This is a genomic window from Pseudomonas sp. NFX15, assembly GCF_049132105.1.
GTDB lineage: Bacteria > Pseudomonadota > Gammaproteobacteria > Pseudomonadales > Pseudomonadaceae > Aquipseudomonas.
In genome coordinates this window covers 1-55,281 of record NZ_JAFMPV010000025.1, presented here as the reverse complement: position 1 = coordinate 55,281, position 55,281 = coordinate 1, and the positions used below count along the sequence as shown (strand labels likewise).

The following is a 55,281-nucleotide window of genomic DNA, read 5'->3' as shown; positions in this document are numbered from 1 at the left end:
GCGGCCGACCGCCCCTACAAAAAAGCCAAGACCTTGAGCGAGGCGCTGGGCATCATGGCGTTCATGTGCCGTGATGCCCACATCGACCCCGAGCTGTTCGGCCTGTTCATCAAGGCGCAGATCTATCTGCAGTACGCCAGGCGCTTCCTCGACCCGCAGCAGATCGACGCGGTGGACGCCTCGAGCCTGCTGGCCAAGGCGGGACTGGCGTCTTGATCAACAGTCGGTCAGGCGCAGGAAAATTGCCGCCAGCTGCTCGATGCCGGCCTGGTCCTGTGCGCTGAAACGCGAAAGTTTCGGGCTGTCGAGGTCGAGCACACCGATCAACCGGCCGTCCTTGACCAGCGGCACGACCAGCTCGCTGTTCGACGCACTGTCGCAGGCGATGTGACCGGGAAACGCGTGCACATCTTCCACCAACTGCGTCTGCAAGGTAGCGGCTGCGGTGCCGCAAACGCCGCGACCAAACGGAATCCTCACGCACGCGATTTGTCCCTGGAACGGACCGAGTACCAGTTCTTCGTTGCGGGTGAGGTAGAAACCGGCCCAGTTCAGGTCATCAAGCTGATTGAACAGGAACGCCGAGAACTGCGCGGCATTGGCGATGAAATCCCTTTCGTCCGCCAACAAGGATTCCAGCTGCGCGTGCAGCATGCCGTAGCCTTCCAGGCCCTGGCCGCTCTTTTGTAAATCGATCATGCCTTGTGCTCCAACAGTTTCAGACCGACCCAATAACGGGCAAATTGGTAGGCGCAACGTCCATTGCGATTGCCCCGGCCGGTGGCCCAACGGACTGCCAGGATGTCCAGTTCTTCGGTGCGCTGCCACGCCAGCCCGGCCTTGGCGGCCAACTGGCCGATCCAGTGCTCGACCACATCGAGGAAGTGATCCTGGGTAAACGGATAGAACGAAAGCCACAAACCAAAGCGGTCCGACAGCGCGATCTTGTCTTCCACGGCTTCACTCGGATGCAATTCGCCGTCGACGCGTTTCCAGTTCTCGTTGTCGCTTTCCTTTTCCGGCACCAGGTGGCGACGGTTGGAGGTGGCGTACAGCAGCACGTTGTCCGGCGCCTGTTCCAGCGAGCCGTCGAGTACGCTTTTGAGTACCCGGTAATCGCCCTCGCCCGACTCGAACGACAGGTCATCGCAAAACAGCACGAAACGCTGGGGGAGCTTGGCGATCTGCTCGACCACGCGCGGCAGGTCTGCCAGGTGATCGCGTTCGATCTCGATCAAGCGCAAACCGGCCAGGGCGTGTTCGGCCAACAGGGCGCGTACCAGCGAAGACTTGCCGGTCCCCCGCGAGCCCCACAGCAAGGCGTGGTTGGCAGGCATGCCGTCGAGGAACTGTTGGGTGTTTTTGCCCAGCTGCTCGACTTGCCGGTCGACACCGATCAGGTCAGACAGACGCATGTCGAGGCTGACTTCCAGCGGCATCAGGTAACCGCCACGCGACTCGCGCTGCCAGCGCGCAGCCAGGCATTGCGTCCAGTCGATGGCCGGGCGCGGTGCCGGCAGCAGCGGTTCGATACGGGCTAGAACGGCATCGGCGCGTTCAAGAAAAGCATTCAATCGGGAATCCACGACTTCTCCTCGGGCACGTTCACAGTAATGATGGCGATACAGCGTCGAAATACAGCGTCCGGCGAACGGCTTGCCCCGCACTACAGGGCTCGCGAGAGCATCGGAAGACAGGCATGATCGACTATGCTTGAGCAGCGAAAGGAACAGGAAGTGGTTCACCCCCCCATGGATATCAAATTCACCAACCGGCTGTCATTCAAGCAAGCCAGGCTGACTGTGCTGGTCGGTTTTATTCTGGGCACGCTGCTCAGCCTGCTGCAAATAGGCATCGATTATGCCAGTGAAGACGCCTCCATCAATCGTGAAATCCTTTCATTACTGGAAATCAGCCACAACCCGGCCTCGCGGATCGCCTACAACATCGACGCTGAACTCGCCAAGGAGCTGACCCAGGGCCTGTTGCGCTCGCCGGCGATCATCGGGGTGAAGCTGACCGACAACAACGGCATCGTCCTGGCCAACGTCAAGCGTGCTGGCGTGCAAAACAGTTACCGGGTGCTCAGCGACTTCCTGTTTGGCGCCAGCCGACAGTTCGAAGACCGTCTTTACCTGGACCATCTCCCCAACGAATCCCTGGGAACGCTGCGCCTGAACGTCGACACTTATGCCTTCGGCGACCGCTTCCTGCGCCGGGCCGAAGTGACCCTGCTCAACGGCTTCGCCCGCAGCCTGCTGTTATCCGGGATTTTGCTGGCCTTGTTCTATGCCATGCTGACCAAGCCCCTGGTGCGGGTCATCCGCGAACTCAGCGGCCGCGACCCGAGCAGCATCGAGCCGACATCGCTGGAGTGCCCCGCCGGCCACGCCAACGATGAGATCGGCGTGCTGGTCAAGGTTGCCAACCAGCAATTTCAGAATATCGCCACTGAAATCCAGCAACGGCGAAACGCCGAAAACCGCCTGACCGAATACCTTGGTCAACTGGAAAACATCGTTTCGGCGCGCACCATCGAGCTCAAGGCGATCAACACCCGGCTCAGCCAATCGAACGAGGAACTGCAAGTCGCCCGCAGCACGGCCCTCGACATGGCCGAGGCACGCTCGGTGTTCCTGGCCAACATGAGCCATGAAATCCGCACGCCGCTCAATGGCTTGCTCGGGATGATCGCGCTGTCGCTGGACGGGCCGCTCACTGCCGAACAGCAGCAGCAACTGTCCATCGCCCATGACTCAGGCAAAGTGCTGGTGGAATTGCTCAACGATATTCTCGACCTGTCGAAATTCGATGCTGGGCAACTCGAACTCGAACACATCCCCTTCGACCTTGGCTCACTGGTCGAGGACACCGCCAACCTGCTGTCGCAGAACGCCGCCGCCAGCGTCGAACTGACCTGCCTGATCGATCCACGCTTCCCGGCACTGGTGCTCGGCGACCCGACCCGGGTGCGGCAAATCGTCAGCAACCTGTTGTCCAACGCGCTCAAGTTCACCCGATTCGGACGTGTCGACGTGCGCCTGTCGACGCAGGGCGATGGCGTCAGAATCGAAGTCTGCGACACCGGCATTGGCATTCCCCGGGATGCCCAGGTGAAAATTTTCCAACCGTTCACCCAGGCCGGCGCCGGCATCACTCGCCAGTTTGGCGGAACCGGGCTGGGCCTGGCGCTGACCTACAATCTGTGCGAAGCCATGCAAGGGCGCCTGACCATCAGTTCCGAACCGGGCTTCGGCAGCCAGTTCTGCGCGGATTTGCCCTTGCCCAGCCATACCCGTGCCATGCCGGTAGCCCTGCTCCAGGGCAAAGTCATCGCCATCACAGCCGCCAGCAGTGGCTTGCATGAACTGTTGAGCAACCTGGTGCCCGGCTGGGGACTGGCCTATGAACGACGCTCCATGGACGACTCGCTGCTTGGCTTGACGGCCGACGTGCTGATCACCGACTGCCCCGAATGCCTGTTCAATTTGCGGCCCACCCTTGGTGCACCGATCCTGCTGGTCACCGCCTACGGCAATTTCATGCCCAGCGAAGAGGTCAACGCCCTCGCCCCCTTGCAACAACAGGCGCGGCCCTTGGCGCGTAATACGCTGGACCAGATCTTGCGGCGGATCCTGCAACCCCAAACCCAACCGATCACCGAGGACCCGCTCACCGCGCAGGGCCCGCAAAGCCGCGGTCGCGTGCTGTTGGTCGAAGACAATCCGGTCAACCAGTTGGTGGCCAAGGGGATGCTCGGCAAACTCGGTTGCGAGGTAACCACGGCGGCCCATGGCGGCGAAGCCCTTGATCAGCTCGAGCAACGCGATTTCGACCTGGTGCTGATGGACTGCAACATGCCGGTGATGGATGGTTATGAAGCCAGCCGGCAAATCCGCCGCAGCGGCCGCTGGCCTCAGTTGCCCATCGTCGCCCTGACGGCCAACGCCATGTCAGAGGAACGCGAGCGCTGCCGGGCCGCGGGCATGAGCGACTACCTGGCCAAACCTTTCCGGCGCGAAGAACTCGCCGCCCTGCTGGACTTGTGGATACCTGCTAGGACAGCGACTTGATCTGCCCCAGCAGGTGATCGAGGCCGTCGCGCAAGTCGTTGAGGCGGTTCAGATCGACCCCGCTGTCGCACAACAGCCGCGCCTTGAGCGGCCCGACCTGATCGCGCAACGCCAGGCCGGCTGGCGACAGGCTCAGATGCACTTCACGTTCATCGCGCGCTGAACGCTGGCGCTGGACCAACTGCAGTTGTTCGAGGCGCTTGAGCAAGGGTGTCAGCGTGCCGGAATCCAGGGCCAGACGCTCGCCCAAGGCCTTGACGGTCGGCTGCTCGGGCGCGGCGTCCTGCCACTCCCACAACACCAGCATCGCCAGGTACTGCGGGTAGGTCAGGCCCAACGGGTCGAGCATCGGCTTGTAGGCGCGAATCACCGCCCGCGAGGCGGCGTACAGCTTGAAACACAGCTGGCTGTCGAGCTTCAGGGAATCTAGCGGCAAGCTATTCATTTGAGCAGGGCTTCGATCTCGCCGGTCAGGTCCATCGGCTTGGTCGCCGGGGCGAAACGCTTGACCAGTTGTCCATCCTTGCCGATCAGGAACTTGGTGAAGTTCCACTTGATGCCCTGAGAGCCCAGCACGCCCGGCGCACGCTTTTTCAACTGCACGAACAGCGGATGGGCGTCGGCACCGTTGACGTCGATCTTCTTGAACAGCGGGAAGCTGACACCGAAGTTCAGCTCGCAGAACTCGGAAATCGCCCCTTCGTTGCCCGGCTCTTGCTTGCCGAACTGATTGCAGGGAAAACCGAGCACCACCAGGCCTTGGTCCTTGTAGGTATGCCAGAGTTCTTCCAGGCCTTTGTACTGCGGGGTAAAACCGCATTTGCTGGCCGTGTTGACCACCAACACGGCTTTGCCGGCGAAATCTGCCAGGGTCTTTTGCTCGCCCTTGATGGTGGTGCAAGGGATGGACAGCAGGTTGTCGCTCATGTTCGCGGTTCCGAGTGAATGCCAGAGAAAACAAAATAGCGAGCAATTGAATTGTGTGCAATTTAAATAATTGCACAGACAATCAACTGTAGGAGCTGGCTTGCCAGCGAAGGGGCCTTCAAGTATTGCATCGCATTCAAGGACGCCATCGCTGGCAAGCCAGTTCCTACAGGGCTGACATTACGAGCGGGGTACCAGGTCCAGGCACACCGAATTGATGCAATACCGCAGGCCCGTCGGCGGCGGGCCGTCCGGGAATACGTGGCCCAGGTGCGCGTCGCATTTGGAACAGACCACTTCGGTGCGGATCATGCCGTGGCTGACATCACGAATCTCAGTCATGGCGTTGTCGCCGATCGGCGCATAAAAGCTTGGCCAGCCGCAGCCGGAGTCGAACTTGGTCTTGGAGTCGAACAGCGGCTCGTTGCAACAGATGCAGTGGTAGACACCGTCGGTCTTGGTGGCGTTGTATTTGCCGGAGAACGGTCGTTCGGTGCCCTTCAGACGGCACACGTTGTACTGCTCCGGATCGAGCATCGTCTTCCATTCTTCCAGGGTTTTTTCCAACTTTTCCATCATCACACCTCAGCGGCTGAAAAAGCCCGATCTGTACCTTTTCCACGGATCGGGCGGCACGTATGATTGCGCCTCGTCAAACGCCAGTCTGGCAGCCAGACCACGCGCATTCAAACGGAAATATGGGTGCTGCATCTCAAGGCGTCAGGCCTGTGTGAATACGCAGGATTCCCAGCACGGTTGTCCAAACGCCGGCTGGATCGTTCATTTTCGGGAACACATCGCCATGCAGGTCAGCAAATCGAACAAGCTCGCCAACGTCTGCTACGACATTCGCGGCCCGGTGCTCAAGCACGCCAAACGCCTGGAAGAGGAAGGCCATCGCATCCTCAAGCTGAACATCGGCAACCCGGCGCCTTTTGGTTTCGAAGCGCCGGATGAAATCCTCCAGGACGTGATCCGCAACCTGCCAACTGCGCAAGGCTACAGCGACTCCAAGGGCTTGTTCAGCGCGCGCAAGGCCGTGATGCAGTATTACCAGCAAAAGCAGGTAGAAGGCGTCGGCATTGAAGACATCTACCTGGGCAACGGCGTTTCCGAACTGATCGTGATGTCGATGCAGGCTTTGCTCAACAACGGCGACGAAGTGCTGGTGCCCGCGCCGGACTATCCGCTGTGGACCGCGGCCGTCAGCCTGTCGGGCGGTAACCCGGTGCATTACCTGTGCGACGAGCAGGCCAACTGGTGGCCTGACCTGGCCGACATAAAGGCCAAGATCACCCCGAACACCAAGGCCCTGGTGATCATCAACCCGAACAACCCGACTGGCGCGGTGTATTCGAAGGAAGTGTTGCTGGGCATGCTGGAACTGGCCCGCCAGCACAACCTGGTAGTGTTCTCCGACGAAATCTACGACAAGATCCTATATGACGATGCGGTGCACATCTGCACCGCCTCGCTGGCCCCGGACCTGCTGTGCCTGACCTTCAACGGCCTGTCCAAGTCCTACCGCGTGGCGGGCTTCCGGTCCGGCTGGATCGCCATTTCCGGCCCGAAACACCACGCCCAGAGCTACATCGAAGGCATCGACATGCTGGCCAACATGCGCCTGTGTGCCAACGTGCCGAGCCAGCACGCGATCCAGACCGCCCTCGGTGGCTACCAGAGCATCAACGACCTGGTGCTGCCGCAGGGCCGATTGCTGGAACAACGCAACCGCACCTGGGAATTGCTCAATGACATTCCCGGCGTAAGCTGTGTCAAGCCCATGGGCGCGCTGTACGCCTTCCCGCGGATCGACCCGAAAGTCTGCCCGATCCACAATGACGAGAAATTCGTCCTCGACCTGCTGCTATCCGAGAAGCTGTTGATCGTCCAGGGCACGGCGTTCAACTGGCCGTGGCCTGACCACTTCCGCGTCGTGACCCTGCCGCGCGTCGATGACCTGGAAATGGCCATCGGTCGCATCGGCAGCTTCCTCAAGTCCTACCGCCAGTAAGTGGCTCATCCCGTGCGATGCATCAGTGCGCCGCACGGTGATTCATTCAGCAACACTTGCTTGCACTCCAGCGATGACCCGCGCGCCAGCCCTTGGCGGATGATGCCTGGCCTGCCCGCGCCTAACAAAGGCTAGGGTCCTCGAGGGTATTTGACTGACAAACACTTCCCGCATCCCCGTCGGAATTGCCCTGCAAGCAGCTAGACTGTTGCCGTAGGACACAGTTTGAAATAGTCACCCGGTTGAATACCCCGGTGCAGCACCTTATATACCCCGCAGTACGCTACATCTTTAGCTTGAGGAGACTTCTACAACCATGATGCGCATCCTGCTGTTCTTGGCCACTAACCTGGCGGTCGTGCTGATTGCCAGCATCACCCTGAGCCTTTTCGGCTTCAACGGGTTCATGGCGGCCAATGGGGTTGATCTCAACCTCAATCAGCTGCTGATTTTCTGTGCGGTCTTTGGTTTCGCCGGTTCGCTGTTCTCGCTGTTCATCTCCAAGTGGATGGCGAAGATGAGCACCAGCACCCAGATCATCACCCAGCCACGAACCCGTCACGAGCAATGGCTGCTGCAAACCGTCGAGCAACTGTCCCGCGAAGCCGGGATCAAGATGCCCGAAGTCGGTATTTTCCCGGCCTACGAGGCGAATGCCTTCGCCACCGGCTGGAACAAGAACGACGCACTGGTCGCGGTCAGCCAGGGTTTGCTTGAGCGTTTCTCGCCGGATGAAGTGAAAGCCGTCCTTGCCCACGAAATCGGCCACGTGGCCAATGGCGACATGGTCACACTGGCGCTGATTCAGGGCGTGGTGAACACCTTCGTGATGTTCTTCGCACGGATCATCGGCAACTTCGTCGATAAAGTGATTTTCAAGAACGAAGAAGGCCAGGGCATTGCCTACTACGTGGCGACCATCTTCGCCGAACTGGTCCTGGGTATCCTGGCCAGCGCCATCGTCATGTGGTTCTCGCGCAAACGCGAATTCCGCGCCGACGAAGCCGGTGCGAACCTGGCCGGTACCGCCGCGATGATTGGCGCCCTGCAACGCCTGCGCGCCGAACAGGGCCTGCCGGTCCACATGCCTGATACCCTGAATGCCTTTGGCATCAACGGTGGCATCAAGCAAGGGTTTGCCCGCATGTTCATGAGCCACCCGCCGCTGGAAGAGCGTATTGATGCACTGGCTCGTCGCCGGGGCTAAGAGACACCAGGCAAATGAAAAGGCCCGCAGTGATGCAGGCCTTTTTTTGTCATGCTGGAATGCTGCGGTGTTCTTCAGGGCCCCTTCGATGGCAAGTCAGCTCCAACAGTTGACGGGGTCAGACACCATCCCTGTGGGAGCTGGCTTGCCAGCGAAGGGGCCGGCACTGCCAGCTGAACATTACCGACTGGCAACCCGATACACCCGCTCCTCCAACCGCGTCACTCCCGCCTCAAGGAACTTCCCGCTCTCGCTCAAGACATCCTGGTCTTCGAGGATCTTCACCGCCCAGGCGTCCCCGAACAACCGTTGCACTTCCTCATCGAGCACGGCAAACGGCGGGCCGGGCATCTGCGACTGGTCATAGTCCAGGGTGATCACCAGGCCATGGGAGTCCTTTGGCAGTATCCGCTTCAAATGGGCGGCGTAGCGCTCTCGCATTTCCGCCGGCAGCGCGATCAACGCCGCGCGATCATAAAGTGCAGAACAATCGGCAACATCGCCTGCCGTCAGCTCGAAGAAGTCGCCACACCACAGCTCAATGGAACCGGCCCGATAAACCTTGAACGGGCCCTGCTCGCTCACGGCTGGATCAAAGCCATGCTCGCTGAAAAACTCCTCGACGGCTTTTTCCGACAGTTCGACTCCCAAGACCTCATGGCCTTGATGCGCGAGCCATAGCAAATCCAGGCTTTTTCCACATAACGGCACCAACACGCGCGCGCCTTCTTCAAGGCTTAACGCTGGCCAGAACCGCTTTAGATGAGGGTTCACCTGCGGCAAGTGAAAGCCGATCTGATTCGCCGCCCACTTCTTGTGCCAAAACTCCGGTTGCATAATTAACCCCGAAAATTCGATCAAAACACCCTAAAACTTATATTAGATTTAGATCAATGATCTGACTGAAGATGGTGCCATCTTAACTCAGGAGCTCAGTCATGTTCCCCAGCCTGTACATTTCACACGGGTCTCCAATGCTGGCGCTGGAACCGGGTGCCAGCGGACCGGCACTCGCCCGCCTGTCAGCCGAAATGCCGAAGCCCAAGGCAATCGTGATGGTTTCTGCACACTGGGAGAGCAACGAGCTGTTGGTTAGCGGCAATCCCCACCCGGAAACCTGGCACGACTTCGGTGGTTTTCCCAAGGCCCTGTTCGAGGTCCAGTACCCGGCACCCGGCGATCCACAGCTCGCGGCCCAGGTCGTCGACTTGTTGAAAATAGCTGGTCTTCCCGTGCGCATCGACAGCAACCGGCCGTTCGACCACGGCGTCTGGGTGCCCATGTCGTTGATGTACCCGCAAGCGGACATCCCGATCGTTCAGGTTTCCCTGCCCACACGTGCGGGCCCGGCCCTGCAGACCCGAGTTGGTCACGCGCTGGCCAGCCTGCGTGAGCGCGACGTGCTGCTGATCGGCTCCGGCAGCATTACCCACAATCTGCGGGAACTGGACTGGCATGCTGGCCCGGAGAGTGTTGAGCCATGGGCCTTGTCGTTTCGCGACTGGATGATTGAGAAACTTGCCGCGAACGATGAAGCTGCGCTGCATGACTACCGTGCGCAAGCACCGAACGCCGTGCGCAATCACCCGAGCGATGAGCATTTGTTGCCGTTGTACTTTGCCCGCGCGGCGGGTGGGCCGTTCGGGATTGTCCACCAGGGATTCACCATGGGTGCGCTGGGCATGGACATCTACCGCTTCGGATAACCCCTTCGCGAGCAGGCTCGCCCACATTGGTATGCGATCCCCTGCTCGCGATTGGCGGCAACAAAAATCAGCAGGCAAAAAAAATCCCCGATCCAGTCGGGGATTTTTCATGTTCGATCAATCAGCCCGAAAGCGGATCAATCTTCGCGGTAGCGACGCAGCTTCAACTGCTTGCCAGCAACGCGAGTGTCCTTCAGCTTGGTCAGCAACTTCTCCAGACCATCTTCCGGCAGCTCGACGAGGCTGAAGCTGTCACGCACCTGGATGCGACCAATCGCTTCACGGGCCAGGCCGCCTTCGTTGAGGATGGCACCCAGCAGGTTCTTCGCCGCGATACCATCACGCGCACCCAGCGCGGTACGGCAACGTGCACGGCCTTCGCCCAGTGGCATCGGAGCGCGACGCTCGCGGTCGCCACGCTCAGGACGATCACCGGAACGCTCTGGACGATCGCCACGCGGTGCATTGTTCGGCACCAGTGGACGCTCTTTCTCGATAGCGGCCAGGTTCAGCGCTTGACCGTTGGTTGCCTTGCGCAGCAGGGCTGCGGCCAGGGCTCGTGGGCTGCATCCGATGTCGGCGGTCAGGCGATCGAGCAGATCACCGTGAGTCGATTCGGCATCAGCCACCAGCGGCGAGAGGCTGTTGGTCAGTTTCTTGATGCGCGCATCCAGAACGGCTTGAGCGTCCGGCAGGCGAACTTCAGCGACTTTCTGACCGGTTACACGCTCGATCACTTGCAGCATGCGGCGCTCACGCGGAGTCACCAGCAACAGCGCACGACCTTCGCGACCGGCACGGCCGGTACGGCCGATACGGTGAACGTAGGATTCCGGATCGTACGGCATGTCAACGTTGAATACGTGAGTGATGCGCGGAACGTCCAGGCCACGGGCAGCAACGTCGGTCGCCACAACGATGTCCAGACGGCCATCCTTGAGGGAGTCGATCACGCGCTCACGCTGGTTCTGGGCGATGTCGCCGTTCAGCGCAGCGGCTTTGTAGCCTTTGGCTTCCAGGGCACTGGCCAGGTCCAGGGTCGCTTGCTTGGTGCGCACGAACATGATCAGGGCGTCGAAATCTTCCACTTCCAGCAAGCTGAGAACGGCCGAAGTCTTCTGGTCAGCGTGAACCAACAGGTGAGCCTGTTCGATCGCCGTGACCGTCTGGGTCTTGGTCTGGATCTTCACGTGTTGCGGATCGCGCAGGTGGCGTTCAGCAATGGCACGGATCGACTGAGGCAAGGTGGCCGAGAACAGTACGGTCTGACGAGTCGCAGGCAGGGCCTTGAAGATAACTTCCAGGTCATCCATGAAGCCCAGCTTGAGCATTTCGTCGGCTTCGTCGAGAACCAGGTGGTTCACAGTCGCCAGTACTTTTTCGTCACGACGCAGGTGGTCGCAGAGACGGCCCGGAGTGGCGACAACAATCTGTGCACCATTACGGATTGCTTTCAATTGTGGGCCCATCGGCGCGCCGCCGTAGACAGCCACAACAGTTACGCCCGGCATTTGCTTGGCATAGGTTTCGAAAGCGGTTGCAACTTGTAGCGCCAACTCACGAGTTGGGGCCAGGATCAGGGCTTGCGGTTCGCGCTTTGCAGGATCGATGCGATGCAGGATCGGCAGGGCGAACGCAGCGGTTTTACCCGTACCGGTTTGCGCCTGACCAATCATGTCGTGACCGGCCATGATGATCGGGATCGATTGCTGCTGAATAGCCGATGGCTCTTCGTAGCCAGTCGCGGTGACGGCTGCAAGAATATTCGGATTAAGATTAAAAGCGGCGAAGCCGCCGGTTTCCTGGGTCATGGGTCTGCCTCTAAGTGCATCCGCAAAGACCCATGCTCCAAAGCTGCGCGTGCCGTGTTGAGACTCAAGAGTCGCCCTGGCAGCTTTGTCGGCGGGGATTTGCGAAAACGAATGAATGAAAAGAATCGTCAAGGAAGAGTCCGCTGGGCGGACGAGCAGCCGAAGCTGGCTTCGGGGAATTGCGCTACCTAAACGCGGCCCGGTTAAAGGCCGGCGCGCACTATACCGGAATTCGCCAAAAAAGGGAGCTTTTTTTATCGGAAATCCACCGCATACGCCGTTGTGTCACAGGCTTTGCGAATAATCGATCAGCCGTCTATTTTTCAAAGGCCCGGCCTTGCGGGTGATGGCGCTAAAACGGTTCACCTTTTACCGTGCGGACCACCGGTCTGACATGCCCTGCCCACCCCCGAGGACCAGCTCCATGAATCAGCCCTGCACCAGTCGAGTCAGCCGCGAACGCCATGGTCACGTGTTCAGGATCGGTCTGGACAGAGTGGCCAAGCGCAATGCCTTCGACCTCGACCTGCTCAACCAATTGAGCCTGGCCTACGGCGAGTTCGAAGCCGACAGCGAGGCGCGGGTGGCAGTGGTGTTCGGCCATGGTGATCACTTCACTGCCGGGCTCGACCTGGTGAATGCCAGCCAGACACTGGCCCAAGGTTGGCAAGCACCACCGGGTGGCTGCGATCCCTGGGGCGTGTTCGCCGGCCCCAGGGTCAGCAAACCGGTGATTGTCGCCGCCCAGGGTTATTGCCTGACCATCGGGATCGAGCTGATGCTCGCTGCTGATATCAACCTGTGCGCCAGCAACACCCGGTTCGCACAAATGGAAGTGCAACGCGGGATCTTCCCGTTTGGCGGCGCCACGTTGCGCCTGCATCAGGTGTCCGGCTGGGGCAATGCCATGCGCTGGTTGTTGACCGGCGATGAGTTCGACGCCCGCGATGCTTTGCACCTGGGATTGGTCCAGGAAGTCATGGCCAGTGAGGATTTACTGCCGCGGGCGATTGAGTTGGCCGAGCGGATCGCTCGGCAGGCGCCGTTGGGGGTGCAGGCGACATTGATGTCGGCACGACAGGCCCGGTATGAAGGGGAAACGGCGGCGGCACGGGGGTTGCCGCCGCTGGTGAAAAAATTGATGGCCAGCGAGGATGCGGCCGAGGGTGTGCGGTCGATGGTGGAGCGGCGGCCCGGGGTGTTCAAAGGGCTTTAGTTTTTGTGGTGGTTTTAATGGCCCCTTCGCTGGCAAGCCAGCTCCCACAGGGACTTGCGCAAATCCTGTGGGAGCTGGTTTGCCAGCGAAGGGGCCCATCCGGGCAATCAATTCATCAGGTCGCCGGGCGAATGCACTTGATCAACGAATCCAGCGAATAGCCCAAACGCGGCGCCAGCGCTTCGGCGCGTGCGGTCAAGCCTTCCATATCCAGTTGCTGATCCAGCTCCGACGGCACGATCAGAATCACGTTGCCCTCCTTCACCGGCAGTTCCCAGTAATGGCGGTGATACAAACCACGCAACAATGCAGCGCCCAAGGGTTTGCCATCGTCGGTTGCCCACTGGTTGATCACCAGCCAGCCACCCGGATTCAATCGCTTCTGGCAGTTTTCCAGAAAACTCCAGGCCAGATGCCCGACACCCGGACCGACATCGGTGTACAGGTCGACGAAAATAAGGTCTGCCGACTCAGCGGTATCCAGCAACTCCAGCGCATCGCCCACGCGGATGTACAGGCGCGGATCGTCATCCAGCCCCAGGTACTCAATGGCCAGGCGCGGTACGTCCGGGCGCAATTCGATGGCTTCGACATCTTCCAGCGGCAGGAATTTGAGGCAAGCCTGGGTCAGCGTCCCAGCGCCGAGACCAAGGAACAGCGCGCTTTCCGGTTGCTCGTGACACAACGCGCCGATCAGCATCGCCCGGGTGTAGTCGTACTCGAGCCAGCTCGGGTCGGCCGTGAACACGCAGCTTTGCTCAATGGCATCGCCGAACTCGAGAAACCGGTAATCGGCCACTTCCAGCACCCGAATCACGCCGAACTCGTCCTGCACCTCGGCGAGCAGATGCTCGACGCGCTCCTCAGTCATTTCATCTCCTGATCGCTGCCGGGGCCGGCAACGCAATAACACCGCGGGTAGAAAGCGGCAAAGGCCAGATTGTCGGCCAAGCGACCGGAACAGGTCACGCACTAATTTGCTGATAACATGGACGCCCGAGCGAAAACACTAGAGACCGTGATGAGCCAACCCTGGAGCCCCGACAGCTGGCGCGCCCTGCCGATCCAGCAACAACCCCTATACCCCGACGCTGCGCATTTGCAGCAGGTCGAGCAGACCCTGGCCAGCTATCCGCCACTGGTGTTTGCCGGTGAAGCCCGGGAGTTGCGCCGTCAGTTTGCCGAGGTAACCCAGGGCCGCGCGTTCCTGTTGCAGGGTGGCGACTGCGCCGAAAGCTTCGCCGAGTTCTCCGCCGCGAAAATCCGCGACACTTTCAAGGTGTTGTTGCAGATGGCGATCGTCATGACCTTTGCCGCCGGCTGCCCGGTGGTCAAGGTCGGGCGCATGGCCGGGCAGTTTGCCAAGCCTCGTTCGGCGAACGACGAAACCATCGATGGCGTGACCCTGCCCGCCTACCGTGGGGACATTGTCAACGGCATCGGTTTCGACGAAAAAAGCCGCGTCCCGGACCCGGAACGCCTGTTGCAGTCCTATCACCAGTCCACCGCGACCCTGAACCTGTTGCGCGCTTTCGCCCAGGGCGGTTTTGCCGACCTGCATCAGGTGCACAAATGGAACCTGGACTTCATCGCCAACTCGGCGCTGGCTGAAAAGTACAGCCACCTGGCCGACCGCATCGATGAAACCCTGGCGTTCATGCGCGCTTGCGGCATGGACACTTCGCCACAACTGCGTGAAACCAGTTTCTTCACAGCCCACGAAGCGCTGCTGCTGAACTATGAAGAAGCCTTCGTACGTCGCGACAGCCTGACCAACGATTACTACGACTGCTCGGCGCACATGCTCTGGATCGGCGACCGCACCCGTCAGCTCGACGGCGCCCATGTCGAATTCCTGCGCGGAGTGAACAACCCGATCGGCGTCAAGGTCGGCCCGAGCATGAACCCTGACGACCTGATCCGGCTGATCGACATCCTCAACCCGGATAACGATCCGGGTCGCCTTAACCTGATCGCGCGGATGGGCGCGAACAAGGTCGGCGATCACTTGCCGCAACTGATCCGCACGGTCCAGCGCGAAGGCAAGCAAGTGCTGTGGAGTTCTGACCCGATGCACGGCAACACGATCAAGGCCAGCAGCGGCTACAAGACCCGCGACTTTGCGCAGATCCTTGGCGAGGTGAAGCAGTTCTTCCAGGTGCATGAAGCCGAAGGCAGCTACGCCGGCGGTATCCACATCGAGATGACCGGGCAGAACGTGACCGAGTGCATTGGCGGAGCGCGGCCGATTACCGAGGATGGTTTGTCGGATCGTTACCACACCCATTGCGACCCGCGGATGAATGCCGATCAGTCACTGGAGCTGGCGTTTTTGATTGCCGAGACGCTGAAGCAGGTTCGGCGCTAAATCGAGTCGCGCCCTTCGCGAGCAGGCTCGCTCCCACATTGGACGGTGTTTCCCTGTGGGAGCGAGCCTGCTCGCGATAACGTCGGCTCAATCACCCTCAACCTGCGCCAATGCCCCCCGCAACCGCGCCGCACTCGCCCGCGGGCAATTCAACTGCACCTGCGCCAGCCCCAGCCAATCCGCCATCTGTCGCAGATTGACCGCCAACGCCAGCATCCCCTGGTCATCCAGCCCCGTTTCTTCCTCGTGCACCGCATGCACTGCCAACCGCCCTGCCGCCCGTTCGGCGCGTAGATCAACCCGTGCGGCAATCCGTTCGTTGTGCAGAAACGGCAACACGTAATAGCCGTACACCCGTTTGTCCTGCGGCGTGTAGATCTCCAGCCGATAGCGGAACTCAAACAGCCGCTCGGTCCGGCTGCGCTCCCAGATCAGCGAATCGAAGGGCGAGAGCAATGCACTGGCCGCGACTTTGCGCGGCACCGCGGGCTCAGGCAGGCAATAGGCCGGTTGGCGCCAACCCTCGACTTCACAAGTCAGCAACTCACCGGCCTCGACCAATTCGGCCAATCGTGTCCGGCTGTCCGCCGGGTTCAAGCGGAAATAGTCCCGCAGGTCCTTTTCCGTGCCGACACCCAGCGCCGTTGCCGCATGCCGTAGCAGGCCGCGCTGGGCCTCCTCCTCACTCAAAACAGGCTGGGCAAGCACCGCCGAGGGAATCACCCGCTCCGGCAAATCGTAGAGCCGCTCGAATCCGCGCCGTCCGGCCACGGTCACTTCACCGGCGGCGAACAACCATTCCAGCGCGTGCTTTTCCGCGCTCCAGTCCCACCAGGGCCCGGCCCGTTCTTGACGGGTCGACAGGCTCCCGGCACCCAGCGCACCCAGCTCTTCGACCGACGCCAACACCCGGCGAATGGTGTCCTGTTGTTCACGACCAAATCGCGCGAGCTGCTGATAAATGTCTTCGCCACGGCGCGCACGCTGCATGCGCCAGCGCATCAACGGGTACATGGACAGGGGCAACAACGAGGCTTCATGCCCCCAATACTCAAACAACGTACGACGACGGCCCTGGCTCCAGGCGGCCTGGTCGAGCAAATCGGAGGAGTAATTGCCGAGACGGGAAAACAGCGGAAGGTAGTGCGAACGCACCAGGGCGTTGACCGAGTCGATCTGCAAAATGCCCAGCCGTTCGATCAGCCGGTTGAGCGCAGCAGCCTTGATCGCCGCCGGCGGCTGCCGCCCGTTGAACCCTTGGGCGGCCAGCGCCAGACGTCGAGCCTGCTGGAGGGTAAAGGACAACGTTGCGGGCATGGGCATCTCCTTGTCTGCTCGCAACCTACCTCACCGGTAAGGGGTTTGTGTAGCGTGGCATTCATCATTTAGTGATCGGATCATTTATGCATCGGGTCACTCCAGAACGGTTTGATCGACTCGTTCTCGACGTCCGCACGGCTCATGCCGATGTCCTTGAGCGCTTCGTCGCTCAGGCTCGCCAGCAGTTCGCGCTCACGATGCAGTTCGTACCAACGGCCGACCTTGTGCAGCAGATCGGAAATCAAATGAACCGAGTGTCTTTGCGCGCTGTGGAACTCATGTTGACCTTTCATCTTGTTGCCCTCCGTTTGGGATGGCTCCAGTCTCGCGCCGGGTCTAAGATCAATCCAACGAATGTTTCTGATGTCACATATCTCGGAGATTGATGGATGTCAGCCTACCCGAGCATCGATACCGACGTGCTGCGCACCTTCGTCGCCATTGCCGACCAGGGCGGCTTCACCCGTGCCGGTGAATTGGTCAACCGCACCCAGTCCGCCGTCAGCATGCAGATGAAACGCCTGGAAGAAGACGTGTTGCAACGCCAGTTGTTCCAGCGCGACGGCCGGCAAGTACGCCTGACCGCCGAAGGCCAGGTGCTGCTGGGCTATGCCCGGCGCATCCTCAAGCTGCACAGTGAAGTGTTCAATACCTTGCGCGAGCCGGACATGATCGGCAGCGTGCGCATCGGCACGCCGGACGATTACGTGATGCGATTCCTGCCTGGGATCCTGCGGCGGTTTGCCCAGTCCTACCCGTTGATCCAGATCGAAGTGCACTGCGAATCATCCAAACAATTGCTGATGCGCCAGGACCTCGACCTGTCCATCGTCACCCGCGAACCGGGCAGCGAAATCGGTCAGTTGTTGCGCAAGGAACGCTTTGTCTGGGCCGAGGCGCAATGCTATAGCGCCCACGAGCAGACGCCGCTGCCGCTGGCGATGTTCAACAGTGATTGCTTCTGCCGGCTCTGGGCCTGCAATGCCCTGGACGCGCAGGGGCGTGATTATCGAGTGGCGTACAACAGCGACAGCCTGTCGGCGATCATGGCGGTGGTCAGCGCTGGCCTGGCGGTCACGGCGCAGCTGGAAAGCCTGATCACCGCGGACATGCGCATCCTTGGTGAGGCCGAAGACCTGCCAGTCCTGCCCGAGGCCAGCATCATGCTCGTGCGCAACCTGCATAATCCGTCGCCGATCACCGAATGCCTGGCCGAACACATCATTGAAGGGTTCAAACTTTGAACGCGAGCATCACCGCGCATAACACCAGGAAGCCGCAAAACAGCCCGCGCAGCAAACGCTCAGGTAAAGCGTGAGCAATCTTTACGCCCCAACTGATGCTCATCAGGCCGCCGACTGCCAGAGGCACACCGATCATCCAGTTCACCTGTTGATGAACGGCATACGTCACCAGCGTGACACCCGTGCTCGGCAGCGCCAAGGCCAGCGACAACCCTTGGGCAACCACTTGGCTGGTACCGAACAGACTGGTCAGCACGGGGGTTGCCACAACCGCGCCGCCAACACCGAACAAACCACCCATCGCACCGGATGCAGCGCCCAGCACACCCAACCAGGGCCAGGAGTAATTCATCTGCGAGACTGCCGGCGTGCTGCTGGCAAACATTCGCAGCAGGTTGTAGACCGACAACGCGACGAGAAACGCGACGAAGCCGACACGCATGGTTTGCGCATCAATGCCCAACGCCCAGATCGAACCGAGCCAGGCAAAACAAAAGCCCATGACGGCCAGCGGCAGCGCATGACGCAACTCGATCCGGTTGCGCTGGTGATAGCGCCATAGCGCCAGCATCACGTTCGGCACCACCATGACTAGCGCCGTGCCTTGGGCGATCTGCTGGTCGAGCCCAAACAATACGCCCAGCAGCGGAATCGCGATCAGGCCGCCGCCAATCCCGAACAACCCACCCAGGGTGCCCAGGGCCGCGCCAAATATCAGGTACGTCACACACTCAATCACAGCCCAATACTCCTCACGTCATGCGCTGGATCCTACGCAGTCTGGCGTGGAAATGCACAGCGACGCACAATGGCTGTGCTTCTACGCCTTGCGTCTGGACCAACAGCCCAACCCCCGCAGCCGTTTATTGCTGGAATACCCGAAGACGCGCTTCAGCCCGGTTCCACCTTGGGATCTTTTGCTGCAAACCCATTTGCAGCAGCACTGATGAAAATTATCTGGCGCATTAAAGATTCGCCCGCTAGATTCCTGGCATCACTGACAAAGGCTTCGACATGACCACCGAACACGATATGGCGGACGACTGCGACCACCTGTTGCTGGACAATCAGGTGTGCTTCGCCCTGCATTCCACCTCGTTGATGATGACCAAGGTCTACAAGCCCTTGCTGCAAGCGCTGGGGCTGACCTACCCGCAATACCTGGCGATGATGGTGTTGTGGGAACGGGATGGTTTGACCGTAGGCGAAATCAGCACACGGTTGATGACCGACCCCGGCTCGTTGACGCCGCTGCTCAAGCGCCTGGAAGCCGAAGGCTTGCTCAGCCGCACCCGCAGTCGCGAGGATGAACGGGTAGTGATCGTCGAGTTGACCGAGCAAGGCCGGGCGTTGCGCGACAAGGCGCGAGATATTCCGCAGTGCATCCTCGGCGCCAGCGGGATGACCCTGGAGCGCCTGCAACACCTGCAAGCGGAACTGCAAGCGTTGCGGAGCAGCCTGCAAGACAGCCTCTGACGCCCCAAACCACCACCATCCCCCTGTAGGAGCGAGCCTGCTCGCGATTGCGATGTCACATTCAGCCAAAGTTGACTGACACACCGCCATCGCGAGCAGGCTCGCTCCTACAATTGTTTCCAGCCCACTTCACCAACCGTTCGTCTGTCCCGGCCAGAATATTTTGCTTTTATATTGCGCACTAAACATTAGCGCGTTACATTCACTTCGCACTTACTTAGCGCGCAAACATTTAGCGCAAACAAATCAGATCCGGAACGAGGCTATCACCATGCAAACTCTCTACACCGCCATCGCAACGTCCACCGGTGGCCGTGACGGTCGTGCGATCTCCAGCGACAACATCCTCGACGTCAAACTCGCCACGCCCAAAGAACTCGGCGGTGCCGGTGGCGCAGCCACCAACCCTGAGCAACTGTTTGCTGCCGGCTACTCCGCCTGCTTCATCGGCGCCTTGAAATTCGTCGCCAGCCAGACCAAGCGCAACATCCCGAACGACGCGTCGATCACCGCCCACGTCGGCATCGGCCAGATCCCTGGCGGCTTCGGTCTGGACATCGACCTGCACATCAGCCTGCCGGGGCTTGAACAGGCCGATGCACAAGCTCTGGTCGACGCAGCCCATCAGGTCTGCCCGTACTCCAACGCCACCCGTGGCAACGTCGAGGTACGTCTGCACGTCACCGTCTGAGCTCCTACAGGGAGTCATCGCGGTTCTGGCAGGCACAAAAAAGCCCGACTCAAGGGTCGGGCTTTTTCATTCCACAAGGGGTGCTTATTTAGCACGGCCTTTGTAGGAACCGCCTTCGCGGGTATCGATCTCGATCATGTCGCCGATTTCGATGAAGTCAGCAACCGACAGCTCGGTACCGTTCTTCAGTTTGGCAGGCTTCATGACCTTGCCGGAAGTGTCGCCGCGAGCGGAGCCTTCGGTGTAGTCAACCTGACGCACGATGGTGGTCGGCAGTTCTACGGAAACCAGGCGTTCTTCAAAGAACACGGCTTCGCAAACGTCGGTCATGCCTTCTTCGATGAATGGCAGAACGCTCTCGATGTCTTCGGCGTTCAGCTCGTACATGGTGTAGTCAGTGGTGTCCATGAACGTGTAGGAGTCGCCGTTGATGAAGGACAGGGTCGCTTCTTTGCGGTCGAGGATCACGTCGTCCAGTTTGTCGTCGGCGCTGTAAACGATCTCGGTCTTGTAACCGGTCAGCAGGTTTTTCAGCTTGGTCTTCATGATCGCGCTGTTACGACCCGACTTGGTGAATTCAGCTTTCTGAACCAGCCAAGGGTCGTTTTCGAGACGGATCACCATCCCGGGTTTCAGTTCTTTACCAGTTTTCATTGCGAATATCCGAAATTGGATGGGATTTACAAAAATCTAGGCCGCGTATCATATCCAATTTCCATAAAACTGTACCAGCGCCGTGGCAAGATCGGCCTGCAAGGCCTGTTCCAGACACCACGTCTCGGCGTGTTTTTCCAGCTCTGGCCAGTGTTTACGGGTGGATTGCCAGTGGTCGGGCATTTTTTCACCCGCGTTCCACGCCCGCCAAAGACCGCTGATCGCCTCGCGCGCAGGGTTCGAAAGCCCCTTCACGTACAGTTCGAGGAAGGCTTCGAGCTTGTCCAGATGGATGTCTTCTTCCTGCCGGTAGATGTGCCAGAGAAAAGGCCGGCCCGCCCATTGCGCACGCACGAAGGAGTCTTCGCCGCGCACGGCGTTGAAATCGCAGCACCACAGCAACATGTCGTATTGGTCCTGGCGGACGAATGGCAGCACTTGCACGGTCAAGGCATCACGCACATGCTCGGCGCCGGCGGCCAAACCCTGCACACCGAGCCAACGCTCGACATCGCCGAGAATCCGCCCTTCCGGCACCAACAGATGGGTGGCGGTCGAATCGCTGGCCATCGCATCGAGCCAACTGGCGAGCCCGGTGTTTTCGTAGGCAAACAACGAGATCAACTGCGCGCCAGGCGCAGGATCAATCCCTAATCCTTGCAGGAACTCTGCTTGAGCTTGCGGGTTTTGTTGAAACTGCCGACGACGCTCCAGCAAGCCGCGCTCACGCAACAAGCCGCCGGTGCCTTTCTGGAACCCCGGGAAGAAAAAGAACTTCTGCACGCTTTTGTATTTCACCGACGGCAAACCGTGGCAACCGATCACCCAGTCTTCGGCGCTCAGGTAATCCAGGTTCATCCACAGCGGGGGCTTTTCCCGTTCGGTCATGGCGTCCATGTAGGCGCTGGGCAACTGACAGGCGAACGCGGCGATCACCACATCGGCGGCTTCGGTCGGTTGCCATTCGGATGGCCAATGACGGACCTCGACCTCTTGTTGCCACTGTTGCGCGGCATGGATGTCGATGGGTGGACAAATGCGCTCAAAGGAACGCAGGTCGTCGACCCACAGGCGCACGGCCAACCCATGCTCGGCCACCAGTTGCCGGGCCAGCCGCCAGGTCACACCGATGTCACCGAAGTTATCGACCACGGTGCAAAAAATATCCCAGCGGGTTTTCATTTCAGGCATAACAGATTCCCGTTGGCAAAGCCGCCGATTGTCCGCATAAATTACCCCGTGCAGAAGAGCCGACGGCGATTATTCTTCATGCGACAATCGCCACTCGCCCGTGACCTTTCGCCAGGAGGCAACATGCCCCACCGCCCCACGCCACGCCGCTCCTTCCCCATCAGCCTCAACGCCCTGCAACTGACCGGCAGCATCGCCCTCGGCCTGTGGCTGGGCTTCCTGGCCATCGTGCTGACCTGCTGGCTCGCCTCGCGCCTGCTGTTCAGCGAGCAACTGGCCCCGGTCGCTGCGGCGGTGGAACAACTGGCCAAGCCACCCGAGGCGGCACAACCGATACCAAACATTCCACCACAGAGCCCGCTGTTCGAGCAGTACGAAGAGAACCTGCGCAAGAACGAACAAGCACAACGGCTCGACCAGGCGCGCAGCAGCAATCGCAACCTGTCCAATCCGAACTGTCAATTCTGGCTACAACAGGACCGGACAGCCCCCAGCGAAAAAAGCCGCGCCAATGTCCTGCAATTCTGTGATTGATCATGAATAAGCACACCGTTCACCAACTGATTCTCGACAAGCTGCGGATCGATCTCGATATCGCCGAGCGCGCCGCGCAAACCGCTTACGAAACGGCGACCCACGAAGAAAACATCGCCGAGAACAAGTACGACACCCTCGGGCTGGAGGCGTCCTACCTCGCGGCCGGACAAGCCAAGCGGGTCGAGGAAATTCGCCAGTCACTGGCCCTGTGCCAAAACCTCGCCTTGCGTGCGTATGACGATCAGCGGGGCATCGAAGTGGGCGCGCTGCTTGGGCTGGAGGACGAAAAGGGCCGCGAACAATGGCTGTTCCTCGCCCCCGATGCCGCCGGATTGAAGGTCGATCTCGTGGGGCAACTGATTACCGTCATCACCCCGCGTTCACCGCTGGGCAAAAGCCTGCTGGGCAAGTTCGAGGGCGATGAGGTGGAGATTCTGGTGGCGGGCACTCGGCAACAGTTCGCTGTCACCGAGGTGATCTGAGCGGCAGCAAGCGCTATCAGTGGACGGGCAGTTCGACGCCCTCGAACAACTCTTCGAGTTCCTGCTTGTTGTGGCACTGAATGGCCTTGGCCATGACTTCGCGGGTCAGGTGCGGCGCGAACTTCTCGATGAAGTCGCACATGAACCCCCGCAGGAAGGTACCGCGGCGGAAGCCGATCTTGGTCACGCTTGACTCGAACAACTCGCTCGCATCGAGCACCACCAGGTCGCTGTCAAGTTTGGTATCGACGGCCATTTTCGCCACGATGCCCACGCCCAGGCCCAGGCGCACATAAGTCTTGATCACGTCGGCGTCGGCGGCGGTGAACACCACTTTCGGCGTCAGGCCGCGATGGCTGAAGGCTTCGTCGAGTTTCGAACGACCGGTAAAACCGAACACATAGGTCACGATCGGGTATTCGGCCAGCGCTTCGAGGGTCAGCTTCGACAGTTTGGTCAGCGGATGGCCCTGGGGCACGACCACGCAGCGGTTCCAGCGGTAGCACGGCATCATCACCAGGTCGCCGAACAGTTCCAGCGCTTCGGTGGCGATGGCGAAATCGACGGTGCCGTCCGCGGCCATTTCGGCGATTTGCATCGGCGAACCCTGGTGCATGTGCAGGGCAACATCCGGGTATTGCTTGATGAAATTGCTGATCACCGGCGGCAACGCATAACGCGCCTGGGTGTGAGTGGTGGCAATCGACAGGGTGCCTTTCTTCTCGTTGGAGAATTCCTGGGCGATCTGCTTGATGCTTTCGACCTTGCGCAGAATCTCGCCAGCGGTGGTGATAATGCGTTCACCGGCCGGTGTGACACGCGTCAGGTGCTTGCCGCTGCGGGCAAAAACCTCGACGCCCAGTTCGTCTTCCAGCAGACGGATCTGTTTGCTGATGCCGGGTTGGGAGGTATAAAGACTTTGGGCTGTAGCCGAAACGTTGAGGTCGTGGTGCGCCACTTCCCAGATGTAGCGCAGTTGTTGAAGCTTCATATGAATCCCTCAAAGCAGGTAGACGCCACGGGCATCAGCGACGATATATAACTATATTAATGGCATGAAGAATAAATCTAGAACTTTTTTATCAGATTGCCACTATTCGTGTTCTAGCGATCCCCTTGACGACGACGTTGCATCAGCGGTACCAGATAGACCGGCACCGTGGCCAACTGCAGCACACGCGCTGCGGTGCGGCCCAAAGGCGTCTCCGCACCGGCTCCGTGGCTGTGACTACCTACGATCAACAAATCCACGGAGAGTTTCTGCGCCTGGTCCAGAATCACCTGCGACGGATCGCCTTGCAGCACCCGTACGGCCTGGATCCGCGCCAGGTCGTGCTCCCCTTCCTCCCCCAGTTCTTCTCGGAAACTGTCCAGTACCCGCTGCTCGATACTGGCGATGACGGTATTCAGGCCCTGGCTGTGAAACTCGTCCAGCGCCTGCTCGTCGAGATAACTTTGCAGCACCGATTCGGCAAACAGCCCCATGGGTTCAACCGCGTGCACGACGTACAAATCGGCATTGAAGGTGCGGGCCAGTTCCAGGGCATGCTGCATCACCACGGGCGCGTACAGGCCGAGATCAGTGGCATACAGCATTGAGCGAATCATGGGACCTCCTCGATGCCAACAGGGCGGAGATTTGATTCAGCTTAGCAGTGCCTTGGCGACTGCGACGCCTGGCGCAACGCATTGAACGGTAGGCTTAAACCTTTTGCTCGTTGCTTATGCCGTGGGGGACGTGACCGGTGGCGACGACTTCACGGGCCAATTCGCAATGACCGGCCTGATCGTCGAAAAACACGTCGGCCGCGAAAGCTTCGAGAAAGGCCGATTTGGTCAAGCCACCGAGGAACAGCGACTCGTCCAGACGGATGTCCCATTCGCGCAAGGTGCGAATCACCCGCTCATGGGCCGGTGCCGAGCGCGCCGTGACCAGCGCGGTCCGTATCGGGCAGGCGTCGTCCGGGAACTCACGCTGCAACAGGTTGAGGGCCGCCAGAAACCCTTTGAACGGCCCACCGCGCAATGGCTCGCGGGCCGCCTCGCGCTCACTGGCCTGGAACGCTTCCAGACCACCGGCCTGATACACGCGCTCCGACTCATCGGAAAACAGCACCGCGTCGCCGTCGAAGGCAATGCGCAGTTCGTCGCTGGCGGCGCGGCTGGCACCGCCCGACAGAATGGTGGCGGCCGCGAACCCGGCGTCCAGCGCATTGCGCACGTCTTCGGCATGGGTCGACAGAAAAAGGTCGCAGCCGAAGGCCTTGAGGTAGGGATATGGACTGCGCCCTCCGACAAACGCCGCACGGGAAATCGCCAGCCCATAATGGTCAATCGAATTGAACACACGCAACCCGGTGTCGGCGCTGTTGCGCGACACCAGGATCACCTCGACCCGAGCGCGGCCGAGGCTGGCGTTGAGGTTCAGGAGTTTCTGCACCAAGGGAAAGGCGTCGCCCGGCTCGAGGATTTCGTCTTCGTGTTCGATCTGGTACTGCCGGTACGCCTCGACGCCGCTCGCCAGGTACACCTTGTGGCTTTCGCTCAGGTCGAACAGCGCCCGCGAAGAAATCGCCAGCACCAGCTTGTCGTCAATTGCCTTTGGCATGCCCTTCCCCCTCAGGTCGATCGACTCAGGTGTGGCGTCGATCAATGAAACTCAAGCTTTGATACAAGGCCTCGATTCGCGGCATCTCACATCCCGCCGCTTTGGCTGCTGCCAGTGGCCGGGCGTAAATCGCTGCCAGTTCCAGCGGCCGTTTATGCAGGAAATCGTGGTACATGCTCGGCCAGTAGTCGGGCATTTTTTCGGTCACGTTGAACAAATGCTCGGCGTACCCCGCCGGCACGTCATGCCCGCAGGCGATTGCTCCCTGCACCACTTCGGCCATCAGCGCCTTGATCAGTTCACGGCTGTCGGCATCGCCCATCAACGGCGTGGTGCTCGCCTCGAGCAAAACCGAGAGACCGTTGTAAGGAATATTCCAGACCAGTTTCTGCCAACGTGCCTGATGCAGGTTCGCCATGGCCTGGGAATCGAGGCCGGCGCTGCGGAACAGGCTGACACCTTCCTCGACGATTGCCGTGCGTGCCGGCCCCTCGGCGAGACCGCTGTGGTAGCCCACATGCACCGCCCCCAGCGCCTGGTGGGTGATGACGCCCGGTGCTTCGCGATGGACGCAGATGTAGCACAGCCCGCCAAGTACATGCAGTGAATCGGGGAGCAACGCGCGCAGGCTGTCCTCGACGTCCAGGCCATTTTGCAACAGCAATACCTTGGCGTTCGGTGCGGCCGCCTGCAGGATGGCGGGTGCCAGGTCGGCGTTGCTGGTGGTTTTCGCGCCCACCAGCAGCCAGTCGCACTTGGGCATGTCTTCAGCGCTGGAATAAGCCTGCACCGGGTTCAATTTCAGCGCGCCGTGGGGCGCGCTGTCGACTTGCAAGCCGTGCTCGGCCACCGCGGCAAACTCGCTACGCAGCAGAAAATGCACATCAAAACCGGCACGCGCCAGCATGACCCCGTAGAAACCACCGATTGCGCCGGTCCCGATAATGCCGATCGTCGGCCTGGCAACTGTCCCCATCATGGCAACTCCTCTGCTGTTCGACTCAGCGCCTGGCGCACCGCCCGATTGAGTTCGGTATCGGTCAGGCGCGATTTCAATGCCCCAAAGAATTCGCCGTCGCGCACCACAAACAGCGCCGGCAAGTGAAAGACCTGATAACGCTCGACCACCCCGCCATTGTTGCCGGCATCGATCCAGCACAGTCGGTCGACGGCCAGCTTGAGGGTCGGTAGCAGCTCGCGGGCAAAACGGCAGCTGGAACAGCCGACACTGGTGAAAATAACCAGCGAAACCCCGTTCATCGCCAGCAGCCGCTGGTCGACGTCAAAATCGGTCAGTTCCAATTCGACCACTATACTGGGGGAAACAATGTCAGATGGCCGACACATGGAGTCTGTGTTCATGGGACGATTTATTCCTCACCCTGACGAAGTGCCTGTCGAACTAACGTTGCTGAAACCTGAGTGTATTTCGCGACGGCAATTGCACACTATCAGTCTCGGGGGCATGGCTTGCAATTATCACCGCGCGTGGCGCCATGGTACGGCGCTGGAGGTGCGCATGCCGACCGTGAACCCGGACATGCGCTACCTGGGCTATGTCGCCTGGTGCCTTCGGCGCAAGCGCGGTTATCTGGTGGGCATTGCCTTCGTCGACGAACAAACGCTGTTCAGTGCGCGAATGGGCGAACAGGTTTGCCAGATCGAACGCTACTGCCGCCTGCATGACCCCCATGACGATTTGCAGGACATCCAGGCCCGGGCCCTCGAATGGGTCCAGGAACATGCCGACGAGTTCTCCCACGAATCGGTGCGAAAGGCGTTTGCGCAACCGGTGCTGGAATAGGCGCATTGTTGATCGGTTTGCCCCTCAGGGCAGGGAAACTGACTGCGAAAGCCCACCAAACCGGCGTCTGCCCATTGTCGAGCCACGGTGTAACGCGCTAAGGTTCGGCTCCCCGACGCGCTTAATTTGCTGTGCTCCGCCGCGCGGGTTCGCTGGCGGCCGGCACCCGTGACCTGACGAGTAAACGATGGCTGATTTACCGATCAACGACCTAAACGTCGCCTCCAACGAGACCCTGATCACTCCCGATCAGCTCAAGCGCGATATTCCCCTGAGCGACGCCGCACTGCGCACCGTCACCAAGGGCCGCGAAGTCATTCGCAACATTCTGGATGGCACCGATCACCGGCTGTTCGTCGTCATCGGGCCTTGCTCGATCCACGACATCAAGGCTGCCCACGAGTACGCCGATCGCCTCAAGGCACTCGCCGCCGAAGTGTCCGATACCCTGTATCTGGTCATGCGCGTGTACTTCGAGAAGCCGCGCACCACCGTTGGCTGGAAAGGCCTGATCAACGATCCGTACCTGGACGACTCGTTCAAGATCCAGGACGGTTTGCACATCGGCCGCCAGTTGCTGCTGGACCTGGCCGAAAAAGGCCTGCCGACCGCCACCGAAGCGCTCGACCCGATCTCCCCGCAGTACCTGCAGGACCTGATCAGCTGGTCGGCCATCGGCGCGCGCACCACCGAATCCCAGACTCACCGTGAAATGGCCTCCGGCCTGTCCTCGGCCGTCGGCTTCAAGAACGGCACCGATGGCGGCCTGACCGTGGCGATCAACGCCCTGCAGTCGGTTTCCAGCCCGCACCGCTTCCTGGGCATCAACCAGGAAGGTGGCGTGTCGATCGTGACCACCAAGGGCAATGCCTACGGCCACGTGGTGCTGCGCGGTGGCAACGGCAAGCCGAACTACGATTCGGTCAGCGTTGCGCTCTGCGAGCAGGCCCTGAACAAGGCGAAAATCAAGCCGAACATCATGGTCGATTGCAGCCACGCCAACTCCAACAAGGACCCGGCCCTGCAACCGCTGGTGATGGAGAACGTCGCCAACCAGATCCTCGAAGGCAACCAGTCGATCATCGGCCTGATGGTCGAGAGTCATTTGAACTGGGGCGCCCAGGCCATCCCGAAAGACCTCGCCGACCTGCAATACGGCGTGTCGATCACCGATGCCTGCATCGACTGGACCGCGACAGAGAACACGCTGCGCAGCATGCACGCCAAGCTCAAGGACGTCCTGCCGAAACGCGATCGCAGCTGATCGCTTTTGCGGTACAAAAAAACGCCGGGCTAAACCCGGCGTTTTTTTATGCATTCGTTTTGTGGAACGTCACTGACTCAGCTTGGCTGCATGCCGCTGGTGGCGCTCCATGTAGCGCTCGACGTAGGAGCACGATGGAATGACCGTGTAGCCCATCTCTTCAGCGTACTCCAGCGCCTTCTCCGTCAAGGCTGCCGCAATACCGCGACCACGCAATGCGTTGGGCACGAAGGTACGATAAATATCCAGGGTCTGTTTCCCCAGATCCATATAGGTCAGATAGGCACGATGACCGTCCACATTGGTCTCGAACTGATGACCAGCCTGGTCATGGTGGATGGACAACGCCTCGCTCATCACTACTCCTCGCGGGTCTGGAATTCTGACCCCTACCTTACCGATGTTTTTCCGGCGAAGGAACATCTACGCCACCCCGTGCCTGAATGGACACCGAGAAGAGCTGCACCGATCTCGTGCTACCGAGCACGTACAAATAGTAGGCACCAATAGCAGAAATGCTCAAGGTGCGCTCGTCATCATGCGGGTAGGCGGGTGCTGCTCCGGGTCACGCAGGAATGGCTCGATCGCAGTCACTGCGGCTCGATAGCCTGAACATTGCCGGATGTTGAGACTTAAGACGAGCGCCCTTTGTTAAAGTCACCTGAACATCGAGAAAGATATTGAGAGGCACTGCGCAAAAGCCGAACAAAAGTGTAGACGAATCCATATAGGCGGACTTTAGGTAGACGGGGAAAAAGAGCGCTGGGGTGCAGGAACTTTTTTCGCTGGCTCGCTCAGCCACGGGCCTTGCAGCTGGATGATTTTTAAACAGCTCAGTTAAAAGTTGCTCGAAAAAGAATCAACGCCTACAATTTTTTATGCTTCTTGCTTCACGTCAGTTTTACTTACTACAAGTAATGGGTAGTATGTACGCCGGCTATTTCCTCAATCGGAGGAGATAGCTACTTAATAGAAAGTCCTTGAAGGGGAACACGATGAACAACGTTCTGAAATTCTCTGCTCTGGCTCTGGCCGCAGTTCTGGCTACCGGTTGCAGCAGCGCATCGAAAGAAACCGAAGCACGTCTGACCGCTACTGAAGACGCAGCTGCTCGCTCCCAGGCTCGTGCAGACGAAGCTTACCGTAAAGCTGATGAAGCTCTGGCTGCTGCTCAAAAAGCACAACAGACTGCTGACGAAGCTAACGAGCGTGCTCTGCGCATGCTGGACAAAGCTAGCCGCAAGTAATAGTCCTTCGGGATTGTTATCAAGCCGACCCATTTTTTGGGTCGGCTTTTTTATTGCCTGATGTTTCTCCAGGCAGTAAAAAACCCGTCGACGCAGTCGGCGCCGACGGGCTCTTTACAAGCCTTACTGCATTGGATCGATTGGCGTGCTCGTCACCATCGGTGCGGTGCCATTGCTCGGCACGGCAATTTCTACCGGCAGGCCGTCTTCGGCCGCAACAACATCGCGTACGACATCCCAGTTCATGCGCAGGTTGTTGGTGATGTCTTCACGCTTGAGCATCGCATTGATGACCGCGGTGTGCTTGTCGACCACCGACGGGTTGCCCTTGTCATCCAATGGCGTGTGCGCCTCCAGATAGACCTTGCCGCCGCTCATGCCGAACTTGTACGGATCGTTGATGATGCGCACCGACGTACCGACCGGCACCATGCCGGCCATTTCCAGCACGTTGTTGTTGAACATGCGGAAGCAACCGTGGCTGGTGCGCATGCCGATACCGAACTTCTTGTTCGAACCGTGAATCAGGTAGCCCGGCGTACCGAGAGAGAACTTGAACGGCCCCAGTGGGTTGTCCGGGCCAGCCGGCACGACGTTCGGCAGCGGATCACCGTCTGCTGCGTGCTCGGCCTTGATCGACGCCGGAGGCGTCCAGGTCGGGTTCGGCGTCTTGGCGGTGATGGTGGTGTGGGCAATCGGCGAACCCCAGCCCTCACGACCGATACCCAGCGGGAACGTGTACACCACGTTCTTGCCTTTCGGGTAGTAGTAGAGGCGGTATTCGGCCAGGTTGATCACGATGCCTTCACGTGGGCCCGGTGGCAGGATGAAGCGGGTCGGCAGGATGATTTCCGTGCCGGCGCCCGGCAACCAGGCATCGACGCCAGGGTTGGCCGCGACCATTTCCGTGTAGCCCAGATCGTAGGCGGTGCCAAGGTCGGCGAAGGTATCTTCGTACTTGGCCTTGATCACCTGCACCTGGCCGATGATGTCTTCACCGGGTGGTGGCAGGGGAAACTCCAATGCTGCAGCGGGGCCAGCCACAAAAAGGGCGGCAAGAGTCAGGCAGCGGGTGACGGCGGGAAAGCGCGGCAACATCCGGAAAATCCTTCGCAGGGTCAACTGAGGGTATAAGAACGCGATTGTACACCGCTGCCCGTTATTTCGGGGAGTTGGCCCGATTGCAGGCGATGCAAGGCAATCTTACGACTTTCCTTGAGCCCGTGGAGGAGCGGGTTTGCCAGCGAAGAGGTCGGCACTTCCAATATTGATATTGAGCAGCAGGCCAACTTTGCTGGCAAGCCAGCTCCCACAGTACTTACGCCACACTCAAATTATTCGAACGCCACAAAACCTGTAGGAGCTGGCTTGCCAGCGAAGAGGTCAGCACGCCCGGCATTGATGTGGGCTGACAGATCGCCTTCGCTGGCAAGCCAGCTCCTACAGGGATTGGAGGCATCCGCAAAAGCCAGGTCGGCCGACAGGCCGCCTTCGCGAGCAGGCTCGCTCCTACAGAAGAGCAAAGGCAAAACGGCGCACGCCTTCGCTTTTAACCACTCATCAGGCCGAGCGTTAGCTCGCCTGCCGCCCTTGATCTTGATCCACCCGCCCCCTCGGAAGGCTGAGCGCAGGTGTTCATCCGGGGATTGGCGCGCAGCGCCGTTCGACGCAGTCGAACACATTGCATGGAGGTCGAAGCGAAGCCGACCGGAGGGCAATGCCCTCGGATGAATACCGGAGCGAAGGAACGCCGAGCCCCAGCGAGGGGCCGGACGCTCGGGGCGAGACCTTTTGGTTACTTTTGGGGCGTTTGCCAAAAGTGACCCGCTGTAAGAGCGGAACCATAAGCCGTCGTTACCGCAAAAACGGATATGTACTCAATCAACCCAAAGCCAGGTCGGCTGTCAGGCCGCCTAGCACCAAAAAGCTCAAAGCTCAAACCGCAACTCGGGCCAGATCGGCGAAGTCCCCCGCTTCTGCGACTCCAGAATCGCCCGACACAACGAACACAGCCGCTGATCCTGGAACACCCGCCGATCAACACTCGACCAACGCGGCGAAGCCGGCAACAGGCTGCCGCACAAGGTCCGGTCCGCCGAGCAGCCCAACTCCAGCTGACGGGTCACCAGGTGCACCCGCACTTCCTGGCAGGCGAACAGATCCAGCTGTTCGTCAGGCTCGATCAGTTGATAGGCAAAGAGTGACCAGGCGGGACGCGGCATCGGGGGCTCCAAATCGGGGGCGCCACCTTAGCCGAAAGCCCGCGCCTAGAAAAGCGTCATAACAGCGGTTTTAGCGTAGGCCAGACATTTTCCAGCAACTTGTCCTGGGCCCCGGCCGCCGGGTGTATGCCGTCGGCCTGCATCAAGTCCGGATGGCCGCCCACGCCATCGAGGAAAAACGGCACCAGCGGGATCTTTTTCTCAACCGCCAGGTGGCTATACACATCTGCGAACGCCTTGGTGTAACGCGCCCCGTAATTAGGTGGCAATTGCATGCCGAGCAACAACACCTTGGCACCACTCGCGCGGGAGCTGTCGATCATCGCCGCAAGGTTTTGTTGCAATTGAGTGGGCAACAAACCCCGCAGGCCGTCATTGCCGCCCAACTCGAGAACCACCAGTTCAGGCTTATGCTCTGCAAGCAGCGCCGGCAGGCGTGCCTGGCCTCCCGCACTGGTGTCGCCGCTGATGGAGGCATTGATGACTTTATCGTCGAAACCTTCACGCTTGAGCCGCTGCTCAAGCAGCGATACCCATCCCACCCGGGTATCCAGCCCGAAACCGGCGCTGATACTATCGCCAACGATCAGGACTGTACCCGCCGCTGCGTTTTGGGCCATGCACATCAAGGCCAGGCCAGCACTCAAAAACCAGACACGCATCGGACTCTCCATGGGCGCAAGCATTCTCATCGCCAAAGACCTTAGCAAAGTGGTCCCCAGCGCGGAAGGTGAACTGACCATCCTGCACGAACTCAGCCTTGAACTGAACAAGGGCGACAGCCTGGCCATCGTCGGTGCGTCCGGTTCAGGCAAGTCCACGCTGCTGGGGCTGCTCGCCGGCCTCGATTTGCCGAGCAGCGGCGAAGTCACCCTCGCCGGACAAGCCCTGAGCAACCTCGATGAAGACCAGCGCGCACGCATCCGCGCCGAGCACGTGGGTTTTGTGTTCCAGTCGTTTCAGTTGCTCGACAGCCTCAACGCGCTGGAAAACGTCATGCTGCCGCTGGAACTCGATGGCCGCAAAGACGCCCGCGAACGCGCCACCGAACTCCTGCAACGCGTAGGTCTCGGCCAACGCCTGACCCACTCGCCGCGCCAGCTCTCCGGCGGCGAACAACAACGGGTGGCGATTGCCCGAGCGTTTGCCGCCGAACCCGATGTGTTGTTTGCCGACGAACCCACCGGCAACCTCGACAGTCACACCGGCGAGCGCATCAGCGATTTGCTGTTCGAACTCAACCAGGAACGCGGTACGACCCTGGTGTTGGTGACTCACGATGAACGCCTGGCCCATCGCTGCCGGCGCCTGATCCGACTTGAAGCCGGCCTGCTGGTCGCCCCTCTGGAGCCTTGATGGCACGCTTGCCGCTGTTGCGCCTGTTCAGCCTCGCCATCCGCCAATTGCTGCGCGACGCCCGCGCGGGCGAGCTGCGCGTGCTGTTTTTTGCCTTGCTGGTGGCCGTGGCCGCGAGCACCGCCATCGGCTATTTCGGCGCCCGCCTCAACGGCGCCATGATGCTGCGCGCCACCGAATTCCTCGGTGCCGACCTGCTGCTCGAAGGCAGTTCCCCGGCACGTCCCGAGCAGATTAAAAGCGGTACCGACCTGGGGTTGGAACACGCACAGGTGGTGGAGTTTTCCAGCGTCATCGCCACCGATAACGGCATCCAGCTGTCCAGCATCAAGGCCGCCGATCACGCCTATCCGCTGCGTGGGGAGCTGAAAAGCGCCCCCGCGCCCTTCGCCGTGGAGGCGCCCGGTGGAGGACCAAAACCCGGTGAAGCCTGGGTCGAGGCCCGGCTGTTGACGGCACTGGACCTGAAGATCGGCGACAGCATCGATGTCGGCCTGAAAACCCTGAAACTGGCGCGGGTGCTGACCTACGAGCCCGACCGCGCCGGCAACTTCTACAGCCTGACGCCGCGGGTGCTGATCAACCTCGGCGACCTCACGGCGACCGGCGTGGTGCAACCCGGCAGCCGGGTCAGCTATCGCGAACTCTGGCGCGGCAATGCCCAGGCACTGGAGACTTATCGGCAACAGGTCACACCGACACTCGCTGCCAACCAGCGCTTGCAGGACGCCCGTGACGGCAATCGACAGATCGGTGGCGCCCTCGGCAAGGCCGAACGCTACCTGAACATGGCCAGCCTGGTGGCAGTGTTGCTGTCTGGTGTGGCGGTGGCATTGTCGGCGACTCGCTTCGCCACCCGCCGCTTCGATGCCAGTGCCTTGCTACGCTGCCTCGGCCTGTCGCGCCGGGAAACCCTGGTGTTGTTCAGCCTGCAACTGGCCGTGCTCGGTTTGTTGGCCAGCCTCAGCGGCGCCCTCCTCGGCTGGATTGCCCAACTGGGATTGTTCGCCCTGCTGCATGACCTGCTGCCGACCGACGTACCTGCGGGCGGGCTGCTTCCGGCCGTCGCCGGGATGGGCACCGGGCTGGTGGCGCTGGCCGGTTTCGCCTTGCCGCCACTGGCGGCGCTGGGCCGGGTACCTCCGTTGCGAGTCCTGCGCCGGGACATGCTGCCGATTCCGTCCAGCACCTGGTTGGTCTACGGCGCAGCGCTGGGCGCCCTCGGCCTGATCATGTGGCGCCTGAGCCTGGATCTGGTGCTGACGTTTGCCCTGCTCGGCGGCGGCGTGATCGCAGCGTTGGTGCTGGGCGGCTTGTTGTTGCTGCTGTTGAAAAGCCTGCGGCGCATGCTCGCCCGGGCCTCCCTGCCCTGGCGCCTGGGACTGGGGCAATTGCTGCGTCATCCATTGGCGGCTGCGGGCCAGTCCCTGGCGTTCGGTTTGATCCTGTTGTCGATGGCACTGATTGCCTTGCTGCGTGGCGAGCTGCTGGATACGTGGCAAAACCAGCTACCGAAAAACGCCCCCAACTACTTCGCACTGAACATCCTGCCCGCGGACAAACAGGCCTTCACCGATCGCCTGATCGCCGTGTCAGCGCAATCGGCGCCACTTTACCCGGTGGTACCGGGACGCTTGATCAGCATCAACGGCGAACCGGTGCAACAGATCGTCACCAAGGAATCGGCCGGCGACCGGGCAATCCAGCGCGACCTGAGCCTGACCTGGGCCGCAGACCTGCCGGCGGGCAACAAGCTCACGGCCGGCAATTGGTGGAACGAACAGACGCCGGATGACATTCCCGGCGTGTCGGTCGAAGGCAAGGTCGCTGAAAGCCTGAAGCTCAAGCTCGGCGATCACCTGGTGTTCAGCGTGGGTGGGGACAACCGCGAGGCGAAGGTCACCAGCCTGCGGGAGATCAACTGGGACAACTTCCAGCCCAACTTCTTCATGATCTTCCAGCCCGGTACGCTGAAGGACCTGCCGGCGACCTACCTGACCAGCTTCTATCTGGCCCCGGGTCACGATCAGCAGATTGTCGACCTGTCCCGCGCCTTTCCGGCGGTGACCATCCTGCAGGTCGAAGCCTTGCTGGAGCAACTGCGCAGCATCCTCGCCCAAGTCACCCTGGCGGTGGAGTATGTGTTGTTGTTTGTGTTGGCGGCGGGGATGGCGGTGCTATTTTCCGGCCTGCAAGCGACACTGGATGAACGCATTCGCCAGGGTGCATTGCTCCGGGCACTCGGCGCGGAACGGCAGTTGCTGGTCAAGGCTCGACGCATCGAGTTCGGCTTGCTCGGTGCGGTCAGTGGTTTGTTGGCGGCCCTGGGCTCGGAGCTGGTGAGCCTGGTGCTCTATCGCTACGCGTTCGACCTGCCTTGGCATCCACACCCGTGGTTGTTGCTGTTGCCGTTGATTGGCGCCGTGCTGATCGGCGGTGCCGGCGTGTTCGGCACGCGCCGGGCCTTGAACGCCAGCCCACTGACAGTCCTGCGCGAGGGTTGATAGACTCAAGCCATCCCAACCACAAGAAGCTGTCATGAGCCGTTACCGCCCTCCCCGCACCGCCGGCACCGCGCTGATCACCCCTGAAGGGGAAGCACGGATGCGCGCCGAGTTTCATGAGCTGTGGCATGTGCGTCGCCCCCAGGTCACCCAGTCGGTGAGTGAAGCCGCGGCCCAGGGTGACCGTTCGGAGAACGCCGAATACACCTATGGCAAAAAGATGCTGCGCGAGATCGACAGCCGCGTGCGCTTTCTCACCAAGCGCCTGGAAGCGCTCAAGGTGGTCAGCGAAAAACCCAGCGATCCGAACAAGGTCTATTTTGGCGCCTGGGTCACCATCGAGGACGAGGACGGCAAAGAGTCACGCTACCGCATTGTCGGGCCGGACGAACTGGACCTCAAACTGGGTCTGATCAGTATCGATTCGCCGTTGGCCCGCGCACTGATCGGCAAGGCACTGGACGCCGAAGTTCGAGTCCAGACGCCGACCGGTGAGCAATGTGTGTATATCGTGGCGATCGAATACCCGTAGGTTTCAACGACGAGCGATCAACCCTTGCCGGGCAACGCGAGTCAGTTGCCGGATCACTTCGGGTGCGTCTTCGAGGCTGGGGGACTGGATTACTGCCAGGTCGAAACTGTCGTCGGCAAAACGGGCGAGCGACTCACCGTCTTCGACAAACTGGATCAGGAAAGCTGCGGGGCCGCCGGTACGCCGTGGCCAGCCATCGAGATACCGCAAGAGCGTCGGCTGATGGTTACCGCCAAGCAGGATTTTTGGATTGCGCTGGGTGAGATGTGCCGTGATCGGCGCGGGACGTACAACGGGGTTTAGTGCATTCATTGTGTCGTGTCTCTGCCTCAAAAGTCTGCATGGCAGGTGAGAGGCAACACCGAACCAGCGCTTTAGCGGTATTTCGAAGCCTGTTTCGGCTTCTGACGGCAACGGATTGAGTCACCTGGCGCCCCGCAAGTAGCTGTTTAAATCGGCGCATGCGCAACATCCTAGAGAAGCGCACTGGACAGTGTCAAGAATCACGCACAACTAAAAAAACCCGCACGCGGCGGGCCTTTTCGTTGAGCAAGAGGGATCATCCGGCGATGACACGGTCCGCCGAGAGCTTGCCCGCACCTTCGATCAATACCGCGATACTGCCACCGAGCAAGGCCAGGGCGAACTCATAACCGTTGTTGGCCATGAACAGCCCATTGCTGATGTGCACCGAAAAAATCGCCACCAGTGACAAAAAGATCAGGCCCACTGCGGCCGGGCGAACCAACAGGCCGATGATCAGCGCCAGGCCAGCGAAAAACTCGGTACCTCCGGCCAGAGTCGCCATCAGATAGCCCGGCGTGAGGCCGAGGCTTTCCATGTATTGCGCGGTTCCCGCCAGGCCGTAGCCACCGAATGCGCCGAAGAGTTTCTGCGAACCGTGAGCCGCAAACACAATGCCGACCACGACACGCAGGACGGTCAGGCCGTAGCCAGCGCGGGTAAACAGTACCTTGTTGATCAGAGCGCTCATGTTGTTTCATTCCTTGTAAGTGTGTGTGGGTTGGCCGCTATATTAATCAGTAAACCGCATGTTAAAAGCGCAAAAAACCCGCCATAACAATCAGATTAGTTGATCATTTTCGCGAGGCAACTTTTTGCCCCTGCGGCTCCAACGACTCGCGCTCCCGGTCGTACGCCAGGTAATACTTATTCACGCTATTAACATAGCTGACAGGCCCCATCCCCACTTGCTCCATGGCAATGCGCTCGACCTGGAAGAACCACTGGTTGGGATTCAATCCGCGCCGCCGGGCTTCGGCACGCATGCCCTGAACCCGCTCCGGCCCGATGTTGTAGGCCGCCAGCACGAAGGCCATGCGCTCGCGTTCGTTAAGCTTGGGGCTGGCAAAGAATTTGCGCCGGATCATCGCCAGGTACTTGGCCCCGGCCTGCACATTGCCGTCCACATCCTGGATATTGTTGACCCCTACCCGCTGCGCGGCAGACGGTGTGATCTGCATCAGGCCAGTCGGGCCGCCACCACCGTGCGCCTCTGGTTGCAGGGCTGATTCCTTGAAGGCCAACGCCGCCAGGTTCAGCCAGTCCATGCCCTGGGCGTCGGCATGCTTTTGCAGCACCGGGCGAAGTTTTTCCAGGCGCTGGCGGTCTGCCTTGGCCAAGGGATAGTGCACTTGGTAAAGACGCCGATAGATGCGCAGGAACGCGGCGTCCTGATCCGACGGTTTTTTGTAGACAGTGAGGAAGCGATCAATGCTGGCCCGCAGCATCGATGCATCCCGGCGCACGAACCAGAACTCTTCACCCGGCTCGCTGATGTGGACCTGCTTGTCGAAACGCAGCTTGGGCAAGATCTTGCCCCAGCGTTCGGCAATCGGCTGTTCGACGATGGTCAGGTGAAAGATACCGCCCTGGACCATCTCCAGCACGTCCTCGACGGCAAGGCTGGGGTCGACCCACTCGATTTTGACCGGTGGCAACTTGTGCAGGGCGAGCTTTTGATTGATCTGGCTGACGGCATCCCCGGCGGCGCTACCGGCGGGTAATGCCAGGGTCTTGCCCGACAGTTGCTCAAGCCGGGTGTAGCGGCGCTCGCCTTTGATGCCCACCAGGACCAACGGGATGTTGCTGGCCAGCGGCTCGCTGGTGCTGATGGCAAACCCTGCCTGCAAATCCAGCAACTCGCCCGGCGCCACCAAATCGCCCTCACCGCGCTGCAATGCGCCGAGCAGTTGATCCTTGGCCTTGGGAATGATCTTGAGGGTGATTTCCTGACCGTCACGGGCGTGACCGTTGAGGTATTGCTCGAACGCTTTCAAGCGGTGATATTCGACGCCGATCTCTTGCCCTTGGACTTCGCCGGAGCTGTTGCGACTCTGGTTGACCAGCACGCGCAACACGCGGCTGCTGCGGATCGCCGCCAGGTCGCGCACCTCGCTGGCCGGCACGGCTTGCAGCGGCCCGGGCAGCCGCGCCACTGCGGACACCGGCAGCAGCAGCGAACAACACAGCAGGAGCAAAACCGAGGGACGAATCATCCACTCTCCGGAAAGAATAGGGAGCCGACTGCATGACGAACGGCATCAAGCACAGCGACAAAAACGGGCGCCTTAAGCGCTGGCAAAGTACGAAAGACTGGCACAATGATGGCAAAACTACCAACCCGGCCCGTCTGTCGGCTCAAGAGACAGCGTTAACTCATTGTAGTTCTTGGCTTTTCTTATAAATCCGTAGCTCTGATATGCTTTCCGGCCTTTGGGCCGAGGTAGCACCATGCAACTCATCGATATCGGCGTCAACCTGACCAACCCCAGTTTTGCCGACAAGCACCAGGCCGTACTCGACCGCGCCTACGCGGCCGGCGTCTGCCAATTGGTGCTGACCGGCACCAGTGTCGAGGGCAGCGAACAGGCCCTTGAGCTCTGCCAGCAACTGGACGCCAGCGCCCTGCGCCTGTTCGCCACGGCCGGCATTCACCCGCACAGCGCCAGCGACTGGAACGCCGACAGTGCCCGCCGTTTGCGCAGTTTGCTCAAGGAACCGAACGTGCTGGCCGTGGGCGAATGCGGGCTGGATTTCAACCGCGATTTCTCGCCGCGCCCGCAACAGGAAAAGGTCCTCGAAGAACATCTGGCGCTGGCCGTCGAATTGCAGCTGCCCGTGTTTCTCCACGAACGCGATGCCAGCCAGCGCTTGCTGGACATCCTGCGCGACTTCCGCGACCAATTGCCCGCCGCCGTGGTGCATTGCTTCACCGGCGAGCAGAAGGCCCTGTTCAGCTACCTCGACCTGGACTTGCACATCGGCATCACCGGCTGGATCTGCGACGAGCGCCGGGGCACGCACTTGCACCCGCTGGTCAAGGAGATCAAGCGCGGGCGCCTGATGCTGGAAAGCGATGCTCCCTACCTGCTGCCCCGCAGCCTGCGGCCAAAACCGAAGAGCGGGCGAAACGAGCCGGCGTACCTCACAGAGGTGTTGCGCGAAGTGGCGCTACATCGCGGGGAAACCCAGGAAGATCTGGCCGCACACACCACAGCGTGCGCCCGCGAGTTCTTCGACCTCCCTTCAATCCCCCGGTAACCAAAATTCCCCCTGTAGGAGCGAGCCTGCTCGCGATGGCGTCGTGTCTGGCAGCATAGAGTTGACTGACAGAACGCTATCGCGAGCAGGCTCACTCCCACATTGACCTGCATCAAAACCCGGCTTCTCCATGACAGCACAATGCTGGCACCTTGCCAAAACTGTTTCCGCTATCAGAGAAGACCTCCATGGGTGCCTGGCTTAGCAATATTTCGCTGAAATACAAATTCTGGGCGGTCAATGCCGTCGCGTTCGTCACCACGCTGCTGTTGGTGTTGTACGCCGTGCACCTCGAACAACAGGCTCGCAGTCACGCAGCCCAGGCTTCGGCCCAGGTCCAGGCACGACTGCTGAAAGCCTGGCCCGACGGGCAACCGTTGCCCAACGCCGAGAACGTGTTGGTGTTCAGTCGCGGGCAGATGCCCTCCCTTGATGGGCAACCCGTGCCAGATCTGGACAATGCCCAGGGGTGGGTCGAAATCAACACCATGCCGCTGTTCGATGACAATCCGTTGATGGGCGCCGAAGTCTTCCGTCGTGCCGATCAACAGGTTGCCGTGATCGCCCACGGCCCGAGCCTGAGCCAGGTGTTCAACGAACGCTTTGCCCACTACGCGGTGGCAGTGTTGATCCTGATGCTGGCCATGCTCGGTGCCTCACAGTTGCTGATCCGCTTCCTCCTGAGCCAGCTCAACACCTTGAAGGACGTGATGTTGCACGTGGAGAAAACCGGCGATCTGGCGGCCAGCATGAACGAAGTACGCCATGGCATGCTCGGCCAGCAAAGTGAAACCGACCAAGCCGCCACGGCGATCAACGAAATGAGCGCCACGGTCTATCACATCGCCCAGCATGCAGGCGCCACCCGTGACCTTTCGCAATCGGCCGACACCCTGGCCAGCAGTGGGCAGGACGTGGTGGCGCGGGTGCAGCGCTCGATTGCCGGACTGTCCACCGGTGTCCAGCAGACGGCCGAGATGATTCAACGCCTGGCCGAGGACAGCCAGAAAATCAACGGCGTGGTCAACGTGATTCACAGCATCGCTGAGCAGACCAACCTGCTGGCGTTGAACGCCGCCATCGAAGCGGCCCGGGCCGGCGAAATGGGCCGTGGGTTTGCCAGCGACCACCAGCCATGAGCTGGCGGCACTGGCTGGTGAATTGAACAAGGCCATCGGTCAGTTGAAGCTCTGAGCCAGGCCGGCGAAGGCGCATGCCTTAGACTTGGTCAGGCCGGCTCCGCGACTTTCACCGCTTTCAACTGTGCCTCCCGCGCCTGGGCATCAGCCAGCCGATACAGCTCGATCGAACCATCCCAGTGTTCGATCAACGCCGTGCACGACTCCACCCAATCGCCGCAATTGAGGTAGTCCACCTCGCCCACCTTGCGAATCTCGGCATGGTGAATGTGCCCGCACACCACGCCGTGCAGCTCGCGCTTGACGCATTCGTGGGCGATGGCCTCTTCGAAGTCGCTGATGAAGCTGACCGCGGATTTCACCTTATGCTTGAGGTAGGCCGACAGCGACCAGTAACCGTAGCCATACCGCGCGCGCCAATGATTGAGCCAGCGGTTGAGGGTCAGGGTGAATTCGTAGGCTGAATCGCCAAGAAACGCCAGCCAGCGATGGTAGCGGGTGATCACATCGAACTGGTCACCATGGATCACCAGCAGGTGCCGGCCGTCGGCGGTGACGTGTACGGCCTCGTCGACCAACTGGATATTGCCCAGGATCAGTTTTGAATAGCGGCGCAGGAATTCGTCGTGGTTGCCGGTGACGTAGATCACTTCCGTACCGCGCTTGCTCATGGTCAGCAGGCGGCGGATGACGTTGGTGTGCGCTTGCGGCCAGTACATGCCGCCGCGCAGTTTCCAGCCATCGATGATGTCGCCCACCAAGTAGATCTTGTCGGCATGGTAGCCCTTGAGAAACTGCGACAGGTGTTCCGCCTGGCAATCGCGGGTGCCCAGGTGCACGTCAGAAATCCATAGCGTTCGTACGCGCTGCTTACGGGTGGGTTTGGCGAGCTCGGCGCTGGTCATGGGCAACCCTCTGGCAAGTTTTGCCAAGTCTGCCGCCAGCCGGTTAATGGCCCATGACAGCCGCAAGTCAGTCCTGTGACAGCGCGCAGGTGCGTGCCCGGTGTAGACTGACGCCCTGAACCGGGAGACCCGCGATGCGACCGATCCTCACACTGCGCCAATACAGCCACAACCTGATCGTCCACAGCCACGACCACGCGCAACTGGTGTTCGGGCTGTCGGGCGCGCTGGATTTTGAGGTCGATGGCCGCGGCAGCCAGGTGGTCCAGCAGAGTTTTGTGGTGATACCGTCGGGGGCTCACCATGCCTGTGGCAGTCCCAACGGCAGCCGTTGCCTGGTCCTGGATGTACCCAGCGAACAGTGGGTCGCCGAGTCGCTGGGCGAGCATGCCGAACCCAGCCAACGGTTGCTCGGCAATGCCGGCCGGCTGACGCTGGACGCCGGGCAGAGTCAACTCGTCAGTTGGCTGGCGAATAGCCCGGTCGCTGATCCATTGATCGCGCAACAAGGCGCGGTGTTGTTGCTGGCCAGTCTCAACCATGCTCGGCCCGAGGCGGTCGGTAGCAGACGCCTGCCCTATGCCGCGCTCAATGCGCACATCGACCAGTACGCCGCGTACCCGCTGCAAGTGGCTGACCTGGCGCGGGTCGCCGGTCTGTCCAGCGCCCGCCTGCATGCACGGTTCGTCGCCGAATGCGGACAAACGCCGATGGACTACATCCGCAGTCGGCGCCTGCACATTGCCGTGGGCTTGCTGCGCACTACGCTGCTGCCCATCGGCGAAGTCGCCAGCCGTGTCGGTTACAGCTCGCAGAGTGCCTTCGCGGCGGCCGTGCTGCGCGAGTTCGGCGCATCGCCCGGAAAACTGCGGCGCGAGGCTGACGACAAACAACGATAGTCTGCCGACAGACTTGCCAAGCGATTACGCGCTTCAATAATGCCTCTGTTGGTTTTGTCGTTAAGGATCGCAATGACTCCCCGTACTGCCCTGGGCGCCCTGCATATCGGCGCATTGATGTTCGGCCTGACCGGCGTATTCGGCAAACTCGCTGCCGCATCACCGGCGATCATCGTATTCGGCCGTGCCGCTTTTGCTGTGCTTGCGCTGGGTTTTTTTGCCCGGTTCGCCAGTCAGACGCGCTGGCAGAAACTTGAGGCCGTGGACTGGCGCCGGCTGCTGCTCAGCGGCTTGTTGCTGGCCGGACACTGGGTAAGCTTCTTCATTGCGGTGAAGGTCGCAGGCGTCGCGATTGCAACGCTTGGCTTCGCCAGTTTCCCGGCCTTTACCGTGATCCTCGAAGGACTGATCTTCCGCGAACGCATTCGCGCCAATGAAATCGTGCTGGTACTGCTGGTGAGCGTCGGGTTGATCCTGGTCACACCTGACTTCGACCTGGCCAGCGGCGCCACCACCGGCCTGCTGTGGGCCGTGGGCTCCGGGTTGCTGTTTTCCCTGCTGTCATTGACCAACCGTGCAAGCTCCGGACGCGTCCCGCCAGTCCAGGCGGCCCTGTGCCAAAACGTGGTGGTTGCCCTATGCCTGCTGCCGGTGGCAGCACCACAGCTCAGTGAAGTGCGCGCCATCGACTGGCTGTGGATCGGCCTGCTCGGCGTGTTCTGCACCGGCGTTGCCCACAGCCTGTTCGTCGCCAGCCTGGCAGTGATCAAGGCGCGCACCGCTGCAGTGGTGTTCGCCCTGGAGCCGGTCTACGGCATCACGGTGGCCTGGCTGCTGTTCGACGAAAATCCGACCCTGCGCATGTTGCTGGGAGGCGCACTGATCATTGTGGCGATCGTGGTGTCCAGCCGACTGGCCAGCGGTTCGAGCAAGAACGCCGTTGCCGCCGAGGCGGCGTCTCACTGAGTACGGTCGTTGTGCCCCAGGTCGCGGGCCGGATCGATCTGGTCACGGACCCGCTGCTTCAGCACTTTGGCCTCGGGAAAGCCACCGTCCGCCTTGCGCTCCCAGATCTGCACGCTGTCACAGAAAATATGGAAGACCCCGCCGGTGCCCGGCACCAGGGAGACTTTGCCCAAATCGTCACCAAAGGTGCTGAGCAGTTCCTGGGCCAGCCAGGCTGCACGCAACAGCCACTGGCATTGCGTGCAATAAGTGATGACGATTTCGGGTTTGGCAGCGGTCATGATGGGAGCAACTCCAGGGTTTGACGTCGCCGCTATGATAGCCCAGGCGATGGCTGGCGAGATGGCAATACAGGTGGCGTTTCCAATTCGAACGTTGGCTCGATCATGGCCAGTTCTGCGTGCTGGTTGTTCGCGTCCGGCAGGATTACATCCCAGTTCGATGCCGTTGACAGTTCATCCAGATTCAGCCGGTATTCATCGTCAGTGGCGGGCTCGCGGGGCACGCCCAAACCCGGAGCCACCGCCTCGGCAACAACGACCGGGGCAGATGGATGCATAACAGGAGACCAGGTCACTGGCTCGGTAATCGCGGTCAGCGGACCAGACTGTGTTGGCTGCGACAATGATGCCGTGGCCTGATGCTGACGCCTGTAGCGAACAAACCAACCCAGCGCCAACATCGACAACAACGTTGGCAAACCGGCAATCAACGGCCAGTCAAATCCGGGAGCAGGTGCAATCGTGGGTTCGGGGACCACGGCAGCGGGTTCATTGGGTAATGCCTTCACCTTCTGGAGTTCCACCAGTTGGGTTCGCAACTCGGCCAACTGTTTTTTCTGATCGGCGATCAACTCGTTCTGATGTCGGAGCTTTGCGTTGAGCTCATCGACCGCGCTTTGTAACGACGGGTCCTGCACAGCGCTGGCGGTGAGTGGCTCGTCAGCGGGATCATCCATACGGATGTCAACGTCTGGGGTCGCCTCTGCCACGGGTGACGGCAGCTCGACCGGTTGAGTCGCGGGGAATGCGGACTCCGGAGTAACGGAAAGCGGCTCATCGGTGACAGGGACAATGCCTGGCGAACCCGGCGGATCGATCAGCACCGTGTACTCGCGCAGCAAGCGCCCATTGGGTTGATTGAGCTGCACGAGGAAATTCAGGAACGGTTCACGGACCGGTTTGCTGGACGTCACCTGGATCGACGTGCGATTGCCCCGCAGCACCGGGGTGAACGTCAGATTGTTGAGGAAACCGACTCGCTCGACCCCGGCACGGTTGAACTCATCCGCGGTTGCCAGGCTCACCGACAGGTCGCCCTCCTCCAGACCCGCTGCATCGACCAAGGCAATGTCGGCGCGCAGTGGTTGATCCAGTGCCGAATGCAGGGTGATTTCACCCAGGCCCAGCGCCGCTGCCCATGCCGAATAGATGACAACAGCAGCGGCCAGCAACCACTGTGAACAACCGCGTAAATCCAACCGCCAACACTTGAGCATGAGCATCCTTGGGATCGACAGAAACAACCTGCACGTGTTCGTACGTCCGTTACGAACACGATATTGCCAAGTAGTTCTTATAGTCGGCCCGGTGCGGTATCTCAAAAGCCTGGCGTTCGGTTATGCCTCAAGATTTTTCAAGGTTGCCCAGGATGTGCCCGTGAACCCGCATGCACACCTTCAAATCCGCCTCATCGACGCCTTCGAACAGCTCGAGACGCAGTTGCGTGGCAATGGTTTCAATTTGTTCGATCAGGGGCAGCGCTGGCGCGCAGAGCACGATTTTTTTTGCCCGACGGTCTTCCAGCACGGCGTGGCGTTGCACCAGGCCCTGGCTTTCCAGACTGTCGAGCAAGCGGGCCAGGGTCGGCCCTTCGACGCCGACGCTTTGCGCCAGCTCACGCTGGGTTGGTGGAGACTCGAAACGGGCCAGGTGCAGCAGCACCAGCCAGCGCGCCTGGGACAAGCCCATGCCCGCCAGCCGGCGATCCAGTTCGGCACGCCAGCCGCGAGACATCTGGGCCAATTGCATGCCAAAACGGTGTTGATCGGTTAACGGCATAAAACACTCATGGTTAGTCTGAAGTAATAAATACTAATTATTAGCCAGCTAAGCATGAGCCTCGACTGGAGGCAAGGCTTGATCTGTAGTGAATCGTTACATCAGCACGACAGCGGTCTTAAATCTCGAATTCCGACTGCAAGGCTGCCCGAACGCAGTACAAGACGCCTTCCGGCACACGCCCGGCGAACAGCGCTGCAATCTCCGAAACCGGCGGCAACTCACCTTCGCCGTCGAGGAAGGCGTCCTGCACTTCACCCATCAGGTCTTCGGGCAGGTCCAGCGCCTGTTCCAGCGATAACTGCTGCTTGCCGATCGCTTCGGCGAGCATGGTGTAGACGTTTTTTTCCGAGCACTGCAACTGACCGGCGATCTGCACCGGCGTCATGCCGGCCCGTGCCAGCGTGATCAGTTCGTGGCGCACATCGGCCACCGCTTGCGGTGCCTCGACCTGGCCGCCGAGCACTTCGAGGAACGCCTCGCCATAACGCTCCAGCTTGCGCGCGCCGACGCCGCTGACCGTGGCCATTTCCGCCAGCGAGGTCGGCTGGCTGCGGAGCATCTCCAGCAAGGTCGAGTCGGGGAAAATGACGTACGGCGGCACGCCATGTTCCTCCGCGAGCTTGCGTCGCAAGGCGCGCAGGGCTTCCCACTGCTCGCGCTCTTCGCCGCGGACCAGTTGGCTCGCCGGGCTCTTGTTGCCTTTGGCGACGTTGGTTTGCGCCTTGAGGTCGCGGCGCAGCTCCAGGGTCACCTCGCCCTTGAGCAGTGGTCGGCAACTGTCGCTCAGGCGCAAGCCGCCATAACCTTCGAGGTCGATATCGGCCAGGCCACGGGCGACCAACTGGCGGAACAACGAACGCCATTCACCCTCCGCCATCGCCTTGCCAACACCAAACACCGACAGGTGCTGATGGCCGAAGCTGCGGACCTTTTCGTTGTCTTTACCGAGCAATACATCCACCAAATGCCCGACGCCATAGCGCTGACCGGTGCGGTAGATCGCCGACAACGCCTGACGCGCCGGCTCAGTGGCATCCCAGGTCTGCACGCCGTCGACGCAGTTGTCGCAATGCCCGCAAGGCTCGGGCATGTCTTCATCGAAATAGGCCAGCAGCGTCTGTCGACGGCAACGGGTTTCCTCGCAGAGCGAGAGCATGGCGTCGAGCTTGTGCTGCTCCAGGCGCTTGTGGCGCTCGTCACCTTCGGAGTTCTGCAGCATTTGCTTGAGCATCACCACGTCTTGCAGGCCGTAGGCCATCCAGGCATCCGCCGGCAAGCCATCACGACCGCCACGACCGGTTTCCTGGTAATAGGCCTCGAGGGATTTCGGTATATCGAGGTGGGCGACAAACCGCACGTTGGGCTTGTCGATGCCCATGCCGAACGCCACGGTGGCGACCATGATCAGCCCTTCCTCATTGAGGAAGCGCTTCTGATGGTAGGACCGCAGATCGTTGGGCAGCCCGGCGTGATACGGCAACGCCGGGAAGCCTTGTTCGCTGAGGAAGGCGGCAACTTCCTCGACTTTCTTGCGCGACAGGCAATAGACGATGCCGGCATCGCTGCGGCGCTCGGCGAGGAACGCCAGCAACTGCTTGCGTGGCTGTTCCTTGGGCACGATGCGGTAAAAGATGTTCGGCCGGTCGAAGCTCGACAGGAAGCGCTCGGCATCCTGCAGGTGCAGGCGGGTGACGATTTCTTCCCGGGTGCGCTTGTCGGCGGTGGCGGTCAGGGCGATGCGCGGCACGTCGGGGAACATTTGCGCCAATTGGCCCAGTTGCAGGTATTCCGGACGGAAGTCATGGCCCCATTGCGATACGCAGTGGGCTTCATCGATGGCGAACAGCGCGATGTTCAAGCCCTGCAGGAACGACAGCATGCGCGGCTGGACCAGACGTTCCGGTGCCAGATAGAGCATTTTCACTTCGCCGCGCCGGATGCGCTCAGCGAGGTCGCGCTGTTGCTCGGCGCTGAGGGTGGAGTTCAACGCGGCGGCAGCCACGCCCAGCTCTTCGAGGGTGGCGACCTGATCGTCCATCAGCGCGATCAGCGGCGAAACCACCACGGCCAGGCCTTCGCGCAACAGCGCCGGCACCTGGAAGCACAGGGACTTGCCGCCGCCGGTAGGCATCAGCACCAGGGCATCGCCGCCACTGGCCACGCGCTCAATGATTGCACCCTGGCGGCCACGGAAACTGTCGTAGCCGAAGATGTCCTTGAGGACGCGTTGAGCCTGTTCGAGCATAGAAACTCCAAAAATCACCGAAACATCCCTGCAAGGCTGGTTCAGAACCCGCAACGCTGCACCCGACAAATCGTAAGTGCGCATTGCATGACGCTTAAAATTTCAGCCGTGACGCCAGCAGGGCATCACAAAACGCGCGAGTATACCCGAGCACCGCCGGGCAAAGGGCACCGCTGATAAGACACGCTCCATGCAATGCAAAAACTGTAGGAGCGAGCCTGCTCGCGATGAGGCCATCACTGTCAACATGGATTTCGCCTGAACCACCGCTTCGCGAGCAGGCTCGCTCCTACAGGGAATACGGGGCAAATATGCCGTGCGGCTGGCCCAAGCGCGCAAGAAGGCCTAGAATTCCCGCATCGAACATTCCCCAAGGTAGTCCTTTAATGTCCTTCGCTGAGCAACTAACCCGCCTGCAAGTCTTCCTCGACGCTGATGAACTGCATGACGAGGCGCTGGACTACGTGGCCGCCCACGGCTACCTCACCGCGCTGTCGATTTGTTCCGAGGTGGTTCCGGACCGTGAATGGATCGACGCCCTGTTCGCTGAAGAGCCGCATTACAGCAGCGAAGCCCAGCGCGAAGAAATCGAAGCCACGCTGATCGGCCTCAAGGCCCACATCGCGCGCCAACTGGCTTCCGATGAAGAATTCGAATTGCCCTGCGACCTCGACCTGGGCGACGAGCCGGATGATTCCGAACTGCGCGGCTGGTGCATCGGTTTCATGGAAGGGGTGTTCCTGCGCGAAGAAGCCTGGTTCGAAACCGCCGAAGACGAAGTCAGCGAAATGCTCCTGCCGATCATGGTCGGTTCGGGCCTGTTCGACGAACAGCCAGAGTTCGAAGACATCGCCAAAGACGCCAACCTGATGGACGACATGATCGTACAGATCCCGGAAGCCCTGACCGCGCTGTACCTGTTGTGTCAGGCACCCGATGAAAAACCGGCGATTCTCAAGCCTCGTCACCACTAAGGTCTTGCCTATGGACAACCCCATAGGCAACCGCCCCCTGATGTTGCGCTACGTACTGCTGGCTATCGGCTGGCTGAGCGTGGCGCTGGGGGTGATCGGGATCTTCCTGCCGGTACTGCCCACCACGCCCTTCCTGCTGCTGGCGGCCGCCTGTTTCGCCCGCAGTTCGCCGCGTTTTTATCAATGGCTGGTGGAACATCCGCGGCTCGGCCCGTGGATTCGCGACTACCTCGATGGCAATGGCATCCCGCTCAAGGGCAAGGTCTACGCTATCAGCCTGATGTGGGCGAGCATCCTGTTCTCCTGCTACCTGGTACCGCTGCCCTGGGCGCGAGGTTTCATGCTGACCAGTGCCGTGCTGGTGACCTTCTACATCCTCAAGCAGAAAACCCTGCAAAAACCCTGAAGCTCCCTCGCCACAAAAGCACGTGCGAGTTCAAGAGAGCCAACGCCAGCGCAATCCCGACGATCTGCCCTACCCCTGCAAAAACACCACCTAAACTTCACACACCTACATTCGAGCAGCCAGACATGGCCCGCAGTCTGCGTAGTCCAGGATGGTCAACGCTCCGACTTCGGCTCGGTGGATGCTTGCTGCTGGTCGCTTTGCTCCTGGGCGCATTCAACGGCGTGCGGGCCGACTGGGATTTTGCGCAGATTCTGCAAACCGTCGAAAAACGCTACGGCGCCCTGGGGCCTGCCCGCGGGCGCATCGAAGCGTGGGGCCAAATGCTGCAAGGCGCGCGCGGCGCACCTGAGCGCGAGCAGCTCGACGTGGTGAACCGCTTCTTCAATCAACAACTCAAATTCCAGAGCGATACGCAAATCTGGCAACAGACCGATTACTGGGCCACGCCCGTCGAAGCGCTGATCAAGGGTGCCGCCGATTGCGAAGATTACGCCCTGGCCAAATATTTCAGCCTGCGCCAGCTCGGCATCCCCAGCGAACAACTGCGCATCACCTACGTCAAGGCCCTGAGCCAGAACCAGGCGCACATGGTGTTGACGTTCTACAGCACCCCCACCGCCGACCCACTGGTGCTGGACAACCTGATCGGCGAAATCCGCCCCGCTTCCCAACGCAAAGACTTGCTGCCGGTGTACGCCTTCAATGCCGAAGGCTTGTACCTGCCGGGCAAGAACGGCGGCCAGCGCAGCAGCGACTCGAAAAAACTGTCGCGCTGGCAGGACGTGTTGAAAAAGATGCAGGCCGAAGGGTTCGACATCGGCGACGGCTGACTGCCATCGCAAGGAGCGATCAATGACACTGCGTAAACAGTTGTTTCTAGCCATCTGCCTGTTCCTGCTGGTGGCGTTCAGCGGCAGTTTTTTTACCAGCCTGGAAAGCTCTCGCGAGCAGACGCTCAGCCAGTTGCGCGCCCACGCCCAGGACGCGGCGACGGCGCTGGGGCTGTCGTTGACGGCACAGGTCGATGACCCGGCCATGATGGAGCTGATGGTCAGCTCGATTTTCGACAGCGGCTATTTCAGCAGCATCCGTGTCGTCACGATCAAGGATCAGCAAACGCTGGTGGAGCGCAGTGTCCCGGCGAAAATCAAAGGCGTACCGGCCTGGTTCATCAAACTGGTTAACCTGCGTCCCGAAGGTGGCGATGCCTTGATCATGCGCGGCTGGGAACAACGAGCCCGGGTCGAAGTGCTGAGCAATCCGCAATTCGCCCTGGCCAAGCTCTGGGACAGCACCCTCGGCAGCCTGATCTGGTTGCTGTTGTGCGGACTGTTCAGCGCCATTATTGGAGGCTGGATGCTGCGCCGGCAGTTTCGCCCGCTCGACAGCATGGTCAAACAGGCTGAAGCCATCAGTCACCGTGAATTTCTCAGCCTGCCGAAACTGCCGCGCACCCCGGAGCTCAAACGGGTGGTGCTGGCGATGAACCAGATGGTCGAAAAACTCAAGGCGCTGTTCAACGAAGAGGCCGAACGCTGCGAAAAACTGCAGGCGCAATCTTACCGGGACAGCCTCACGGGCCTGGCCAATCGGCGCCTGCTCGACGAACAACTGGCCGACCATCTGCGCGCAGGCGAACAAAGCCGCGACGGTCATTTGCTGATGTTGCGGATCAACGACCTGAACGGGCTCAACCAGCGACTGGGCGGCCAGCGCACGGATGCGCTGATCAGTGCCGTGGGCGAAGTGCTCCAGCGCCTCACTCAATTGCCGGAGCGTCGTACCTGGCTGGCGGCGCGCAATCGCGGTGGTGAATTCAGCCTGTTGATGCCGGGCCTGGATGCAGACAGTGCCGCGCGCCTGGCAGCCGATCTCAGCGCCAGCCTGGAAAACCTGCGCCTGACCGGCGCCAGCGATTGCCTGCCCGTCGCCCATCTAGGGGGGGTCGCCTACCGCCCCGGCGAGGCGATAGGCAACGTACTGCTGCGCCTCGATCAAGCGTTGACCGAATCGCGACAGCATCCCGAGCGACCCTGGGTGCATTTGAGCCAGCGCGACGCGGCGCCGAATCACTCCCAACACGACTGGCGCACCTGGATCGACGAGGCCCTGATCGAAGGCAAGATGCCGTTGTACTTCCAGCCCGTGGTGCAATGCGCCGACACAAGCCAGGTGCTGCATCACAAAGTGCTCGCTCGCCTGATCGACCCACAAGGCGAGGCCATTGCTGCCGGGCACTTCCTGCCGTGGATCGAGCGTCTCGGCTGGTCGGCACGTTTCGACCTGGCGATGCTCGAAGCCACGCTGGACGAACTGGTGATCCACCGCAGGCCCTTGGCACTGAGCCTGTCGGGCAGCACGCTAAGCGAGCCCGTGCACTGGCGAACCCTCCTCGACCTGCTCGAATCCCTGCCCGAACTGGCGCCGCTGCTGACGCTGGAAATCGACGAGCGTCAGCTCCCGTCCCCGGAGGTGTTGCACAACATGAGCAGCACATTGCTCAAGACCGGCTACCGCATCGGCCTGCAACACTTTGGCGGACGCTTCAGCCAGATCGGCAACCTGACCCAACTCGGGTTGGCGTACATGAAAATCGATGGGGCCTATATCCGCAACATCGACACGCACCCTGACAAATGGCTGTTCATCGACGCGATCTTTCGTGCGACCCACAGCATAGATTTGCCGCTGATTGCCGAAATGGTCGAAACCCAGGGGGAGCTGGAAGCGATCAGGGCGTTGGGCGTGTTTGGGGCGATGGGGCGGTTGATCGGGGCACCAGAGCCTATGTAACGATCCGCCTGCTTGCTGCAGACGTTATCTCGAGTCATAAAAAACCCGCCATCCCTTGCACAGGGATGGCGGGTTTTTTATTCGGCTTTCAGGTCACACGGTATCCACCTTCAACGAATGATCGTTGAGCATGCCGTTGATGATGGTCGCCGTGTCGTGCCCGCCCGCGATCACTCCGCCTGCCCCCGGCGTTACCCCGTAGTGACTGGCGAGGTTGACGCCGGCCAGGTCGATGGTCTGGTTCGGTGCCGCGCCGGCCATGGCGCTGACATCGATGCTGGTCACGGTCGACAGCCCGCTGCCGGTAACGGTGAAGTGCAGGTAGTCATCCAGCGACGCCGCGGTGCTGTTCTCCCCTTGCAACAGTTGCGACAGGTCGAGCTTGTCGGTGCCTGGCGTAAAGTCGGTGATCACATCGTGGCCGCTGTTGCCCTTGAGCCACTGGAAGGTGTCAGCCCCGGCGCCACCGGTGAGGGTGTTGTTGCCCATCCCGCCGATCAGCAGGTCATCGCCGCCCCCGCCATTAAGGATGTCGTTGCCCAGGCCACCGTTGATCACGTTGTTATTGTTGTCACCGGTCAGGGTGTCGTTGAAGTTCGAGCCGGTGAGGTTTTCGATGCCGGTCAGCGTGTCCGTGCCCGCGCCAATGGTGTTCTGCGCACCGAGCAGGCCGAGGTTGACCGTGACCCCGGCCGTCGCATGGGCATAGCTTGCCGTGTCGATGCCAGTGCCGCCGTCGAGGAGGTCATTGCCCGGACCGCTGTAGAGCAAGTCATTGCCGGCGCCGCCGTGCAGTTCATTGTTGCCGGAACCGGCAATGAGCACATCGTTGCCGTCGCCGGCATTGATAATGTTGTCGCCGGGGCCCGCCACCAGCACGTCATCGCCACTGGTGCCGGTGAGGGTGTGACCGTCCTGATAGCTGATGGTCAGGTTCGCCGAGTCACTGCCGCCGTGGTTGTCGTTGGCGGTGTAGGTGCCGTGGTAGTCAGGGGTGATGTCGTGCGCCCCGGCGTAGTTGACGGTCATGGTCAGCTTGTAGTTTTCCGAACCATTGCCGCCATTGCCCGGGCCGTCGGGAATGTTGACGATGTGAATCTGGTAGGTGCCGTCCGCCGACGCCGTAATGGTCTGACCATCAGCGACTGGCGTGTAGCCGCCGCCATTGACCGAATACTCCATCGTGATGTGCCCGGCCGCCAGGTTGTGGTCCAGGTTGAGGGTCTCGCCCTGCTTGAGGTTGACGGTGATGCGGTCCTCGTCATTGGTGCTGTTGCTGTTAACCGAGCCGAGAGAGCCACTGACGATCAGCATGGCGGTCATGGCCACGGTGTTGGCGACGAAGGCACTGCGGTCGATCGTGATTGCCTGAGCGTTGCTGCCGGTGAAGCTGAGGTTCTGGTTGGTCCCGATAAAGTCCGCGCCCTTCGCCGCCCAACCGGTATTGAACGAGGTCGGCGTCGCCGAGAGTTGATCGCCATTGGGGTCGGTGTCGTTGGCCAGCAATAGTTCACCCGGCACCACGATGTTGCCCGACAGCACGTTGGTGATGACGTGATCGTCGACTGCCACGGGCGGTGCGTTGGGGATCACTTTCACGATCAGGGTCGAGCTGGCCAAGTCGCCGTCGTTGTCGCTGACGGTGAAACCGATGTTTTCGGTGACCACCACCGCGGTGGATTTCTGTGAAATATAGGTGTAGTCGCCGGTATCGAGGTTGATCTGCAGCGTGCCGCTATTGTTGGTGGCGATGCTCAACGTGTTGTTCACGGTGTTGAACGTGCCGTGGTTGTCGCCGCCGCTGGCGGTCAGCGAGCCCTGGCCGCTGTTGCCGCGTGGATCATAGGTGTAGGTGGTGCCGTCGACCGTAATGGATTTGATGAAACCGCCATCGGCGCCGAACGTGCCGCCCTCGCCCAGCAGCGAACCGGTCACCGGAGCGCCAACCACGGTGCCGGACAGCACCGAGTTGAGCTGGTTGAGATCGGTCACCACCACCGAATTGGTGTTTGTGTGGGAGCTGCCGTCGTAGGCAAGCGGGTTGAGGTTGGCGTCGCTCACGCCGCTGCCCAGGCCAATCGCGTAGTTCTTGATGTTGTTGGCATCGAGGAAGGCTTTCAGCGCGGTTTCATCGGCGGTGCCGATATCCTGGCCGCTGGTGGGCTTGCCGTCGGAGAAGAAGTAGCCGACGTTTTGCGCCCCGGTCAGTTTGCCCGAGGTGTTGAACGCGGTCTGGAGGGTCGCCACGGCGGCGTCGTAGTTGGTACCGCCGCCAGCCGAAAGGCCGGCAAGCAGCGACTTGGCCGTCGCCACATCGACCCACACCGAAGTCTTGTCGGTCGCCGCGCTGCTGAAGGTCACCAGTTGCACCTTCACGTCGCCCAGGTCGTTGTATTTGTCCAGCAAGGCGCTGATGGCCTGCTTGGCCAGGGCCAGCCGTGACAGGCCCGGCACGCCGGAGGCATCGGCCATGCTGCCGGAGATGTCGAGCACGACCAGCACGTTGGAATCGATTTCCACCGCCGCCACGGAGCGATCCGACGCCACCGCTTTTGGCACGTCATCGACGATGTTCACCACGATGGTGCTGGTGACGATATTGCCTTGGCCGTCGGTGGCCTGATACGTGAACGTTTCATGCGTCACGTTCGCGCCATCGTTGGCGTGCGGCGTGGTGCTCGGCGGTGTGGTCAGGGTGTAGGTGTAGGTGCCGTTGGGGTTGATCTGGATTTGCCCATAGGCGCCGACGTTGCTGCCGACCAGCGCATAGGTGAGACCGCCCACCGCGCCGGTGACCGAGCCAACCAGCGTGCCCGACGCGGTTTCGCCGGTGTTGCCGGGGTCGCTGCCGATGACGGTGCCGGCGGCCA

The 55,281-nt window shown here is 60.7% G+C and carries 56 protein-coding genes and 2 pseudogenes (1 of these 58 only partly in view); 27 read left to right on the top strand and 31 right to left on the bottom strand.

Features of this window, described 5'->3' with window-relative positions; translation table 11 throughout:
* Positions 1-216, top strand: partial view of an HD domain-containing phosphohydrolase gene (locus J1D76_RS22250; protein WP_421140491.1) — the final stretch only. Its footprint begins 2,730 nt before the window's first position; only the last 216 of its 2,946 coding nucleotides appear in the window; its start codon lies off the left edge, out of view; it ends in the stop codon at positions 214-216.
* On the opposite strand, the gene J1D76_RS22245 is transcribed toward J1D76_RS22250, so the two are convergent.
* Both J1D76_RS22245 and J1D76_RS22240 read right to left on the bottom strand, forming a co-directional pair.
* The gene (locus J1D76_RS22245; protein WP_421140490.1) at positions 217-699 is read right to left on the bottom strand and encodes a GAF domain-containing protein; all 483 of its coding nucleotides are present in this window, start codon (positions 697-699) and stop codon (positions 217-219) included. It abuts the gene before it with no gap.
* Complete coding sequence (locus J1D76_RS22240) at positions 696-1,586, bottom strand: ATP-binding protein (protein ID WP_421140489.1); 891 nt, start codon at positions 1,584-1,586, stop codon at positions 696-698. The genes J1D76_RS22245 and J1D76_RS22240 overlap by 4 nt, the downstream gene beginning before the upstream one ends.
* A 165-nt stretch (positions 1,587-1,751) precedes the next feature.
* On the opposite strand from J1D76_RS22240, the gene J1D76_RS22235 reads away from it, so the two are divergent.
* On the top strand, positions 1,752-4,073 hold the full coding sequence (locus tag J1D76_RS22235; protein WP_421140488.1) for a response regulator: 2,322 nt from the start codon (positions 1,752-1,754) through the stop codon (positions 4,071-4,073).
* On the opposite strand, the gene J1D76_RS22230 is transcribed toward J1D76_RS22235, so the two are convergent.
* The 3 genes from J1D76_RS22230 to msrB form a co-directional block, all read right to left on the bottom strand.
* Positions 4,057-4,518: a MarR family winged helix-turn-helix transcriptional regulator gene (locus J1D76_RS22230; RefSeq protein ID WP_421140487.1), complete on the bottom strand. Its 462-nt coding sequence runs from the start codon at positions 4,516-4,518 to the stop codon at positions 4,057-4,059. The two genes, J1D76_RS22235 and J1D76_RS22230, sit on opposite strands and share 17 nt — an antisense overlap.
* Positions 4,515-5,000 (bottom strand): glutathione peroxidase, encoded by a 486-nt coding sequence (locus J1D76_RS22225; RefSeq protein ID WP_421140486.1) that lies wholly within the window; start codon positions 4,998-5,000, stop codon positions 4,515-4,517. Before J1D76_RS22225 ends, J1D76_RS22230 begins: the two co-directional genes overlap by 4 nt.
* A 180-nt stretch (positions 5,001-5,180) precedes the next feature.
* On the bottom strand, positions 5,181-5,576 hold the full coding sequence (msrB, locus tag J1D76_RS22220) for a peptide-methionine (R)-S-oxide reductase MsrB (RefSeq protein WP_421140485.1): 396 nt from the start codon (positions 5,574-5,576) through the stop codon (positions 5,181-5,183).
* A gap of 226 nt (positions 5,577-5,802) precedes the next feature.
* Between msrB and J1D76_RS22215 the strand changes: the two genes are divergently transcribed.
* Positions 5,803-7,014: a pyridoxal phosphate-dependent aminotransferase gene (locus J1D76_RS22215; protein WP_421140484.1), complete on the top strand. Its 1,212-nt coding sequence runs from the start codon at positions 5,803-5,805 to the stop codon at positions 7,012-7,014.
* A 316-nt stretch (positions 7,015-7,330) separates the two neighbouring features.
* The gene (gene htpX, locus J1D76_RS22210) at positions 7,331-8,221 is read left to right on the top strand and encodes a protease HtpX (protein WP_007973520.1); all 891 of its coding nucleotides are present in this window, start codon (positions 7,331-7,333) and stop codon (positions 8,219-8,221) included.
* A 180-nt stretch (positions 8,222-8,401) separates the two neighbouring features.
* Here the strand turns inward: htpX and J1D76_RS22205 are convergent, their stop codons facing one another.
* Positions 8,402-9,058 (bottom strand): thiopurine S-methyltransferase, encoded by a 657-nt coding sequence (locus J1D76_RS22205; protein WP_421140512.1) that lies wholly within the window; start codon positions 9,056-9,058, stop codon positions 8,402-8,404.
* A 101-nt stretch (positions 9,059-9,159) separates the two neighbouring features.
* On the opposite strand from J1D76_RS22205, the gene J1D76_RS22200 reads away from it, so the two are divergent.
* Positions 9,160-9,927, top strand: coding sequence for a DODA-type extradiol aromatic ring-opening family dioxygenase (locus J1D76_RS22200; RefSeq protein ID WP_421140483.1), 768 nt, complete (start codon positions 9,160-9,162; stop codon positions 9,925-9,927).
* Positions 9,928-10,064: 137 nt separating this feature from the next.
* Here the strand turns inward: J1D76_RS22200 and J1D76_RS22195 are convergent, their stop codons facing one another.
* Positions 10,065-11,738, bottom strand: a complete 1,674-nt coding sequence (locus J1D76_RS22195) for a DEAD/DEAH box helicase (protein WP_075948176.1) — start codon at positions 11,736-11,738, stop codon at positions 10,065-10,067.
* 424 nt (positions 11,739-12,162) lie between these two features.
* Here J1D76_RS22195 and J1D76_RS22190 point away from each other — a divergent pair, with 424 nt between their 5' ends.
* Positions 12,163-12,954, top strand: coding sequence for a crotonase/enoyl-CoA hydratase family protein (locus J1D76_RS22190; RefSeq protein ID WP_421140482.1), 792 nt, complete (start codon positions 12,163-12,165; stop codon positions 12,952-12,954).
* A gap of 115 nt (positions 12,955-13,069) precedes the next feature.
* Here the strand turns inward: J1D76_RS22190 and J1D76_RS22185 are convergent, their stop codons facing one another.
* The gene (locus J1D76_RS22185) at positions 13,070-13,825 is read right to left on the bottom strand and encodes a spermidine synthase (RefSeq protein ID WP_421140481.1); all 756 of its coding nucleotides are present in this window, start codon (positions 13,823-13,825) and stop codon (positions 13,070-13,072) included.
* A gap of 150 nt (positions 13,826-13,975) precedes the next feature.
* On the opposite strand from J1D76_RS22185, the gene J1D76_RS22180 reads away from it, so the two are divergent.
* Positions 13,976-15,322 carry a class II 3-deoxy-7-phosphoheptulonate synthase gene (locus J1D76_RS22180; RefSeq protein ID WP_421140480.1) on the top strand — a complete coding sequence of 449 codons (1,347 nt, stop codon included), beginning with the start codon at positions 13,976-13,978 and terminating at the stop codon, positions 15,320-15,322.
* Positions 15,323-15,409: 87 nt separating this feature from the next.
* Here J1D76_RS22180 and J1D76_RS22175 read toward each other — a convergent pair whose 3' ends face one another.
* The gene (locus J1D76_RS22175) at positions 15,410-16,639 is read right to left on the bottom strand and encodes a winged helix-turn-helix domain-containing protein (RefSeq protein ID WP_421140479.1); all 1,230 of its coding nucleotides are present in this window, start codon (positions 16,637-16,639) and stop codon (positions 15,410-15,412) included.
* A gap of 80 nt (positions 16,640-16,719) precedes the next feature.
* Positions 16,720-16,935, bottom strand: coding sequence for a DUF1127 domain-containing protein (locus J1D76_RS22170; RefSeq protein ID WP_421140478.1), 216 nt, complete (start codon positions 16,933-16,935; stop codon positions 16,720-16,722).
* Between the two features lie 96 nt (positions 16,936-17,031).
* Here J1D76_RS22170 and J1D76_RS22165 point away from each other — a divergent pair, with 96 nt between their 5' ends.
* On the top strand, positions 17,032-17,886 hold the full coding sequence (locus J1D76_RS22165) for a LysR substrate-binding domain-containing protein (RefSeq protein ID WP_421140477.1): 855 nt from the start codon (positions 17,032-17,034) through the stop codon (positions 17,884-17,886).
* On the opposite strand, the gene J1D76_RS22160 is transcribed toward J1D76_RS22165, so the two are convergent.
* On the bottom strand, positions 17,876-18,625 hold the full coding sequence (locus J1D76_RS22160) for a sulfite exporter TauE/SafE family protein (protein ID WP_421140476.1): 750 nt from the start codon (positions 18,623-18,625) through the stop codon (positions 17,876-17,878). The two genes, J1D76_RS22165 and J1D76_RS22160, sit on opposite strands and share 11 nt — an antisense overlap.
* A gap of 82 nt (positions 18,626-18,707) precedes the next feature.
* Between J1D76_RS22160 and J1D76_RS22155 the strand changes: the two are divergent.
* The 3 genes and pseudogenes from J1D76_RS22155 to J1D76_RS22145 form a co-directional block, all read left to right on the top strand.
* Positions 18,708-18,833: pseudogene (locus J1D76_RS22155) on the top strand (LysR family transcriptional regulator); the annotation flags it as partial.
* Positions 18,834-18,900: 67 nt separating this feature from the next.
* Positions 18,901-19,362, top strand: coding sequence for a MarR family winged helix-turn-helix transcriptional regulator (locus J1D76_RS22150; protein WP_421140475.1), 462 nt, complete (start codon positions 18,901-18,903; stop codon positions 19,360-19,362).
* Positions 19,363-19,633: 271 nt separating this feature from the next.
* Complete coding sequence (locus J1D76_RS22145) at positions 19,634-20,053, top strand: organic hydroperoxide resistance protein (RefSeq protein WP_421140474.1); 420 nt, start codon at positions 19,634-19,636, stop codon at positions 20,051-20,053.
* 84 nt (positions 20,054-20,137) lie between these two features.
* Here J1D76_RS22145 and J1D76_RS22140 read toward each other — a convergent pair whose 3' ends face one another.
* A complete protein-coding gene (locus tag J1D76_RS22140) occupies positions 20,138-20,707 on the bottom strand; it encodes an elongation factor P (RefSeq protein ID WP_421140473.1) in 570 nt (189 codons plus the stop codon).
* A gap of 48 nt (positions 20,708-20,755) precedes the next feature.
* Positions 20,756-21,898, bottom strand: coding sequence for an elongation factor P maturation arginine rhamnosyltransferase EarP (gene earP / locus J1D76_RS22135; RefSeq protein WP_421140472.1), 1,143 nt, complete (start codon positions 21,896-21,898; stop codon positions 20,756-20,758).
* Positions 21,899-22,021: 123 nt separating this feature from the next.
* Between earP and J1D76_RS22130 the strand changes: the two genes are divergently transcribed.
* Together J1D76_RS22130 and J1D76_RS22125 are read left to right on the top strand one after the other, a co-directional pair.
* Positions 22,022-22,432 (top strand): hypothetical protein, encoded by a 411-nt coding sequence (locus tag J1D76_RS22130; RefSeq protein WP_421140471.1) that lies wholly within the window; start codon positions 22,022-22,024, stop codon positions 22,430-22,432.
* Between the two features lie 2 nt (positions 22,433-22,434).
* On the top strand, positions 22,435-22,917 hold the full coding sequence (locus tag J1D76_RS22125) for a GreA/GreB family elongation factor (protein WP_421140470.1): 483 nt from the start codon (positions 22,435-22,437) through the stop codon (positions 22,915-22,917).
* A 16-nt stretch (positions 22,918-22,933) separates the two neighbouring features.
* Here J1D76_RS22125 and cysB read toward each other — a convergent pair whose 3' ends face one another.
* The 5 genes from cysB to J1D76_RS22100 all read right to left on the bottom strand — a co-directional run bounded on the left by cysB (position 22,934) and on the right by J1D76_RS22100 (position 26,887).
* Entirely contained in the window at positions 22,934-23,908 is a 975-nt protein-coding gene (cysB, locus tag J1D76_RS22120) for an HTH-type transcriptional regulator CysB (RefSeq protein WP_015094029.1), read from the bottom strand.
* A gap of 113 nt (positions 23,909-24,021) precedes the next feature.
* Entirely contained in the window at positions 24,022-24,525 is a 504-nt protein-coding gene (locus J1D76_RS22115) for a universal stress protein (RefSeq protein WP_421140469.1), read from the bottom strand.
* 94 nt (positions 24,526-24,619) lie between these two features.
* A complete protein-coding gene (locus tag J1D76_RS22110) occupies positions 24,620-25,525 on the bottom strand; it encodes a 5'-nucleotidase (protein WP_421140468.1) in 906 nt (301 codons plus the stop codon).
* 25 nt (positions 25,526-25,550) lie between these two features.
* The gene (locus J1D76_RS22105) at positions 25,551-26,504 is read right to left on the bottom strand and encodes a putative 2-dehydropantoate 2-reductase (RefSeq protein WP_421140467.1); all 954 of its coding nucleotides are present in this window, start codon (positions 26,502-26,504) and stop codon (positions 25,551-25,553) included.
* Positions 26,501-26,887, bottom strand: coding sequence for a thioredoxin family protein (locus J1D76_RS22100; RefSeq protein WP_421140466.1), 387 nt, complete (start codon positions 26,885-26,887; stop codon positions 26,501-26,503). The genes J1D76_RS22105 and J1D76_RS22100 overlap by 4 nt, the downstream gene beginning before the upstream one ends.
* Here J1D76_RS22100 and J1D76_RS22095 point away from each other — a divergent pair.
* Positions 26,886-27,329 (top strand): PilZ domain-containing protein, encoded by a 444-nt coding sequence (locus J1D76_RS22095; protein WP_421140465.1) that lies wholly within the window; start codon positions 26,886-26,888, stop codon positions 27,327-27,329. The two genes, J1D76_RS22100 and J1D76_RS22095, sit on opposite strands and share 2 nt — an antisense overlap.
* A gap of 187 nt (positions 27,330-27,516) precedes the next feature.
* A complete protein-coding gene (locus J1D76_RS22090) occupies positions 27,517-28,593 on the top strand; it encodes a 3-deoxy-7-phosphoheptulonate synthase (RefSeq protein ID WP_150717545.1) in 1,077 nt (358 codons plus the stop codon).
* Between the two features lie 69 nt (positions 28,594-28,662).
* Here the strand turns inward: J1D76_RS22090 and J1D76_RS22085 are convergent, their stop codons facing one another.
* Positions 28,663-28,950, bottom strand: coding sequence for a GNAT family N-acetyltransferase (locus J1D76_RS22085; RefSeq protein WP_008057026.1), 288 nt, complete (start codon positions 28,948-28,950; stop codon positions 28,663-28,665).
* A gap of 638 nt (positions 28,951-29,588) precedes the next feature.
* Between J1D76_RS22085 and oprI the strand changes: the two genes are divergently transcribed.
* Positions 29,589-29,840 (top strand): outer membrane lipoprotei OprI, encoded by a 252-nt coding sequence (gene oprI / locus J1D76_RS22080; RefSeq protein ID WP_003199355.1) that lies wholly within the window; start codon positions 29,589-29,591, stop codon positions 29,838-29,840.
* 123 nt (positions 29,841-29,963) lie between these two features.
* Here oprI and J1D76_RS22075 read toward each other — a convergent pair whose 3' ends face one another.
* The 3 genes from J1D76_RS22075 to J1D76_RS22065 all read right to left on the bottom strand — a co-directional run bounded on the left by J1D76_RS22075 (position 29,964) and on the right by J1D76_RS22065 (position 32,724).
* Complete coding sequence (locus J1D76_RS22075) at positions 29,964-30,938, bottom strand: L,D-transpeptidase family protein (RefSeq protein WP_421140464.1); 975 nt, start codon at positions 30,936-30,938, stop codon at positions 29,964-29,966.
* Positions 30,939-31,768: 830 nt separating this feature from the next.
* A complete protein-coding gene (locus J1D76_RS22070; RefSeq protein WP_421140463.1) occupies positions 31,769-32,062 on the bottom strand; it encodes a hypothetical protein in 294 nt (97 codons plus the stop codon).
* 56 nt (positions 32,063-32,118) lie between these two features.
* Positions 32,119-32,724 (bottom strand): arylesterase, encoded by a 606-nt coding sequence (locus tag J1D76_RS22065; RefSeq protein ID WP_421140462.1) that lies wholly within the window; start codon positions 32,722-32,724, stop codon positions 32,119-32,121.
* A 10-nt stretch (positions 32,725-32,734) separates the two neighbouring features.
* Between J1D76_RS22065 and J1D76_RS22060 the strand changes: the two genes are divergently transcribed.
* Genes J1D76_RS22060 through greB form a run of 3 tightly spaced genes read left to right on the top strand, consistent with a single transcriptional unit; the run spans position 32,735 to position 36,454 of the window.
* A complete protein-coding gene (locus J1D76_RS22060; RefSeq protein ID WP_421140461.1) occupies positions 32,735-33,418 on the top strand; it encodes an ABC transporter ATP-binding protein in 684 nt (227 codons plus the stop codon).
* Complete coding sequence (locus tag J1D76_RS22055; protein WP_421140460.1) at positions 33,418-35,922, top strand: ABC transporter permease; 2,505 nt, start codon at positions 33,418-33,420, stop codon at positions 35,920-35,922. The genes J1D76_RS22060 and J1D76_RS22055 overlap by 1 nt, the downstream gene beginning before the upstream one ends.
* Before the next feature lie 34 nt (positions 35,923-35,956).
* Positions 35,957-36,454 (top strand): transcription elongation factor GreB, encoded by a 498-nt coding sequence (gene greB / locus J1D76_RS22050; protein ID WP_017339816.1) that lies wholly within the window; start codon positions 35,957-35,959, stop codon positions 36,452-36,454.
* 3 nt (positions 36,455-36,457) lie between these two features.
* On the opposite strand, the gene J1D76_RS22045 is transcribed toward greB, so the two are convergent.
* From J1D76_RS22045 to J1D76_RS22035, 3 genes are all read right to left on the bottom strand, one after another.
* Complete coding sequence (locus J1D76_RS22045) at positions 36,458-36,766, bottom strand: class I SAM-dependent methyltransferase (RefSeq protein WP_421140459.1); 309 nt, start codon at positions 36,764-36,766, stop codon at positions 36,458-36,460.
* 247 nt (positions 36,767-37,013) lie between these two features.
* Positions 37,014-37,448, bottom strand: coding sequence for a DoxX family protein (locus J1D76_RS22040; protein ID WP_421140458.1), 435 nt, complete (start codon positions 37,446-37,448; stop codon positions 37,014-37,016).
* A 103-nt stretch (positions 37,449-37,551) separates the two neighbouring features.
* Positions 37,552-38,973, bottom strand: a complete 1,422-nt coding sequence (locus tag J1D76_RS22035; protein ID WP_421140457.1) for a transglycosylase SLT domain-containing protein — start codon at positions 38,971-38,973, stop codon at positions 37,552-37,554.
* A 235-nt stretch (positions 38,974-39,208) separates the two neighbouring features.
* Here J1D76_RS22035 and J1D76_RS22030 point away from each other — a divergent pair, with 235 nt between their 5' ends.
* On the top strand, positions 39,209-40,018 hold the full coding sequence (locus J1D76_RS22030; RefSeq protein WP_421140456.1) for a TatD family hydrolase: 810 nt from the start codon (positions 39,209-39,211) through the stop codon (positions 40,016-40,018).
* A 188-nt stretch (positions 40,019-40,206) separates the two neighbouring features.
* A pseudogene (locus J1D76_RS22025) lies at positions 40,207-41,139 on the top strand (methyl-accepting chemotaxis protein); the annotation flags it as partial.
* A gap of 107 nt (positions 41,140-41,246) precedes the next feature.
* On the opposite strand, the gene J1D76_RS22020 reads toward J1D76_RS22025, so the two are convergent.
* Complete coding sequence (locus J1D76_RS22020; protein WP_421140455.1) at positions 41,247-42,062, bottom strand: UDP-2,3-diacylglucosamine diphosphatase; 816 nt, start codon at positions 42,060-42,062, stop codon at positions 41,247-41,249.
* Between the two features lie 134 nt (positions 42,063-42,196).
* Between J1D76_RS22020 and J1D76_RS22015 the strand changes: the two genes are divergently transcribed.
* Both J1D76_RS22015 and J1D76_RS22010 read left to right on the top strand, forming a co-directional pair.
* Entirely contained in the window at positions 42,197-42,961 is a 765-nt protein-coding gene (locus J1D76_RS22015) for an AraC family transcriptional regulator (protein WP_421140454.1), read from the top strand.
* Positions 42,962-43,033: 72 nt separating this feature from the next.
* Positions 43,034-43,927, top strand: a complete 894-nt coding sequence (locus tag J1D76_RS22010) for a DMT family transporter (RefSeq protein WP_421140453.1) — start codon at positions 43,034-43,036, stop codon at positions 43,925-43,927.
* Here J1D76_RS22010 and J1D76_RS22005 read toward each other — a convergent pair.
* The 4 genes from J1D76_RS22005 to recQ form a co-directional block, all read right to left on the bottom strand.
* On the bottom strand, positions 43,921-44,208 hold the full coding sequence (locus J1D76_RS22005; RefSeq protein ID WP_421140452.1) for a SelT/SelW/SelH family protein: 288 nt from the start codon (positions 44,206-44,208) through the stop codon (positions 43,921-43,923). The genes J1D76_RS22010 and J1D76_RS22005 overlap by 7 nt on opposite strands.
* 32 nt (positions 44,209-44,240) lie before the next feature.
* Positions 44,241-45,425 carry a FimV family protein gene (locus J1D76_RS22000; RefSeq protein ID WP_421140511.1) on the bottom strand — a complete coding sequence of 395 codons (1,185 nt, stop codon included), beginning with the start codon at positions 45,423-45,425 and terminating at the stop codon, positions 44,241-44,243.
* 127 nt (positions 45,426-45,552) lie between these two features.
* Positions 45,553-45,987 (bottom strand): MarR family transcriptional regulator, encoded by a 435-nt coding sequence (locus J1D76_RS21995; protein ID WP_421140451.1) that lies wholly within the window; start codon positions 45,985-45,987, stop codon positions 45,553-45,555.
* A 118-nt stretch (positions 45,988-46,105) separates the two neighbouring features.
* Positions 46,106-48,235, bottom strand: a complete 2,130-nt coding sequence (gene recQ, locus J1D76_RS21990; protein ID WP_421140450.1) for a DNA helicase RecQ — start codon at positions 48,233-48,235, stop codon at positions 46,106-46,108.
* Positions 48,236-48,621: 386 nt separating this feature from the next.
* Between recQ and J1D76_RS21985 the strand changes: the two genes are divergently transcribed.
* The 4 genes from J1D76_RS21985 to lapD all read left to right on the top strand — a co-directional run bounded on the left by J1D76_RS21985 (position 48,622) and on the right by lapD (position 52,411).
* Positions 48,622-49,209, top strand: a complete 588-nt coding sequence (locus J1D76_RS21985; protein ID WP_421140449.1) for a UPF0149 family protein — start codon at positions 48,622-48,624, stop codon at positions 49,207-49,209.
* A 10-nt stretch (positions 49,210-49,219) separates the two neighbouring features.
* The gene (locus J1D76_RS21980; protein WP_421140448.1) at positions 49,220-49,615 is read left to right on the top strand and encodes a YbaN family protein; all 396 of its coding nucleotides are present in this window, start codon (positions 49,220-49,222) and stop codon (positions 49,613-49,615) included.
* Between the two features lie 125 nt (positions 49,616-49,740).
* Positions 49,741-50,448 carry a cysteine protease LapG gene (lapG, locus tag J1D76_RS21975; protein WP_421140447.1) on the top strand — a complete coding sequence of 236 codons (708 nt, stop codon included), beginning with the start codon at positions 49,741-49,743 and terminating at the stop codon, positions 50,446-50,448.
* A gap of 22 nt (positions 50,449-50,470) precedes the next feature.
* On the top strand, positions 50,471-52,411 hold the full coding sequence (lapD, locus tag J1D76_RS21970) for a cyclic di-GMP receptor LapD (RefSeq protein WP_421140446.1): 1,941 nt from the start codon (positions 50,471-50,473) through the stop codon (positions 52,409-52,411).
* A 93-nt stretch (positions 52,412-52,504) separates the two neighbouring features.
* Here lapD and J1D76_RS21965 read toward each other — a convergent pair.
* A partial coding sequence (locus J1D76_RS21965) for a type I secretion C-terminal target domain-containing protein (RefSeq protein ID WP_421140445.1) occupies positions 52,505-55,281 on the bottom strand: 2,777 nt, incomplete at its 5' end.

Excerpts from the sequence above, each read along its gene's own strand:
- J1D76_RS22245 (WP_421140490.1), bottom strand. The coding sequence starts at position 699 with ATGATCGATTTACAAAAGAGCGGCCAGGGCCTGGAAGGCTACGGCATG.
- J1D76_RS22235 (WP_421140488.1), top strand. The coding sequence starts at position 1,752 with ATGGATATCAAATTCACCAACCGGCTGTCATTCAAGCAAGCCAGGCTG.
- J1D76_RS22230 (WP_421140487.1), bottom strand. The coding sequence starts at position 4,518 with ATGAATAGCTTGCCGCTAGATTCCCTGAAGCTCGACAGCCAGCTGTGT.
- J1D76_RS22225 (WP_421140486.1), bottom strand. The coding sequence starts at position 5,000 with ATGAGCGACAACCTGCTGTCCATCCCTTGCACCACCATCAAGGGCGAG.
- msrB (WP_421140485.1), bottom strand. The coding sequence starts at position 5,576 with ATGGAAAAGTTGGAAAAAACCCTGGAAGAATGGAAGACGATGCTCGAT.
- J1D76_RS22215 (WP_421140484.1), top strand. The coding sequence starts at position 5,803 with ATGCAGGTCAGCAAATCGAACAAGCTCGCCAACGTCTGCTACGACATT.
- htpX (WP_007973520.1), top strand. The coding sequence starts at position 7,331 with ATGATGCGCATCCTGCTGTTCTTGGCCACTAACCTGGCGGTCGTGCTG.
- J1D76_RS22205 (WP_421140512.1), bottom strand. The coding sequence starts at position 9,058 with ATGCAACCGGAGTTTTGGCACAAGAAGTGGGCGGCGAATCAGATCGGC.
- J1D76_RS22200 (WP_421140483.1), top strand. The coding sequence starts at position 9,160 with ATGTTCCCCAGCCTGTACATTTCACACGGGTCTCCAATGCTGGCGCTG.
- J1D76_RS22195 (WP_075948176.1), bottom strand. The coding sequence starts at position 11,738 with ATGACCCAGGAAACCGGCGGCTTCGCCGCTTTTAATCTTAATCCGAAT.
- J1D76_RS22190 (WP_421140482.1), top strand. The coding sequence starts at position 12,163 with ATGAATCAGCCCTGCACCAGTCGAGTCAGCCGCGAACGCCATGGTCAC.
- J1D76_RS22185 (WP_421140481.1), bottom strand. The coding sequence starts at position 13,825 with ATGACTGAGGAGCGCGTCGAGCATCTGCTCGCCGAGGTGCAGGACGAG.
- J1D76_RS22180 (WP_421140480.1), top strand. The coding sequence starts at position 13,976 with ATGAGCCAACCCTGGAGCCCCGACAGCTGGCGCGCCCTGCCGATCCAG.
- J1D76_RS22175 (WP_421140479.1), bottom strand. The coding sequence starts at position 16,639 with ATGCCCGCAACGTTGTCCTTTACCCTCCAGCAGGCTCGACGTCTGGCG.
- J1D76_RS22170 (WP_421140478.1), bottom strand. The coding sequence starts at position 16,935 with ATGAAAGGTCAACATGAGTTCCACAGCGCGCAAAGACACTCGGTTCAT.
- J1D76_RS22165 (WP_421140477.1), top strand. The coding sequence starts at position 17,032 with ATGTCAGCCTACCCGAGCATCGATACCGACGTGCTGCGCACCTTCGTC.
- J1D76_RS22150 (WP_421140475.1), top strand. The coding sequence starts at position 18,901 with ATGACCACCGAACACGATATGGCGGACGACTGCGACCACCTGTTGCTG.
- J1D76_RS22145 (WP_421140474.1), top strand. The coding sequence starts at position 19,634 with ATGCAAACTCTCTACACCGCCATCGCAACGTCCACCGGTGGCCGTGAC.
- J1D76_RS22140 (WP_421140473.1), bottom strand. The coding sequence starts at position 20,707 with ATGAAAACTGGTAAAGAACTGAAACCCGGGATGGTGATCCGTCTCGAA.
- earP (WP_421140472.1), bottom strand. The coding sequence starts at position 21,898 with ATGCCTGAAATGAAAACCCGCTGGGATATTTTTTGCACCGTGGTCGAT.
- J1D76_RS22130 (WP_421140471.1), top strand. The coding sequence starts at position 22,022 with ATGCCCCACCGCCCCACGCCACGCCGCTCCTTCCCCATCAGCCTCAAC.
- J1D76_RS22125 (WP_421140470.1), top strand. The coding sequence starts at position 22,435 with ATGAATAAGCACACCGTTCACCAACTGATTCTCGACAAGCTGCGGATC.
- cysB (WP_015094029.1), bottom strand. The coding sequence starts at position 23,908 with ATGAAGCTTCAACAACTGCGCTACATCTGGGAAGTGGCGCACCACGAC.
- J1D76_RS22115 (WP_421140469.1), bottom strand. The coding sequence starts at position 24,525 with ATGATTCGCTCAATGCTGTATGCCACTGATCTCGGCCTGTACGCGCCC.
- J1D76_RS22110 (WP_421140468.1), bottom strand. The coding sequence starts at position 25,525 with ATGCCAAAGGCAATTGACGACAAGCTGGTGCTGGCGATTTCTTCGCGG.
- J1D76_RS22105 (WP_421140467.1), bottom strand. The coding sequence starts at position 26,504 with ATGATGGGGACAGTTGCCAGGCCGACGATCGGCATTATCGGGACCGGC.
- J1D76_RS22095 (WP_421140465.1), top strand. The coding sequence starts at position 26,886 with ATGGGACGATTTATTCCTCACCCTGACGAAGTGCCTGTCGAACTAACG.
- J1D76_RS22100 (WP_421140466.1), bottom strand. The coding sequence starts at position 26,887 with ATGAACACAGACTCCATGTGTCGGCCATCTGACATTGTTTCCCCCAGT.
- J1D76_RS22090 (WP_150717545.1), top strand. The coding sequence starts at position 27,517 with ATGGCTGATTTACCGATCAACGACCTAAACGTCGCCTCCAACGAGACC.
- J1D76_RS22085 (WP_008057026.1), bottom strand. The coding sequence starts at position 28,950 with ATGAGCGAGGCGTTGTCCATCCACCATGACCAGGCTGGTCATCAGTTC.
- oprI (WP_003199355.1), top strand. The coding sequence starts at position 29,589 with ATGAACAACGTTCTGAAATTCTCTGCTCTGGCTCTGGCCGCAGTTCTG.
- J1D76_RS22075 (WP_421140464.1), bottom strand. The coding sequence starts at position 30,938 with ATGTTGCCGCGCTTTCCCGCCGTCACCCGCTGCCTGACTCTTGCCGCC.
- J1D76_RS22070 (WP_421140463.1), bottom strand. The coding sequence starts at position 32,062 with ATGCCGCGTCCCGCCTGGTCACTCTTTGCCTATCAACTGATCGAGCCT.
- J1D76_RS22065 (WP_421140462.1), bottom strand. The coding sequence starts at position 32,724 with ATGCGTGTCTGGTTTTTGAGTGCTGGCCTGGCCTTGATGTGCATGGCC.
- J1D76_RS22060 (WP_421140461.1), top strand. The coding sequence starts at position 32,735 with ATGGGCGCAAGCATTCTCATCGCCAAAGACCTTAGCAAAGTGGTCCCC.
- J1D76_RS22055 (WP_421140460.1), top strand. The coding sequence starts at position 33,418 with ATGGCACGCTTGCCGCTGTTGCGCCTGTTCAGCCTCGCCATCCGCCAA.
- greB (WP_017339816.1), top strand. The coding sequence starts at position 35,957 with ATGAGCCGTTACCGCCCTCCCCGCACCGCCGGCACCGCGCTGATCACC.
- J1D76_RS22045 (WP_421140459.1), bottom strand. The coding sequence starts at position 36,766 with ATGAATGCACTAAACCCCGTTGTACGTCCCGCGCCGATCACGGCACAT.
- J1D76_RS22040 (WP_421140458.1), bottom strand. The coding sequence starts at position 37,448 with ATGAGCGCTCTGATCAACAAGGTACTGTTTACCCGCGCTGGCTACGGC.
- J1D76_RS22035 (WP_421140457.1), bottom strand. The coding sequence starts at position 38,973 with ATGATTCGTCCCTCGGTTTTGCTCCTGCTGTGTTGTTCGCTGCTGCTG.
- J1D76_RS22030 (WP_421140456.1), top strand. The coding sequence starts at position 39,209 with ATGCAACTCATCGATATCGGCGTCAACCTGACCAACCCCAGTTTTGCC.
- J1D76_RS22020 (WP_421140455.1), bottom strand. The coding sequence starts at position 42,062 with ATGACCAGCGCCGAGCTCGCCAAACCCACCCGTAAGCAGCGCGTACGA.
- J1D76_RS22015 (WP_421140454.1), top strand. The coding sequence starts at position 42,197 with ATGCGACCGATCCTCACACTGCGCCAATACAGCCACAACCTGATCGTC.
- J1D76_RS22010 (WP_421140453.1), top strand. The coding sequence starts at position 43,034 with ATGACTCCCCGTACTGCCCTGGGCGCCCTGCATATCGGCGCATTGATG.
- J1D76_RS22005 (WP_421140452.1), bottom strand. The coding sequence starts at position 44,208 with ATGACCGCTGCCAAACCCGAAATCGTCATCACTTATTGCACGCAATGC.
- J1D76_RS22000 (WP_421140511.1), bottom strand. The coding sequence starts at position 45,425 with ATGCTCAAGTGTTGGCGGTTGGATTTACGCGGTTGTTCACAGTGGTTG.
- J1D76_RS21995 (WP_421140451.1), bottom strand. The coding sequence starts at position 45,987 with ATGCCGTTAACCGATCAACACCGTTTTGGCATGCAATTGGCCCAGATG.
- recQ (WP_421140450.1), bottom strand. The coding sequence starts at position 48,235 with ATGCTCGAACAGGCTCAACGCGTCCTCAAGGACATCTTCGGCTACGAC.
- J1D76_RS21985 (WP_421140449.1), top strand. The coding sequence starts at position 48,622 with ATGTCCTTCGCTGAGCAACTAACCCGCCTGCAAGTCTTCCTCGACGCT.
- J1D76_RS21980 (WP_421140448.1), top strand. The coding sequence starts at position 49,220 with ATGGACAACCCCATAGGCAACCGCCCCCTGATGTTGCGCTACGTACTG.
- lapG (WP_421140447.1), top strand. The coding sequence starts at position 49,741 with ATGGCCCGCAGTCTGCGTAGTCCAGGATGGTCAACGCTCCGACTTCGG.
- lapD (WP_421140446.1), top strand. The coding sequence starts at position 50,471 with ATGACACTGCGTAAACAGTTGTTTCTAGCCATCTGCCTGTTCCTGCTG.